Source organism: uncultured Sunxiuqinia sp. (assembly GCF_947495665.1).
In the GTDB taxonomy this organism is placed as follows: domain Bacteria; phylum Bacteroidota; class Bacteroidia; order Bacteroidales; family Prolixibacteraceae; genus Sunxiuqinia; species Sunxiuqinia rutila.
In genome coordinates this window covers 1-57,671 of the sequence record NZ_CANLZV010000008.1, presented here as the reverse complement: position 1 = coordinate 57,671, position 57,671 = coordinate 1, and the positions used below count along the sequence as shown (strand labels likewise).

47 protein-coding genes and 2 tRNA genes (1 of these 49 running past the window's edge) are annotated in these 57,671 nt (G+C 43.6%); 12 read left to right on the top strand and 37 right to left on the bottom strand.

Annotation, left to right across the window (positions count from 1 at the left end; genetic code table 11):
- From Q1A18_RS11570 to Q1A18_RS11465, 22 genes are all read right to left on the bottom strand, one after another.
- Positions 1–2,949, bottom strand: the 5' portion of a protein-coding gene (locus Q1A18_RS11570; protein ID WP_299579989.1) for a TonB-dependent receptor. It extends 225 nt beyond the left edge of the window; the window shows 2,949 of its 3,174 coding nt (coding positions 1–2,949); the start codon lies at positions 2,947–2,949; its stop codon lies beyond the left edge, outside the window.
- Between the two features lie 57 nt (positions 2,950–3,006).
- A complete protein-coding gene (locus Q1A18_RS11565; RefSeq protein ID WP_299579986.1) occupies positions 3,007–4,233 on the bottom strand; it encodes a phosphodiester glycosidase family protein in 1,227 nt (408 codons plus the stop codon).
- 483 nt (positions 4,234–4,716) lie between these two features.
- Positions 4,717–5,928 (bottom strand): ROK family protein, encoded by a 1,212-nt coding sequence (locus Q1A18_RS11560; RefSeq protein ID WP_299579984.1) that lies wholly within the window; start codon positions 5,926–5,928, stop codon positions 4,717–4,719.
- Positions 5,929–6,134: 206 nt separating this feature from the next.
- Positions 6,135–8,969 (bottom strand): PAS domain S-box protein, encoded by a 2,835-nt coding sequence (locus Q1A18_RS11555; RefSeq protein ID WP_299579981.1) that lies wholly within the window; start codon positions 8,967–8,969, stop codon positions 6,135–6,137.
- Between the two features lie 257 nt (positions 8,970–9,226).
- The gene (locus tag Q1A18_RS11550) at positions 9,227–12,307 is read right to left on the bottom strand and encodes an SbcC/MukB-like Walker B domain-containing protein (protein ID WP_299579978.1); all 3,081 of its coding nucleotides are present in this window, start codon (positions 12,305–12,307) and stop codon (positions 9,227–9,229) included.
- Between the two features lie 88 nt (positions 12,308–12,395).
- Positions 12,396–13,616 (bottom strand): exonuclease SbcCD subunit D, encoded by a 1,221-nt coding sequence (locus tag Q1A18_RS11545; RefSeq protein ID WP_299579975.1) that lies wholly within the window; start codon positions 13,614–13,616, stop codon positions 12,396–12,398.
- A gap of 142 nt (positions 13,617–13,758) precedes the next feature.
- On the bottom strand, positions 13,759–15,147 hold the full coding sequence (locus Q1A18_RS11540; protein ID WP_299579972.1) for a hypothetical protein: 1,389 nt from the start codon (positions 15,145–15,147) through the stop codon (positions 13,759–13,761).
- A 7-nt stretch (positions 15,148–15,154) separates the two neighbouring features.
- Complete coding sequence (locus Q1A18_RS11535) at positions 15,155–17,212, bottom strand: glycerophosphodiester phosphodiesterase family protein (RefSeq protein ID WP_299579969.1); 2,058 nt, start codon at positions 17,210–17,212, stop codon at positions 15,155–15,157.
- Positions 17,213–17,290: 78 nt separating this feature from the next.
- Entirely contained in the window at positions 17,291–18,469 is a 1,179-nt protein-coding gene (locus Q1A18_RS11530; protein ID WP_299579966.1) for a hypothetical protein, read from the bottom strand.
- Positions 18,470–18,473: 4 nt separating this feature from the next.
- Positions 18,474–19,739: a YaiO family outer membrane beta-barrel protein gene (locus Q1A18_RS11525; protein ID WP_299579963.1), complete on the bottom strand. Its 1,266-nt coding sequence runs from the start codon at positions 19,737–19,739 to the stop codon at positions 18,474–18,476.
- Between the two features lie 44 nt (positions 19,740–19,783).
- Complete coding sequence (locus Q1A18_RS11520) at positions 19,784–21,820, bottom strand: LTA synthase family protein (protein ID WP_299579960.1); 2,037 nt, start codon at positions 21,818–21,820, stop codon at positions 19,784–19,786.
- A gap of 69 nt (positions 21,821–21,889) precedes the next feature.
- Positions 21,890–23,317 carry a glycosyltransferase gene (locus Q1A18_RS11515; protein WP_299579957.1) on the bottom strand — a complete coding sequence of 476 codons (1,428 nt, stop codon included), beginning with the start codon at positions 23,315–23,317 and terminating at the stop codon, positions 21,890–21,892.
- On the bottom strand, positions 23,314–24,678 hold the full coding sequence (locus tag Q1A18_RS11510; protein ID WP_299579954.1) for a HEAT repeat domain-containing protein: 1,365 nt from the start codon (positions 24,676–24,678) through the stop codon (positions 23,314–23,316). The genes Q1A18_RS11515 and Q1A18_RS11510 overlap by 4 nt, the downstream gene beginning before the upstream one ends.
- 90 nt (positions 24,679–24,768) lie before the next feature.
- Positions 24,769–25,239 (bottom strand): response regulator transcription factor, encoded by a 471-nt coding sequence (locus Q1A18_RS11505; RefSeq protein ID WP_299579951.1) that lies wholly within the window; start codon positions 25,237–25,239, stop codon positions 24,769–24,771.
- Positions 25,240–25,672: 433 nt separating this feature from the next.
- Entirely contained in the window at positions 25,673–26,749 is a 1,077-nt protein-coding gene (locus Q1A18_RS11500; RefSeq protein ID WP_299579948.1) for a Rid family hydrolase, read from the bottom strand.
- A gap of 32 nt (positions 26,750–26,781) precedes the next feature.
- Positions 26,782–29,160, bottom strand: a complete 2,379-nt coding sequence (locus Q1A18_RS11495; RefSeq protein ID WP_299579945.1) for an ammonia-forming cytochrome c nitrite reductase subunit c552 — start codon at positions 29,158–29,160, stop codon at positions 26,782–26,784.
- A 179-nt stretch (positions 29,161–29,339) separates the two neighbouring features.
- Positions 29,340–30,806, bottom strand: a complete 1,467-nt coding sequence (locus Q1A18_RS11490; RefSeq protein ID WP_299579942.1) for a sulfatase-like hydrolase/transferase — start codon at positions 30,804–30,806, stop codon at positions 29,340–29,342.
- 142 nt (positions 30,807–30,948) lie between these two features.
- Positions 30,949–31,023, bottom strand: a tRNA-Pro gene (locus tag Q1A18_RS11485).
- Positions 31,024–31,037: 14 nt separating this feature from the next.
- Positions 31,038–31,126, bottom strand: a tRNA-Ser gene (locus Q1A18_RS11480).
- A gap of 583 nt (positions 31,127–31,709) precedes the next feature.
- The gene (lnt, locus tag Q1A18_RS11475; RefSeq protein ID WP_299579939.1) at positions 31,710–33,311 is read right to left on the bottom strand and encodes an apolipoprotein N-acyltransferase; all 1,602 of its coding nucleotides are present in this window, start codon (positions 33,309–33,311) and stop codon (positions 31,710–31,712) included.
- Positions 33,308–34,246 (bottom strand): metallophosphatase, encoded by a 939-nt coding sequence (locus Q1A18_RS11470; RefSeq protein WP_299579936.1) that lies wholly within the window; start codon positions 34,244–34,246, stop codon positions 33,308–33,310. The genes lnt and Q1A18_RS11470 overlap by 4 nt, the downstream gene beginning before the upstream one ends.
- A complete protein-coding gene (locus Q1A18_RS11465) occupies positions 34,224–34,979 on the bottom strand; it encodes a 5'-nucleotidase (RefSeq protein WP_299579933.1) in 756 nt (251 codons plus the stop codon). The genes Q1A18_RS11470 and Q1A18_RS11465 overlap by 23 nt, the downstream gene beginning before the upstream one ends.
- Positions 34,980–35,090: 111 nt before the next feature.
- Here Q1A18_RS11465 and Q1A18_RS11460 point away from each other — a divergent pair, with 111 nt between their 5' ends.
- Both Q1A18_RS11460 and Q1A18_RS11455 read left to right on the top strand, forming a co-directional pair.
- Positions 35,091–36,122: an N-acetylmuramoyl-L-alanine amidase gene (locus tag Q1A18_RS11460; protein ID WP_299579930.1), complete on the top strand. Its 1,032-nt coding sequence runs from the start codon at positions 35,091–35,093 to the stop codon at positions 36,120–36,122.
- A complete protein-coding gene (locus Q1A18_RS11455) occupies positions 36,122–36,529 on the top strand; it encodes a DCC1-like thiol-disulfide oxidoreductase family protein (RefSeq protein ID WP_299579927.1) in 408 nt (135 codons plus the stop codon). Before Q1A18_RS11460 ends, Q1A18_RS11455 begins: the two co-directional genes overlap by 1 nt.
- On the opposite strand, the gene Q1A18_RS11450 is transcribed toward Q1A18_RS11455, so the two are convergent.
- The 8 genes from Q1A18_RS11450 to Q1A18_RS11415 all read right to left on the bottom strand — a co-directional run bounded on the left by Q1A18_RS11450 (position 36,526) and on the right by Q1A18_RS11415 (position 41,878).
- A complete protein-coding gene (locus tag Q1A18_RS11450) occupies positions 36,526–37,068 on the bottom strand; it encodes a DUF4924 family protein (protein ID WP_299579924.1) in 543 nt (180 codons plus the stop codon). The genes Q1A18_RS11455 and Q1A18_RS11450 overlap by 4 nt on opposite strands.
- Positions 37,069–37,070: 2 nt before the next feature.
- Positions 37,071–37,451 carry an RNA-binding S4 domain-containing protein gene (locus tag Q1A18_RS11445; RefSeq protein WP_299579921.1) on the bottom strand — a complete coding sequence of 127 codons (381 nt, stop codon included), beginning with the start codon at positions 37,449–37,451 and terminating at the stop codon, positions 37,071–37,073.
- A gap of 1 nt (position 37,452) precedes the next feature.
- Positions 37,453–38,019, bottom strand: coding sequence for an aminoacyl-tRNA hydrolase (gene pth / locus Q1A18_RS11440; RefSeq protein WP_299579918.1), 567 nt, complete (start codon positions 38,017–38,019; stop codon positions 37,453–37,455).
- Between the two features lie 85 nt (positions 38,020–38,104).
- Positions 38,105–38,722 carry a 50S ribosomal protein L25/general stress protein Ctc gene (locus tag Q1A18_RS11435; protein WP_299579915.1) on the bottom strand — a complete coding sequence of 206 codons (618 nt, stop codon included), beginning with the start codon at positions 38,720–38,722 and terminating at the stop codon, positions 38,105–38,107.
- 107 nt (positions 38,723–38,829) lie between these two features.
- Complete coding sequence (locus Q1A18_RS11430) at positions 38,830–39,768, bottom strand: ribose-phosphate pyrophosphokinase (RefSeq protein WP_299579912.1); 939 nt, start codon at positions 39,766–39,768, stop codon at positions 38,830–38,832.
- A gap of 157 nt (positions 39,769–39,925) precedes the next feature.
- Positions 39,926–40,513: a ribosome biogenesis GTP-binding protein YihA/YsxC gene (gene yihA, locus Q1A18_RS11425; protein ID WP_299579908.1), complete on the bottom strand. Its 588-nt coding sequence runs from the start codon at positions 40,511–40,513 to the stop codon at positions 39,926–39,928.
- A 62-nt stretch (positions 40,514–40,575) separates the two neighbouring features.
- Positions 40,576–41,556, bottom strand: a complete 981-nt coding sequence (locus Q1A18_RS11420; protein WP_299579905.1) for a type I phosphomannose isomerase catalytic subunit — start codon at positions 41,554–41,556, stop codon at positions 40,576–40,578.
- Between the two features lie 22 nt (positions 41,557–41,578).
- Positions 41,579–41,878 (bottom strand): Dabb family protein, encoded by a 300-nt coding sequence (locus tag Q1A18_RS11415; protein ID WP_299579902.1) that lies wholly within the window; start codon positions 41,876–41,878, stop codon positions 41,579–41,581.
- Positions 41,879–42,011: 133 nt separating this feature from the next.
- Here Q1A18_RS11415 and udk point away from each other — a divergent pair, with 133 nt between their 5' ends.
- The 3 genes from udk (at position 42,012) to Q1A18_RS11400 (ending at position 44,728) form a co-directional block, all read left to right on the top strand.
- Positions 42,012–42,617, top strand: coding sequence for a uridine kinase (udk, locus tag Q1A18_RS11410; RefSeq protein WP_299579899.1), 606 nt, complete (start codon positions 42,012–42,014; stop codon positions 42,615–42,617).
- A gap of 2 nt (positions 42,618–42,619) precedes the next feature.
- Positions 42,620–43,339, top strand: coding sequence for a 3'-5' exonuclease (locus tag Q1A18_RS11405; protein WP_299579896.1), 720 nt, complete (start codon positions 42,620–42,622; stop codon positions 43,337–43,339).
- A gap of 174 nt (positions 43,340–43,513) precedes the next feature.
- Positions 43,514–44,728: an MFS transporter gene (locus tag Q1A18_RS11400; protein WP_299579893.1), complete on the top strand. Its 1,215-nt coding sequence runs from the start codon at positions 43,514–43,516 to the stop codon at positions 44,726–44,728.
- Between the two features lie 56 nt (positions 44,729–44,784).
- Here Q1A18_RS11400 and Q1A18_RS11395 read toward each other — a convergent pair whose 3' ends face one another.
- From Q1A18_RS11395 to Q1A18_RS11385, 3 genes are all read right to left on the bottom strand, one after another.
- Positions 44,785–45,750: a hypothetical protein gene (locus Q1A18_RS11395; protein WP_299579890.1), complete on the bottom strand. Its 966-nt coding sequence runs from the start codon at positions 45,748–45,750 to the stop codon at positions 44,785–44,787.
- A gap of 104 nt (positions 45,751–45,854) precedes the next feature.
- Entirely contained in the window at positions 45,855–46,313 is a 459-nt protein-coding gene (smpB, locus tag Q1A18_RS11390; RefSeq protein ID WP_299579887.1) for an SsrA-binding protein SmpB, read from the bottom strand.
- Positions 46,303–46,887: a YIP1 family protein gene (locus Q1A18_RS11385; RefSeq protein WP_299579884.1), complete on the bottom strand. Its 585-nt coding sequence runs from the start codon at positions 46,885–46,887 to the stop codon at positions 46,303–46,305. The genes smpB and Q1A18_RS11385 overlap by 11 nt, the downstream gene beginning before the upstream one ends.
- Before the next feature lie 59 nt (positions 46,888–46,946).
- Here Q1A18_RS11385 and miaA point away from each other — a divergent pair, with 59 nt between their 5' ends.
- Complete coding sequence (miaA, locus tag Q1A18_RS11380) at positions 46,947–47,873, top strand: tRNA (adenosine(37)-N6)-dimethylallyltransferase MiaA (protein ID WP_299579881.1); 927 nt, start codon at positions 46,947–46,949, stop codon at positions 47,871–47,873.
- A gap of 6 nt (positions 47,874–47,879) precedes the next feature.
- Here miaA and Q1A18_RS11375 read toward each other — a convergent pair whose 3' ends face one another.
- Positions 47,880–48,620, bottom strand: a complete 741-nt coding sequence (locus Q1A18_RS11375) for an acyl-ACP thioesterase domain-containing protein (protein WP_299579878.1) — start codon at positions 48,618–48,620, stop codon at positions 47,880–47,882.
- Positions 48,621–48,715: 95 nt separating this feature from the next.
- On the opposite strand from Q1A18_RS11375, the gene map reads away from it, so the two are divergent.
- The 4 genes from map to Q1A18_RS11355 all read left to right on the top strand — a co-directional run bounded on the left by map (position 48,716) and on the right by Q1A18_RS11355 (position 53,093).
- Complete coding sequence (map, locus tag Q1A18_RS11370) at positions 48,716–49,489, top strand: type I methionyl aminopeptidase (RefSeq protein WP_299579875.1); 774 nt, start codon at positions 48,716–48,718, stop codon at positions 49,487–49,489.
- An 81-nt stretch (positions 49,490–49,570) separates the two neighbouring features.
- The gene (locus Q1A18_RS11365) at positions 49,571–50,878 is read left to right on the top strand and encodes a HAMP domain-containing sensor histidine kinase (protein ID WP_299579872.1); all 1,308 of its coding nucleotides are present in this window, start codon (positions 49,571–49,573) and stop codon (positions 50,876–50,878) included.
- 354 nt (positions 50,879–51,232) lie between these two features.
- Entirely contained in the window at positions 51,233–51,616 is a 384-nt protein-coding gene (locus Q1A18_RS11360) for a co-chaperone GroES family protein (RefSeq protein ID WP_299579869.1), read from the top strand.
- A gap of 184 nt (positions 51,617–51,800) precedes the next feature.
- The gene (locus Q1A18_RS11355; RefSeq protein ID WP_299579866.1) at positions 51,801–53,093 is read left to right on the top strand and encodes an aminotransferase class I/II-fold pyridoxal phosphate-dependent enzyme; all 1,293 of its coding nucleotides are present in this window, start codon (positions 51,801–51,803) and stop codon (positions 53,091–53,093) included.
- A gap of 91 nt (positions 53,094–53,184) precedes the next feature.
- Here Q1A18_RS11355 and Q1A18_RS11350 read toward each other — a convergent pair whose 3' ends face one another.
- From Q1A18_RS11350 to Q1A18_RS11340, 3 genes are all read right to left on the bottom strand, one after another.
- Entirely contained in the window at positions 53,185–53,679 is a 495-nt protein-coding gene (locus tag Q1A18_RS11350; RefSeq protein ID WP_299579863.1) for a pyridoxamine 5'-phosphate oxidase family protein, read from the bottom strand.
- Positions 53,676–54,065 (bottom strand): hypothetical protein, encoded by a 390-nt coding sequence (locus Q1A18_RS11345; protein ID WP_299579860.1) that lies wholly within the window; start codon positions 54,063–54,065, stop codon positions 53,676–53,678. Before Q1A18_RS11345 ends, Q1A18_RS11350 begins: the two co-directional genes overlap by 4 nt.
- 415 nt (positions 54,066–54,480) lie before the next feature.
- Positions 54,481–54,678 (bottom strand): hypothetical protein, encoded by a 198-nt coding sequence (locus Q1A18_RS11340; RefSeq protein ID WP_299579858.1) that lies wholly within the window; start codon positions 54,676–54,678, stop codon positions 54,481–54,483.
- A 552-nt stretch (positions 54,679–55,230) separates the two neighbouring features.
- Here Q1A18_RS11340 and Q1A18_RS11335 point away from each other — a divergent pair.
- Positions 55,231–56,856, top strand: a complete 1,626-nt coding sequence (locus Q1A18_RS11335; protein ID WP_299579856.1) for a site-specific integrase — start codon at positions 55,231–55,233, stop codon at positions 56,854–56,856.
- 203 nt (positions 56,857–57,059) lie between these two features.
- Positions 57,060–57,578: a DUF4279 domain-containing protein gene (locus tag Q1A18_RS11330; RefSeq protein WP_299579854.1), complete on the top strand. Its 519-nt coding sequence runs from the start codon at positions 57,060–57,062 to the stop codon at positions 57,576–57,578.
- Positions 57,579–57,671: the final 93 nt, after the last annotated feature.

Below are 57,671 nucleotides of genomic sequence, written 5' to 3'. Positions count from 1 at the left end.
TAAGTAAGAAGCATCCTGCAAATAGCGTGTTGATACCCGCTGGTTTTTATCCACTCCTGCCTGGGTTAAATAAGGTCTTGGGTAATAAGCATCCGGATTGTCTTTAGTCCAGTAATCCAGGTGTTGTTTAAACGCAGTGGTTTGCCAGCGTGAATTTGCCGATCCGAAGAAGAAGTTACCATTGAGCCAAGCATCTTTCTTACCAACTCCTTGCCAGAACATGGAGAAATCGAAATTGCGCCAGTTAAATCCGGCCGATAGACCATACTGAAATTTAGGCACCCAGTTACCAATAATTGACAAGTCACCATGATCTTCTAGCGTTGAAGCTCCGGGAGACACTTCGCCATCATTATTGATATCTTCGTATTTTACATCGCCAGGGAACCAGCGGTCATTGCTGATTTGAGAAAGATCAGGGGCGTTATTAACTTCTTCCTCGGTTTGGAATAATCCGTTTGAAGTGTATCCCCAAATTGTTCCGACTTCTTTACCTACATAATTGGTCCATAGATAGCCAGTAGGGTTATTGTATTTCTTGTAAACACTTTTATAGTTGGTCAGTGTTCCTTTAACGAAGTAAGCAAAGTCACCAATGGTATTTTGCCATCCCAAAGCAACCTCAAAACCTCTGGTTTGAATGTCGACATTGTTCAGCAAAGGTACGTTTCCACCATAGGTTGCCGGAGGTGTATCTGCTGGTCCCAGCAGGTCTTTCCGATCTCTTTGGTACCAGTCGAAAGTAGCTGTCAAACGGTTGTTAAGGAATGCTCCGTCAAGTCCAAATGTCAACATCGATACAGTTTCCCAAGTCAGGTCCGGGCTAGGCACTGACGGCATATAAACCACATTTGGTTTATTGCCACCCTCCATCAACCAAGGATAGTTACTTTGAATTTGATAAGTCTCTAGGTAAGCATAAGGCGATGCGGTTTGGTTTCCTAATGAACCGTATGATCCTCTGAACTTCAACTGACTTACATAGTAGTAATGATCTTCCATGAAGTCTTCTTTAGCCAGGTTATATCCGGCAGAGAAAGAAGGGAAAGAACCCCATCGTTTTCCATCCTGGAAATACGAACTACCATCAGCACGCCAGTTTACTTCTAACAGGTATTTTTCTTTGTAGTTGTAGTTAAAACGACCGAAATAACTGCGAGTGGCATAGTGTCCTTTACTTTCAGCTCCAAAAATTTCCCCAGTAGCTGTACTGATAGCTGGCAATAAAGGTGTTTGCAAATTCTTACGCCCAACCGAGTGGTTGCTGTAAAGCATTTTCGACTGCTGAAAGCCAGCCATCACTTTAAAGTTATGATCATTAATCGCCTTGCTATAAGTAGAGTAAATTTTAGGCGATTTGTAGTCAGTCACACCAGTGTGCGTATAATAACGGCTGTCTTCAATTTTCCCATATTGAAATTCTTTTTCGCCTACACCATAATACGTAAATGTTGGATTCACTGAATACTGTTGCTCCCAGGTTGTGTTATTCCAGTCATAAGCCACTTCAGTTACCCAGCCTGCAATTGGCTCAATTTCCAAACCGAGAGTCATCATGTAACCTGTATTCTTATCAATTGTCCGTCCACCTTGCTCAATTTCAGCCACATCAGAAACACGCATGTAATGCCCATTAGGGTCTTTAATTGGGTTTGAGGGCCATCGAGACTGCGCAATGCGGTGTAACATGTTAATATTCTGGTTCAGGAAAGTAGGCATATCAACCAAACGCGAGGTATAACGCATATTACTGCTTGCCGATAACCAGTCATACAGTTCAGTCTTAATCTTCGTACTGATAGTTTGCTTTTCAAAAGAGTCATCACCAAACGTAATGATTCCCTCCTGATTCAGGTTACTTCCTGAAATGTAGTAATCCGTTTTATCAGAAGCCCCACTAACACTAATGTTGTGCGTTTCTTGTAAAGCCCAGTCTTTAAAGTGAAAATCAAACCAGTCCGTATTCGCATTTGCATACTCGGTATTGGCCCATTTTGTTGGATCGTTCGGATTCGGAATTGTACCTGGAATATCGCCTTCGTTGATGTAGCGCTTAATCCGCTCCAATGTTTCAACCGACACTAATGGCAATCCACCACCATTAACCGATGCTGCGTTGAAGTATTGAGCATAAGCATACGAGTTTGCTTGCTCAGGAAGTTTGATTGGTGCAGAAAATGAATAGTTGTTTGAGTAATTTACACGCACCCCTTTTTTACCACTTTTAGTTGTAATCAACACAACTCCGTAGGCTGCTTTAGCTCCATAAATAGCTGCGGAAGCCGCATCCTTTAAAACAGTCATGGTTTCCACATCAGCAGGGTTCAGATCTGAAATAGATCCTTCAACACCATCAATCAGGATATAAGGGCTACCAGCACCACGAATATTCATCAATAAGTCAACACCTGGTTTACCCCCAGCGGCACTTCTTGAAACCACAAGCCCAGGAACAACTCCCTGAAGAGCCTGAGTTACACTGGTTACAGGCCGGTTCTCCATCACTTCAGCCGAAACGGTGGTAATGGCACCAGTCAGGTTTTCCTTTTTAGTTGTACCGTATCCAATGGCAACAATCTCTTCCAAATGGACATTGTCGCTTTCCAAACTTACATTGATCACACTTTGATTCCCTACAGGAACTTCAACTGTTTTTGTACCGATAAAAGAAAAGACCAGCACGTCAGTTTTGGACAATCCATCAATCGTATAAGCGCCATCCGGATCGGTTACCGTTCCTTCATAGGTTCCTTTTACCGAAACACTTACTCCTGGCAATGCTTCTTTATTTGAATCAGTTACTTTTCCGGATACCTTTACCCCATCGGCCTGAGCATAGCCGGCAAACGAGCTAAGACAAACCAACAATACCATTGTGGTTAAGAATTGTAAGGGTAGTATTCTTTCAACATACGTTAACCAGTAACGCACGGTATGTACTTTTTTCATAACAATATTATTTACTTATTTGCTACAGGACCTGCAGCTTGAAATTTAGGTTATAAGTTACTTGCTCAAAACAATAATCGAATTCGTTGTTGCGCGTTGAGCACCATCACTCAATGTATTGGCTGTTTCTGAACCATACATTAAAGTAGAAGAACCACCTCCGTCAAGGTTCAGAGCGTCATATACATCAAACTTTTTCACCATAAAGTAAGCCATCTCATCCAAGCTCATTCCCTTACTTAGATCAGAACGACCTTCAATTGCAACCATGTAAAACTTAGTCTTGTCTTTGTTGTAACCAACACAAGATCTGGGGTGACGTTGTTTTTCATGAACCATTGTACCTTCAACCTGAATAGCTTGAATAGAGTTATTCATGCCTTCTTTTACAATGTGTCCCCATCCACCGGCAACTTCAGCAATCTTAATTTCACTGTCAACTCCCGGGTAGGTATTTTCAATTTTTACTGTTTCTCCGACAGTCAGGTTCATAATGAACTCACGAGCAGCACCGTGTCCTGAAAGAATCAATTGATTTTCAGGGTCAGTCATTGTAATACGTACATTATCCATCGTATTATCGACTTCCAGTACTTTGTACTCAAAAGTACCATTTACATAGTTGATCGTTTTATCAACAGCTTCAATCAATACTTCAGCTCCCCATGGGTTGGCTCCGGATTGATTGTTCCCATTTTTCAATTTTCCATTATAAACCACCAAGTGGTCAGCCCATCGTGTTCCGTTATATGAATTAATTGCCCGTTCGCTAGCCCCGATGATCAACTTACTTTGAAAATCAGCAATTCCGATGTGAGGGACTCCCTCTGTATCCACCATTAAGGCAGCATGAGGCTGTCCTGTAATGCCGGTACTTCCAACCTTTCCTTTATGCACGGTGGTTACAAACTGCATTCCGAATTCCATTTCAAAAAAGTCACCGTTAATTCCGGCAACCACTTTTTCGCCATTGGCCTCTTTGCGTTCCACAATACTTGCCAATGTCTCTTTATTAGCAACCGTCCCCCAAGCTACCATGTCATTCGCCATAGCCAATTCGATCTGATTTTTAGGGTTGGTTAAATCAATCTCGATTGCATAAATATTCCAGGGTGTTTTTTCCTCCTGAATATGCAATAGTTTAGACCCGTTTTCCAACTCTGTTGTTTCAACGGTTTCAAATGTATATCCCGGTTCATCGGTTATATACAACTTATCTTCTTTACAATTGGTAAAAAGCGATAATGTGATCAATACCGATAGGTATACCATGTATTTTCTCATATCGAATAAAAAATTTGATTAGTTTTCTATTAAAAAAAATAAAGCTCAGCTCTATGTGTCTGGTATTTTGCTACTAGCAAAGCAATCTCAGCACACAATGCAAATACACCTTCCTTCTTTGTGTTTAATGTTAGAAACGGGCATATTTAAGATCCAAAAACAAGCTTTTCGAACAAGCTTATTTGTCATACGAAAACAAAACATAACATCTCAAGCCTTAACCGATCATTAAGTTTAACAAAGACCTGTGAGCTGTAATCATTTTGTTTTCAGTGTTAAATATTCTGAACTACAAGGAACAACTAATTGATCAATTAGCTTTTTAAGAAAAAATGAAGTAATTTTATGTTGAGATTATGCTTACCTCATGCCTGTCCCTTGCGCTTTAAGCCTTGTGGCAGGCTTTTTTTTGTTTTCGTTTCATTGAGTTTTTATTCCATAAGTTGTTTCGTTTTAATCGTTAGTAAATTTTTTCAAAATAGGTTATATCAATTGTAACGATCGGAAAACAATGGCCGCAGCTCCTTTTGAAGCGGCATCATCTCCAATCGAGGAAAAGATCAATTCACACGAGCGCAAGGGCAGTTGTAACCCTGTATGCATCATGCCTGACTTGATTGAATCAATCAGGATTTCTTTTGCTGAAACAAACTCACCTCCAATAATTATGACCCCCGGATTCAACAGGTTAATCATATTCCCCATCGCTTTACCCAGTATAAAACCAATGTTGTGTGTTAGTGAGATTGCAAGCGAATCGCCTTCCGTTGCGGCTTTCAATATATCTTTGTATTTTATTTGGGTGGCTTGTTTTTGGTTTAATAACAAGGAGCTTTCGCCAGCCTCAATTTGCTGCTGAAAGTTTTGTTCCAAAGCATAGCCGGACACTTCAGTTCCCAAACATCCGCGCTTTCCGCACAAACACAATTTATCCGATTCGGCAAATTGAATATGCCCCATCTCACCAGCAAACCCCTGCTCTCCAACAACCAGTTCTCCGTTGGCAATAATGGCCAGCCCCATTCCACGGCTCAAGTTCAAAACAAAGGCATTCTTAATATTTTTTGCCTCACCAAAATATTGTTCAGCCAAACCAAGTACGTGGGTATCATTGTCGATGTGCACCGGGAAAGAAAACTTCCCCGAGAAGAAGTCGGTTAATGCACCCTCTAAAAAGTTGAAGTAATTGTAGGAGAACCCCGTTCTTGAATTCACCCGTCCGGTAATTCCCATTCCCATTCCTAAAACGCGACTCGGATCAATTCCTGATTTCGAAATGGCCTCCTGAATAAAGCGAACCACCTCGTCCAGGCAGCTCTCCGTATTTTCAAGAATGAAGTTTTCATCCTGCATTGAAAAAACTTCTTCCATCTCCAGGTTATAAACGGCAAAAGAAATTCCTTTCAACAAAACAACTGTTCCAATACAGTAAGCGATTTCCGGATCAACCTTATACAATGACGGACGACGACCATTGTCCGTTTCCTTTTTTCCGAATTCGATAATGATGTTGTCGCTAATCAACTCATTAATCAGCTTTGTGCCAGTTGGCACGCTCAGTTTTACTTTTTTACAAATCCCCGGAATAGTAAGCGGCTTTTCCGACTTATTCAACAAAGCCACAATTTTTCGTTTCTGAGTGTATTGCCGACTCTCATTACTCACCTCTTCTATCTTCTTCAGAAATATATCCACAACCAACGTATTAGAATTATTTTTACTTAAACACTGCAAGTTTATAATTATTTTTATAAACCTCAAAGTCGTTTCTTAATATTTTGCCTACTTAGTGCTCTACAGCAGAAAAAGAAGAGATAAATTGTAAAAAAAAGAGAAGTAACGTTCCCTCACGACTGAAATATCTTAAAGCTATTGCAAAAACCGGGTCATAACCAAGACCATCAGACCACGCCCAAAGAGACGCCTAAATACTTTTTCAGGAATAAAAAGAGAATATCGCGACGAATGGGTTTGGTGAGCAGATCGTCGCAGCCGGCCTTATACGCTTTCAGCCTTTCCTTGGGGAAGGAATGCGCCGTTAAGGCAAGTACAGGAATGTCCGGATATCTTGTTTTAATTTGTACGGTCGCTTCAAAGCCATCCATTTCTGGCATTATCAGGTCCATCAGAATAACATCAGGCTTTTCATTGTTCACCTTTTCAACAGCTTCCAGCCCATTACACGCAAAAACCAACTTCATATTGTTTTCCTGTAAATGAGCTTTTAACACTTCATGAACCAACAAATTATCATCAACCAAAAGCACTGTTTTCCCACTCAAAAAACCCGATGTATCGTCTACCAAAGCCAGTTTCTCATTATCTACACTCTCTTGACTTATGATAACTGGCAAGGTAATTTTGAATAAACTTCCTTTTCCGCGTACGGAATCAAGATAAATTTGGCCTTCCATTAAGTCGACATACCGCTTGACAATCGATAAACCAATTCCCATTCCTTCAAAAGCCCGTTTATAAAACTCATCAACCTGGCGGAAATATTCAAAAATATGAGCCGAGTGTTCTTTATCAATTCCAATTCCCGTATCACGAACCGACAAGGTCAAAAGCTGATTTTCCTGATCAAGCTCCAGCCCAAATTCAATTTCGCCCTCATCCGTAAACTTAACCGCATTCTTAAACAAGATGGAAAGAACCTGTATTATTTTGGCATCATCAATCATGATCGTGGAAAACACATCGCCTTTTTCTGAAAAGATGAGTTTGATTTGATCTGACTTCCCAGAGTTCATGGCTATCTCTTCCAGAATAGCACGGCCTATACAAAACAAATCGACACAGCTAACTGGTCCATACTGACAAGCAATCCGGATTCCCTCAGCTAAGGACAAATCAAACAAGTCTTCAAGCAGTTGAAGTAATTTTTCGCCTGATTCACGAATCATCCCCGCCATTTCGGCTACGACAGTTGGATCATTGGAATATTCAGGCAACAAGCTACTAAAACCAAGAATCGGATTCATGGGTGATCGCAGCTCATGACTAATGGTGGCCAAAAACACGGATTTCAACCTGGAACTTTCTTCTGCCTGCTCTTTGGCCTGAATCAATTCTTTGGAGGTTTCCTTGCGAACAAGCTCTCCAGCAATCAAATCAGTGAGAGATCGTAAAGCATTATTCTCAATGCCCTTCCAACCCTTTGCCTCCTTAATGGATTCGAAGCCAACAAAACCTTTAAATACGTTTTCAAAATGCATCGGAATAAGCAAGACTGATTTTACATGCTGCCGATCCATACATTCCTTTTCCATGGTTGCTTCCAGGGGCAAATCATCCGTTCGCTCATAGCATATGACCTCTAGCTTTTTCATCTGATTGGCAAACCACGGGTAGCTTTCAATAGTGATTGAATCGCACAGCTCCGGATAAGTTTCAATTCCCTCATCGGCCCAACAAGCAACTTTGCTTATCTGCCCATGAGGATCAACCTGTAAGACATAAGACCTATCAATATTCAAAAACAGACTCATATCCTTAATTGCCGATTCAATCAGTGGACCGACCTCCAGAGATTTACTGCTAAAAAACCGACGGGAAATATCATTCAGTATTCGCTCGACATTGATATAGTGCTGAACCTGCAGTTCGTTTTCTTTTCGCTGAGTGATGTCAATACTAACACCCCTCAACTTGATCAATTCACCTTCCTGAAACAGAGGTTCAATGCTATTGAATATCCACCGGATTGCACCTCCACTCAATAAAAGGCGAAACTCTGTGCGAACTTGCTTTCGTTCTTTTAGGATTTCACGATAAGACTCAATCACCAAATGACGATCTTCGGGATGAACCAAACGAATAAACGGAACATAGCCGGGGGTCGTTTCTACCGGAACAAGCTGACACAGGTGAAAAAAGTTCTCAGACCAGCTAATCTTGTTCTGCTGAATATCGTACTCCCAACTTCCCATCTCGGCTATTTTCTGCGCATACCGAATTGCTGCTTCCTTTTCTTTCAATTCAAGCTCAGCTTGTTTACGCTGACTAATATCAGATACTCCCAGATGAATGGCTTTGCGCTGTTCAAAAACAACATGCTGCGCATTGACTGTTACCGTAAGCAAACGTTCATCTTTGGTTTTCATGTTCCACTCACTCCCGATTCGCATCGATTCATCATCAGCTTTCAACACTTTATTTGCCCGCTCAGCTTCAGCCGAACATAAAACATCGAAAATCGTAAGTGTATCAAATTCTTCCGCGCTATAGCCAAATAATGCACACGCAGCTTCGTTGACCTTTAGAAAACCATATCCGCTAGTATCATAGATAAGCATTGGCTGAGGGTTGGACTGAAACATACTTTTGAACGTAGTTTCCTTCAAAAACAAATCCTTCTCCGCCTTTTTGATCGCTGTGATATCGCGCACCTGACTAATAAAAGACTGAATTTCATTCTCACTGTCCTTTAAACAAGCCACGTGCAGTTCGGCCCACAAGGTATGGCCTGCTTTATGGATGTAGCGCTTTTGGATGGTATAGTGCTCATTTTGCCCCGATTTTAAACGCTCAAATTCGGCCCAATCCGTATCAACATCCTCGCTGTGAGTAATGCTACGGAAATTCTGGTTGAACAATTCATGCTTTGAATAACCAACAAACTCACACAAAGCTTTATTCGCATACAGAATATCTCCATCAATTGACACATTTGCAAAGCCAATAGGGGAGCTCTCTATAAACGACTGAAAAGCAGGTGTGTTGTATTCTATCATTGGACCTTAGAAAGCTTATTTGAACAAAAGAGCAATATTTTTAGAAAAACCACCAAATATACAATGGAATATTAGATTCTAAAATTTTTTAGATTCTTAATAAGAAAATCGCTAAATATTTAGTATCCACCTCCAGTCTCATTTTCTTTCAAATGCATACAAATCGTTATTCTGAAGAATTCGCAGCTCAAGTTTCAACAGGTCTGCCAACATACACACTGGCCCTTGTAAACGTTTCACCAACAGCATAAAAGCCCCTATGATTTCCAGCTAGCATGAATTAAGCTTCCGCGATCTTCCTGGTTATCAATGCGCAAATGCACGTCGATTTCCTGTTGCATTTCCTCAACATGCGAAATAACCCCAACGATCCGGTTTTCTTTTCGAAGCGATTTCAGCGTGTCGAATACAACGCTCAGCGATTCTTTATCCAAAGATCCAAAGCCTTCGTCGAGAAAGAAGAAATTCTGATTCGACTCCGTTATTTTTTGAATATTGTCGGCCAGGGCCAAAGCCAGAGAAAGAGCAGCTTGGAAGGTCTGTCCCCCCGAAAGCGTTTTTACGCTGCGCACCTTGCCGCCATTCATGAAGTCACGCACCTGAAAGTTATTCTCCGGCGTAATCTCCAAACTTAACTTTTGCCGGGTCAATTGAAAGAAACGATCGTTAGCGGCATGACACAAATTCTGTAAATACACCGAGGAAATGTAGTTCACAAAACCACTTCCCTTAAACAGCGATTTCATGGTCCGGATATTCTCTGCGCGCAACTCCAATGCATTCATCTCTTTGAGCAGCGCAGCCTGATTTTCTAAATCCTTTTTCAGCTTTTGCAACAACTCCGATACCTTTCCCAACTCCTGATTCTTCTGATCGATCCACTGTCCTGCACTTTTGATTTCGTCCAGCAATTTTTGGTGAACTTCCGCATCATACCGACGCTCTCCCAGCTCCTTTTCCAGCTGTGTCAGCAAGCTTTTCGTCAACGTTCGCTTCTCTTTAAAGTCAAGCAGCTTTTGTTTCTCCGTTTCCAAATCCATCGGCTGGGCCAAAATCTGCCTGACGTCATCCAAAGCCTGAAAATCAGATTGCTCCAGCTGAGCCTGAAGCTGTGCATTTAACTGCTGATTGATTTCCTGCTCTTGTCCAAGCACCTTCCGATTGGCTGTGAGCGCTCCAGCTAAGGTATCCTTCAGTTTTCGTCCCTCGGTCAGAGCATTGGAATACGTTTCAAATTGCTTCTGCAGTTGTGCGTGCTTTTGCAGTAATTCCTGCTGCTCCTTACTGATCTCATCAGAAGTTTTCAGCACATAAGCCTGCGAATCGACTAGTTGCAATTGCCCTTGATAGGTTTTTAATTCAGCCTCAGCAACAGCCAGAGCCCTTTTTATCTTTTCAAGTTCAGCCTGAAAACGCTCCTTATCATGGCTCATTTTTTCAAGCTTTTTGACCAACTGTTCCAGTTCTTCCTCCTGCTTTTTGATGATATGCTGAATTTGCTCTGACTCTCCGAAAGCTTTTTCCACATCCTCCGCAGTTTTATACTTTTCCCACCGAAACAAAGCCTGATGTTCCTTGATTTTCGCTTGAATATCTTCCTTTTTTGCAAGCCACTCCTTCCCCTGCCGCTGATTGAATTTCAGCTGACTATCCAATTCATTCAAATGCGTAATCTGATCGTTAATCTGTTCAATCCTATGTTCTTGCTCCCGTTTTTCTTTTTCCAGCTGTTGTTGATGCTCATGCGAACTTTCCGCATTGTAAATTTCCGGATGATGAGCCGAACCACAAAGCGGACACGGAGTTCCTTCCTGCAATCCGTCAGCAAAAGCCTTGAGTTGTGCTTTCAGTCGCAAATCTCCGGCTGTCTTTTCAAGCGTTTGAAGCTGCTTTTTGATCGCCTCAATTTTCTCACGAAGGTATTTCACGGCTTCCACCTGATCGGCCTGCTCGGGCAAGTCAGCAAATACGGGTTGCTGATAACAAGTCTGAAACTTCAGCTGAATACTCTTCTCCTCCTCCTGATACCTGCGCATTTCCTTTTCAAGTTCCAACTGTTGTCGCGCCATACTTTGCTGTTCCGTATGCCAGGCTTTCGCATGAGCCAAAGCAGTCAGGTCCGGCAGTTTCGTCTTTCCGTTTTTAATGGCAGCTTCCAGCTTTTCCCGGTTAATTTTAAGTTGTTCAATTTGCTCGATGGTTTGCTTGCCAATCGTTACGCCCTTTTCATAGCGTGCCTGTTCGGCCTCAATTGTTTTCTCCAGCATTTTGATTTTCAACAAATAGCCCAATTCATTGGCTTGCTGCTTTAACTCATCCCGTTTTTCGTAGCGAGGTTTCAATTCAGCCAAGGCCTTTTCCAGCTTTTCAATGGCAGCTTCTTCCTGCTTCAGTTTTTCAGCATCCTGTTTAATCTGAACAGTCTTTTGCGCTATGCGCTGGGTGCTCTGCTGCAGCGACTCCAATAAATGCCTGAACTGCACAACACATTGTTCGTAGTTGGCGATGCGCTTCTCCAGCTTCTGAAATTCCGGCTCTTGTGCTTGCAATTGCTTCAAAACGGTTTCCGTTGCTGCCATCTTCCGGGTAATTTCCTGCAGCTGCTTCCAGCCCGCCTCTTCTTTCTGAAGTTTGCTCAAGCTCGCAACCCGAACGGCCATCTCTTTTTTTAGCTGCTCCAGTTGTTGCTCATATTGCTTCACCTGCTCCGGATCAATAGCTCCTAATTGCTGTAATTGTCCTTCCAGATGCTGTTTCCGGGCATTGTTTTTCGATTCAAGTGCAGTTACCTTATAGTAAAGCTCAAACCGTTCAAGACTGAACAGCTCTTTCATCATCTGGGTGCGGTCCTTGTTTCCCAGCTGCAAAAACTCCTGAAACCGCCCCTGTGGAATAATGATGGTTCGTTTAAAGTTATCGTAACTCAAACCAACCGCACGTTCCAAAACAGATGGTTCTATGGACACCCATTCCTTCCCCTTTTGCTCATAGGCCAGTCGGTCCAGCTTCTTTACATCCTCAAAGTTTTTGCTGTTTCGACGCCCCTTAACCACAGCCCGGTAGGCCGTTTGCGCTTTACCGGTTTCAAAAACAAAATCGATGAGCAATTCATCCGACTTCAGGTTCATCATGTTGTAGTTCCGGTTATCCCCCGACAGGTTGAGCCGGTCAGTTTTACCGTAAATCGCAAAAGTAATGGCTTCCAGAATCGATGATTTACCGCTCCCCACCGAACCAAAAATGCCAAATAAGTTCGCAGCTGTCAGCTTTGTAAAATCGATGGTTTGTTTTTCCTGGTAAGAGTACAAACCTTGAAGGGTCAATTGAACTGGTATCATTGTCTGTTTTTTTTCATTGCTGATTCACTCAAACTCCGGTTTTGGCGGCAGTAATCAGCCTGGGTTCTATTCTGTTTATTCGGTGGACTTATTCTTCTTCGGCCAGTATTTCAGCAAACAACTGATTTATCTCTTCGTTGGGGGCCTGCCCTTTTACATGTTTGAAATAATCAGCAAACAACTCATTCATCGTTCGAGTCAGATCAATGCTCGCATGATGACCGTCGCTCAATTCGGTGGCATTGGTCACTTCAGGAATAATAGCCACAATCCCCGAATGCACCGCACCAAGCTGGCGGCGTTCCATGGCGGTCAAATAGGTTTCTGTAACCATGGTCAATTCCACCAGACAATCCTGATTTTCAGACAACCATTGCAGGGCATCGTCCATTCCTTCGGCCCGTTTTCGCAAGAGTCTTTTCCCTTGGGTCAGCTCAAGTTCACGAACCGCTGCATTTCTTCCCGGCTCCAGCTCAACCAACAAAACGTACTTTTTCTGATTGGCTTCGGAAAAGCTGTACGACAACGGGCTTCCACTGTAAAAAACCGGACATGGAACTGCATCAACACAGTGCATGCGATGCAAATGCCCCAAAGCCGTGTATTGAATTTGCTTCGGAATATTTTCGGTGTAAACAGCCTGCGCCCCTCCCACATGCAAAATGGGCTTCTCATCCGCCGGCTCTTCAGGCAGTTCGCCACCTTTTTTCACCACAAAGAGATGGGAAACCAATACATTCACTCCCTTCTCATCGCAATACTGATCGGCCAGTGCATTCCAGTTTTGCTGCAAAACGGCCCGCAATTCTTCTTCGCTGCTTTCATGTCCCAGGCAAGTTTTCAGCCGGTGCTCGTTGGCATAAGGTGTTAACAGCAACCGCAAGGGAACCACCTTTTCCGGAAGCTGGAGCTCCAGAAACCCCTTGTGGCTTTGCAAAACCCGAACACCCGACTCCAACTCAAACGGAGCCACCACCGAATTGGGATAGCCGGCAAAAATAATCCCGCACTCACGAGCCAGCGGGTCAGGGGCTTCAATGCGATCGGGCGAATCGTGGTTACCGGCAATGGCAATTACAGGACGGCGCCCATTGTTGGTCAGCCGCTTCAGCACCTTGTAAAATACATCAACGGCCTCGGTGGGCGGATTAAACGTATCAAACAAATCGCCAGCAACCAGCACCGCATCAACCTGTTCGCGTTCGGCCACCTCACAAATTTCAAGCAACACCGCCTGCTGTTCTTCCATCCGCGAAAAATCATCCAGTCGCTTGCCCAGGTGCCAATCAGAAGTATGAAGAAGTTTCATATGGTTTCTTTCTTTTAGATTTCTCAAAAACGACAGCCATCAGTGTCGTAAAATCATTGAACATACAAATATCAAAAAAAAGTAACCAAATGACTCGGATACCTTTTAAAGAATATAATGAGATCACCAAAGAGTGTACTCATTACTCTCTTTCCAACTCTTGAATTCGTTGTTCCATCGCGTTTAATTGTCGGGTAAGTTCTTCAATTTTATCGAGCAACAGGCGATTCACCTCCACCAGGCTCGCTTCGTTTTCACCAACGGTAAGTGCTTTTTTAAGCTCTTTTACTTCTCTGGCTGACTTCCCCTCGAAAAGCAAGGTCGAATCAACCAACACATCCTTCGCATGCAGCTTTCTTTCCGCACGCATTGCTTTGTGCGAATGATCAGCACCAATAAAGACATCGCCCGTCTTGCCGGCAACAAGTATCGAAGTCACTTCCGTTTTTTCGTTTTGTGATGTATTGATTCCGAATAGCAAGTTTTCGTTTTTCGAATCAAAGCCGACAAAGCCATGAGCCAAATTTTCCCCTTGGAAACGGATAAAATTCAACTGCTGCCTCGAATCCAACTGCAAAGCCTTGTGTCCCGAGAGAATTACCTGCCCCGAATCATCGAGCCGAAGCGCCGAGCCTGCCACGGTATTTTCCAAGGCTACAAACCGCTCATTCTCCGAGTTTCGAATTTGCCCCCGCACTCCTCGATCCGTTTTAAACACAATCCTGCTGTCATCGCCCAATAGCGAAAGATCGGCCTTTTCAAGGGTCATCTCACCCTCAAAATAAGAGTTTCCCCTCACCTGAAAGCGCGCATTATCCAAATCATCAATTGCCCCTATCACGGTATTTCCCTTGTCCGAAATCATCAAGGGAAATTGCCACCGACTTCCATCGTAGTAGGAAAAAGACAAGGCATGCGGCACATCCTGCTTATGCGAGATCTGCCAAAGTTTAGGCACAGCCTCATCACTCTTTAGTTCCAACGCCGAAAAAGAATAGCCACTTCCTTTTCCCTGCACTGAAAGAAAGTTACCTTTCACAGCCAGCTTGCCATAAAAGGTACTCAGCTGATTGCTGGTTGCCTCAAAAACTTTGGTTTTCTTCCGGCCGTCCGAAAAGTCAATTACAAAAGGCTTAAAAACCCCCTTACCCCGTTTTTGCAGGCGAATGCCAAACTGCTTCTCCGAAGCATAATTCTGATTGTACAAATCCAAAAAATCAATCCCCAGCGAGTCGGATTCATTCATCAGTGTTAGCGTAGATTCAAAAGGTGTTTTGTCGGGTGAGTTGATCTGAAGAATAGAATAGTAGCCCCGATCACGCTTCAAATCAAACACCTGCGTTTCCTCTCCTTCAATTTGGAGTTGCGACAAGGAATAACTTCCGGACTGAAAGACAGCCAAACTGTCCTTTTCCTGCGTTTTCGCTGCCATGCTTCCACCGACATTGGATGAAACCCCCTCGGCATTGGACTGAGCCGTTGCAAAAACACCTAAAAACAGCAGATAAAAAAGTAAGCCAATTGTCTTCATTTATGTATCAATTTGATTTCAGAAGAACGCCATTCACCGAATAGCCCTCCTTGTGTCGAAGCTTATAAAGATAGGTTCCCACGGGAAGCGTCCCCACATCCAACTGATTTTCACCTTCCACCAAACGCGCTTGAAACAAAACCTGCCCCATAACATTGACAAGTTCAAAATGCGCTTCACGATCGACAGTCACCTTCAAGGTATGAACAAACGGATTCGGATACACCAGCACCTCGGGCATTTCGTCTAAGTCATCTTTTCCTACAGAAAGCAAGCGGTGAATGGTCCAGTTGGTTGAAGAACCATCAGCAGCAGTAACCTGAAAACGGAGTTCGCCATCGCGAAAATCAAACACCCCACTTGCTGGAATATCAATTGTTGCACCATAACTAAGCTCTAGATCGTAAGGAATTGCTGATGCTTTAAGGCCAGGCGATTGTTTGATAAAAATTGTTTGCTGCTCCCAGTCGATCAGTTCCAGCGCCAAATCTTCGATCCCAGTGGAAAACACTTTTTTGTTGTTGATAGGAATCCCCTTGGGATCAGCACCTCCCAGTAGTGCAATATCAGCCGGCTCCATGGTATAATTCCGAAGCTGAAGGGCATTAACGTATATTTCAGCTGTTTCCGAATCGTTGTCGGCAAAAAACAGCAAACCATGCTTGCCATGATAAGCCATATTATTAAACAAAGCCCAGCGCGAACTCTCAACCTGCACATCTCCAAGGTGCTTTCCATCCAGGTATTTCCGTAACCAACTGCCATCGTGCACAAAAGCGACCCGGTGCCACTCATCAAACGTAAACTCACCATGATACTCGCCATAAGTTCCCATGCTTGCATCGGGTGCGATAAAAAAGTCGGCATCATTCAAATTATCCGGACTCGTCTGAATCAAACTAATAAACTCACCACTGTCTTTCCGATCGATATAAATATCCATAAGCACCGTAAAACTGTAATCGACAGCCCCGGAGTCTTCCATCATGAAATTATCGTATGCAAACAACCCATTTGCCGGGTTATAAGCCGGGATTTTAGCCACCACCGTGTCCTTCATTCCCACCGGAGAAATGCCAAACTCACTGGTCAATGCAAATTCCACAGGCTGCAACAACGCTTCATCACTGGTTAAATTTTTCAAGCGAGAGCCCACTCCCGTATTCTCAAAATTTCTCTTCTTAAAATCCCAGTTTCCGTTGGTTTCCTGCTTCGGATAGGTTGATGCAGGCTCAAAGCCACACACAAAAAGTTGCGCGACATAAGGCCGGTCTGTTTCCACCCCATCCACACCCAGGTCAGCAAGTTCCTTTATCAGGTGCTCGTTATTGACCGTGTACGCCCAAACCTGAGCACCGCTGGCATGCGCCTGACCAATAAAAGCCGAGGTCCAGTCCAAATCTTCCAGCAAATCATCATCCGACAATTCAAACACCCGGCATCCCAAATCCACACGCTCCTCGAACCAACTTTTATCATTGGGATCTTCAGGATCAGCACCAAACCACACCCAAGGCGAATCCGGACAATCCTGATTGAAGCGAATGGCTGATTCGAGCCGGGTTATAGCAGGCATCATCCGCTCAGCATCTACACCGGCTTCATCCAATGCACGAGCCAGAAGCCCCGAATTAAAGTCTTTGACATCCAAATAAAGGCAGGCATCATATTGCTGGGCAACTTGCAAAGCCTCAACCAGCGATGGTACACGCTCGCCTTTAAAAAAGTCTGCTTTCCAGCCTCCTGCATCCAAGTCAGAAAGCTGCGCCCACGAGTTTTCATCAACCACTCCACGTCCACTTGTTGTCCGCCTAATGGTGTAAGGATCGTGATGCAGCACATAAACGCCATCGCTGGAAATGGCCACATCAACTTCGCAGTATTTGATGCCCCGCTTAAAGGCTTCCTCAATAGCCAACAACGTATTTTCAGGATAAAACTCAGAATACCCCCGATGAGCCACTGCTGTAAAATTACAGTCCGAAAACTCAACCGGACTCGGCTCTTTTTGAGCAAAACCAAGGCCTGAAAATGAAAAAAGAATTAGGAAGAAAAGCAATCTCATAATTATTCATTTAGTCAAAGCAACGGGCCAATCCACCCTTCGCCTTCTCCATTACAGAACAACCAAACAAGTATCCTTTCAGGATTCTACCTGATTGTGTTGCTTCAAAACATTGCGCATAAACGGCAGGTAAAAGCGGTAAAAAAACTCATTCTCCCCAAAAATTCCTTTCCTTCCTTTGAGTATTGAACCGAAATGATGAACGCCCTTAAAGCGGCTGGTGGACATAGACACGGGCTCACTACTAAAATCACCACACAAATAATAAAAGGAGAAATCCTGCTCCTGCTGCATCAGAACCGCGGGAAAACGATCAGGAATCCCCGCCTGAGACAATTGCATTTTCCCCTGCTCCGTAAGCTCAAGTTGATAGGCTGATATGGCATGGTTCATCGAATCATCGTACTCCATCACATCAAACCAATAAGGAAACTCCTGCAAGTGGGGCAACTCCAATTGATTGATGCCATAAGCAAAGGTTTTAATTTGAGGTTTGGCTGTTTCCAAATCATCTTGCTCCGATAAAACAACAATGCGGCCATCTTCATGAACAAGAATAATTCCGGCTCCACGGGAATCCCAGTCCTTTTCGTAATTCTGTTTATAGGAAGCAATCGCCCAGCCCGGAAGCAACTCACTGTCCCGATCCAGGGAAGCGAAATATTTTCCAGACCATCCCGTCCATTGAATACCTGCTTCTTCCTGAAATTTTCGCCGGTTAACCCTTGAGGTCGGAGCCTGAAGAACATTAAACTCAGCAATAACCGTTTTCCCGGCCTGTTTCATATTCCGAAACAAGGCAATATCATTCAAACTCAAGCCTCCATACAAAAGCCCAGCTCCAGCCGTTTCCGGCTGATCCGCATAGACCCCATAAGTGTCGGCAAGCATCAACACATCCAGCTCCTGACTTAAAGCATCCAGCTCTTCCGCTGTAAACTGATCAAAATCGTTAAACCGGTGCCCGCCATTCGCATCGGGAAACACCCCATAGTAATCCGTCGTTTTATCATACAGTTCGCCATCAGCTTTTTTGATTTGCTGATTGTGAAGCACCCAATAAAAAGCCTGATGGGCCTGACGTTCTTCAGAATCATCGGTTTTATCAACATACGCCAGATTAAGCGAAAAACCGGGAGTCATCTTCCACGCCATCTTCATGATCAGAAGCATAACGATAGGCAGCAAAACAACCACACCAATTAAAGCCAAAAAAAAGACTCGTTTTTTTATCTGTTTGATAAACGTAAAGGTCATATTCCTAGAATTTGCGAATGTAAGTAACCGAAGTATTCAGTTGATTTCCTTTCTGATCCTTTTCATATTCCTGACGAATAAAAGAGGCCGAAAGCCCAATCACATTAAACCGCTTGATACTTTTCCGAAGCCCAAGCCCAACATGTGCTGATTTCAACCGATAATCACTCAGGTAATTTTGTTCCGAAAACGCCTCATCAGGCGACAAGCCATAACCAAAGCTAAACTTCCAGTAATCATCAGCGCCACCAAGATAGTAGCGTGTGGTCATGGTATAAGAGTGCGAAATATCCTGGCTTCCCGGCACAAGATAGGTTTTCAGGTTAAACCAAAAACTTTTGTAATACTTCGATGCACTAGCCACATAAATCCAGGTATTGCCACTAAAATGAAGGAACCGGGCTCCGGCTTCAGCCTCAAAACTTTTAGGAAGGCTAAAATACAAAGACAAGCCTGCCCGGAAGCGAGGGAAAACTGCAGAACGATCGGAAAAGCCAACATTCATATAAGCATTAACACCTTTAGCCAGGTACGGATAGGCGTCCATTTCATATTGAAAGGCTGAATTTCCAAACCGGTCACCCCAATTCACCCGACCGATAACCGAACCTATTTTGGTGTAGCGACTGTAGTCCACCCCCACAATATGCCAGGGGCTTTCGTGCAGGTGGTTGGGATACTCCTGATTAAACCAACTAAAGTCGTGTGAAACACTGATCTTATTAACAGCCGAGTCGTAGCGGATCGTCCGCAGCAGCGACCGGGCATCCTGGTTATCCGGATGTCGCTCGGTAAGCCCTTCAGCCACCCGATAAGCTTCATCAAAGCGCTTCATATTATTCAGAATTTTGGCCTTTTTCAGCAACAATTCTTCTGATTCGGGATGCTCTGCCAAACCCTCATTACAATACTCCAATGCCTTCTGATTGTTATCATTCCAATACTCAAGGTCGGTAATGGCCATAGACGCATCCTCATGCCCCGGGTAACGTTCCAGTACATATTGAAAAGCCTCACGAGCCTCTTCCACCCGGTCCGTCCAGGTATAAATTCGTCCTAAAAAAATACGAATATCACTGTAATCCGGGCTCATTTCAAGGGCCTGCTTCGAGAGACTAATGGCCTTGGGATAATCATCGTCATCAAAGGCAGCTTTTCGAGCCATCTGAAACAATTCATCGGAAGTATAATCCTGAGCATAAACTTTTAGACTGGCCCCTTGCAAGACCAATACAAAAAGCGTAATGGTTATCGTAATTATTCTAGTCATTCTATAAACATTTATTACTGTGTCATACAATGGATTCCCATCAGTTAATACCTGGCGATAATGGAATCCGGGTACAGCTTTTGATCTTTTACAAACTGTGAATTTTTATTTTTAAACCTCAACAAATCCAACCTCAAGCGATCAACCAGTTCCGGATCATCCTCCTCAACTAAAGCCATATCAGCCTCAATCCGGTAAAGCTTCCCGTCATTTAAAAAGTGTTCACCGGACACCAGATCACTGATGGTCATTTTTGTTTGCATCAACGGATAGGTATCCCGATTCGAAAAGCGGCTGATTGAATCCAGCCCTGCTCCCACCCAACAAGTAAGTTCGGGGATTTGGAAATCAAATTCCTCTTTAAAATAAGCCATCATACTGGGAGTAAAGTCGAAGTGCGACACGACCGATGAAAACTTGGCAGGCCGTTCAATCAAGGGAGAATACACAATCAACGGAACATGATAACGGTCAATTTTTGTTGACATCGGGATATCCGGCATCCGGTGGTCACCCGTGATCACAAACAAGGTATTTTCGAACTCATCGCGCTGACGATAGGCTTCAAAGAAATTCCGTAAAGCATCATCCATATACAAAACCGTTTCCAGCTGTTGCTGGTAGTTCCGACAGATCGCCTCCATTTGCTCATCCAACCCAAGAGTTGGAAGCAACTGGTTGAATTGCTCTTTGTAATGCTCCTGATTATTCACCAGAAAAGGACTGTGCGTGGCAACCGTCAGCAAGACATTCACCTCAGGCTTTGAACCGGATGAATTATCCAAGGCATGGAAGAAACGCCGGTACAACTCAAAATCGCCATAGCCCCATGAAAAGCCGGAGGCATTCTCAGGCAAGAGTTTGTAGCCGCTGCCAAAGTTGTTTTTATCAATTAGCTCGTCACATCCTTGCTTCTGTATAAATACGTTCATCTGATCAAACTGAGCATCACCGGCATATAGAAACCGTGAGTCATAACCATTATGCCGCAACAAGCTGATCAAACTTTGATGCGGGGGCATGGCCTTTCCCATTTCGGTAAAACCATGCTCGCCAAAAGGCAAGGAAGCCAACAACGAAGGCAGAACCGAAAAAGTACGCCCACTGGTACTCAGACAGTTTTCCCAATACAAACTATGGTTGGACAGGGAGTCGAGAAAAGGCGTAAAGCTACCCATGTAGGCATTCTCGTTGCTAAACGCACGCCCAAGCCCTTCAATCACAATCACCACAACATTTGGTGGCGTTTCCTCTTTGCGGAGAAAAGAAGAAAACAACTCAACACTATTATCTTCGCGCAAAAAGGGATAATTCTCAACATCCGGATAAACAAACGTTGCCATTCCCTTGCTATTCGACTTTCCATCGTATCCCAGATAAAAATCAGCAAACAACGGTAGGTTTTCATGCTGCTCCTGACCGGAGAGGTAATAGTACGCCTCGTTATAGAAGAAGGCCGACTTGTTTTCAACAGCGTTATTCAGGTACTCTGACCCAAAATCAGCCTTCGGTGAAGCTGGCGCTATGCCGATGAAAAGGAAACAAAGCACACTTAAAGTAAGAAGAGCTGTCGCCAGCTTCCTGTGAAGCTTAAAATGCTGAGGAATAAAGACAAACAACAGCACCACAACCAGCAATCCAAACACTACACCCAGCACCATCGATCCCGTTAGGGCGGCTCCGGCCGTTTGGCTTATTTCCTCTGCGGAATAGTGAAACAAATCAGCGCCAAGCAAATTTAACGCCGTGGAGAAATACTGAACCAGCAGTCCATGCCCCAAAACAACCAAACTAAACAGCACAACAGCGGCTGTTTTGGCAAGCTTCGCCGACCTCCAATAACACAGCAAAAACACGACAAATAAAATGGGGCTTATAAAAAGTACATATACCAGGTCGAAATAAAGGGCACTGAAATAATAACGCCAGGTTCCGCCGCTCGCCAATGCCTGACCAGCCGGGCCGCTGAGGAATTCAAAAACCCGCAGCAGAAACATCAAGCCCAGTAAGACAACAAGGTACCCCCCAAACTGACTTACGGCATCGCTAATAAAGTTGGTTCTTCGTCCTTTTAATTTCATCCTTCTTCTTGCTTAGTTTTCAATCTTGATTCTTAACACTCCCTGCTTACTTTTGCCTTACCAAAAGGGCTAAGGCTTTTTAATGGTCACAAAGCCGGTTCGCGACATTTTCCCCCAGTCACTTCTGTTCTTCTTAAAGAAATATTCAAAGTTCCCTTTTAAGGAAAAGAAGCTATTGATCAGGTTAAAGGTAAACGCCTCAATCCAGGCTATAATCAATAGCCGAACAATATGCTTCGTGCTTTTATATTGGTGGTAGGCAAAGTGGTCACACAAAAGGGCCCAAGTTGAAAAGGCAATTCCGAAGAGGTAAACGAACAATAAAAGCACCAAAAAGAAAGGCCAGTTAACATGGTCAATAATTACCAGGTAGGTGAAATAAAAGATGCCCAATATTTGAATTACCGGAGCGAACCATTCATACAAAATGACCGTAGGCATACTGAAGAGGCCAACAACCTTGTAGCGAGGATTAAACCACATTCGCCGGTGGGTAATCAGGCAATCAATCAAGCCACGGGTCCACCGGGAACGCTGCCGTCCAAAAATCCGCCAATCTTCCGGAACTTCAGTCCAGCTCATCGGGTGTGGCACCAAAATAACCTTGTGCTTTTCGTCCCGGTCATACATGTATCTCCGCATCCGAATAATCAGCTCCATATCTTCACCCACCGTTTCGGTACTGTATCCGCCACATTTCAAAACCAAGTCCCGGTCAAACATTCCCAAAGCTCCCGAAATAAGCACCATGCCATTCAGTTTTTTCCACGCCAGGCGCGAAAGCAAAAAGGCCCGGTTATACTCCAACACCTGAAAACGTGCGAGGAAATTCTCGGGAATATTGACGTTCAGCAAATGCCCTTTTCGGAATTCACACGAATTGGCTACCCGAATAGTTCCTCCGGTTGCAATGACCTTCGTATCGGTATATTCGAAAAAGGGTTTGATCAGGTATTGAATCACGTAAGGATCAATAATCGTATCCACATCAATGGTCATAAAATACTGCCCTTTGGCAATGCTGATTCCTGCATTCAGGGCGTCCGATTTCCCCCCATTCTCCTTATCTACAATGATCAGGTTGGCATAGGTTTCCTGGTTGGAACGGTAAATTCCTCGGATGGATTTATAGTCAAGCACCGAATCCAAGGCAAAATCAACCTTCACCAAATCAAAGGCATCAATCGCTGTTTGCAATGTTTCATCAGTACTACCATCATTGACCACAATGATTTCGTACTTGGAATACCGCAAATGCAACAACCCATTAATGTTCTCTACAATTGTCTTTTCTTCATTGAAAGCAGGAGCTACAATAGACACCAAGGGTACCCGTTCGGATACCATCAAGGATTTATACTGAGCCAGCTTATTCTCGCGCACCACCTTGCGTAACTCGAACAAAGCAATGATGGCTAAAACCAGGTAATGAATGACAATCAAAATGGCGTACGAAAGAAAGATATACTCAAATATGACCAGTATTAATTCGCTCATGCTACATGTTTATTTCGTGGTTCGACGACATGCTTGATAAAAACCTCAATTTTTCCCTGCAACTCCTGATTAAGCACCCACAGTCTTTGTTCGCCATAACCCGAAAATCGGTAAAGAATGCGCACGGCTTCAAACACTTCACCAAAAGAGCCTTTACGCACGCGCTCCTCCAGGAAGGTAATATCATGATCTTCAATAAAATGTTTCATTGATCGAAGAATCTCCATCCGTACCGGCTCTATTTCGTCGGCATACCGTTTTTTCATCAATGCTTTTATGCGGTAATACTCCAGCGAACGGAGCGTAATAACAGCCTCCTGCCGAATTTCAGGGTCATCATCCAGCAAGTATTTAGTCACTTCCTTCACGGCATCCAGCTGGTTATAATTGGAAATCATTCGCAGTAAAAACAACCGCACCTGAGGGTCAGGGTGTTTCAACATGTCGACCATGGGAGGAGGCTCAATGCCATTAAAATACATGGTATAATAAATACTCAGAGAATCCCAACGTACGAAAGAATATTTCAACTCCCTCAGGAAACCAAAGGGATTTTTTTCGTCCAACAGCATGTAGGAAAGAACAGCCTCCGTACGAACATACTGGTGATCATCATTGATGTATTTTTTGATTTCATTTTTAAATCCTTTCCGCCCTAGGAAAGCCAGTTCCCTTAAGCCAATGGAGCGCCGGTACCAGTTTCCCATCCGAACCTTGCGCAACGAAACTTTATGCAAATCCAGAATTTCATAAAGTTCCTTGATCTTGCCTGAGCTTTCGCCAATAAAATTGCGTTTGCCTTCAATCAGCACATCAATCACAATCTGCTTATCCTTCAACCGCTTGTATTTCTCCAGTTTTTCAACCAGCTCAGCTTCTTCCTCCGGGTCCAGCACATCGTAAAAATAGGGCGAAACGATTTCAATAATTTCCTTGCGCTTACTCTTGTAATAAGCTTCTTTCCGGTTGAAAAACCAGTTTGAAACAACCGTAACCATCACAACCGAAGCAATATTAAACAGGAAAAAGCAGGCTAAAAGAGCCAAATAATAAAGCAGTCCATAGCCCAAAGATATCTTATCGATAAAGGCAAGAAAGTAGTCAACCGGAGCCCACAGCAATTCGATCAGGTTATTTTCAGACTCAGCCTCTGCCAATTCAGCTGGTTCCGCTTGCACTACCAGTTTTACGAACTTCTGCCCCACCACTTCCAACAAACAGATTGCATTCGTCTGTTCCTGTCCCGGGAAAATGTCCCCATAAGCAGTAAGGGCTGTTGCGACAAATTCGGCAGGCATTTGCGCACCCTGTGCCTTTCCGCCAGACAAACCAATAAAAAGAACAAGAATTAAGATTCTCACACTCAAAAAAACACGTTTCAACTGACTCATTGGAATAATTAAAGTTGTTTCCTATTTTTTCATCTTGTCCCTAAAAAAACGAAATCACAATTACCCAACCAGTCGCTTAATGCGTACACTCAACTCACCTGCCCGAAATGGTTTCACAATAAAATCATTGGCTCCAATATTGAAAATATTCGCGATCACATCTTCTTCATGCGTCGCCGAGATAGCCATAATTGGAACTTCTGTGGATATTTTATTCCGAACATGCTGAATCAATTCACTTCCATTCATAAACGGCATATACAAATCCGTAATCAACAAATCAAAGGAATTGGTAGTTAGAAAGTCGATGGCCTCTTCCCCATTAGTGAAAGTTTCGACATGGTAGCCATCTTTTTGCATGCGGTATTCCAGAACTTTACTAAGCAAGTCATTATCTTCTACAATGACGATCGTTTTCTTTGCATTCAGATCTAAGTTTTCTTTAGTCACGGCCAAATCCCTCAATTTTACTTTTTCCTTAATGTTAATTCCACCTTCCAATGATACCAAATAAAATTCTTCTCCCGACATCAAGTAGTTTATTACTTATCAAAAAGTCTGTAGAATTAACATTACCTGTACAAGATCTACTATAAATAAAAATCAACACATTAAAGTTGATACACAACAAAGATGAAGTCCATTTGGATTACAAAAGGTAAAGAATTTTATGTCTGAAAGAGTCCTGACAAGTGTCAAAAGATGCTGCAAGACTTGATTTCATTGGCAATTTACACTGCTCCAGAACTGTCGAAATTTCGTTCATCTGTCTTTCTATCGACCATCAAACTTCTACGCTCAACAAACACAGAACCCACAAACACGACACAAACACCTAACACGTTAATTTTAAGATAAGAACGAAATATAATCCATATAAAACATATGCTCACTAAAATCACACAACCAACTTCCAACAAAATGCGCCACCCGCCTAACTACCAAACACATACCTAAAACAGACTCATTTCACCAGGTCCATTTCCACTTCAAAAAGCAAATCATCCCGACAAATGGTATTTTGGGTGACCACCAACGGAACTTGATAATCCGGATTTTCGCACAGAAATAATTGAAGTAGTTCGTAGCTACTATGATCCTTCAAATAGGCTGTAGCACGTGTAATATCATTAAAAGAATAACCTTCATTTTTCACCATTTGCCCAATAACCTCGAAGCTATGAGCAATTTGCTTTTGCACATCACCACTATTGGCCGTCTCTCCCGAAGGCAAAATGCTGGCTGTTCCCGAAATAGTCATCCATTGATAAGCTTCTGTTCCAATCCGAATAGCCCGGCTAAAGGAGCTGCCATATTCGCCGGCTTCATTTTGCAAAGGAGACTGTACCTGCTTTAAGTCAACCGTTTCAACTCTAGGCCGGAAGGCCAGCAACTCCATCGTCACAGCCGTAGCTCGTTTGTTTTTCCCACTCACCCCGGTGCTAGCCGGAACCAGTTTTTCAAAAACACCATACTGCTTAAAAAAGCGTGTCCGAACCCGGTTAAACGCATCGTACCAACTCAAAATATCGTCCAGGTAGTACCACGTTCGGACAATGTCGGTAAAAGCAAAGCCTTTTTCATTTAGCAAGCTGTTAACCTGCAGTAAAAGCTCAGCATACCCATCTTCCGGAGTTTGAGCCGGAGCAGACAACAGGTCGCCCATAAACAAATAGCTCCCCTGCTCATCTTCAAAAGAACATCCCTTGGCATCGCCTTTAGCCTGAAAGTATTCAAGCTGGCCTTTGAACGCCCAAACCTGTATGCCATTCATAAACGAATCAGAACAGGTTTCGCCTTCAATCCAGGTAAGTGGAAATTCCGACCCAAACCTCGAAGTCAACTCCAATTCGAAAGCAAGCTGACTGGCTAAATCTCCAAAACAAGTCACTTTTACAAGCTGTCGGTCATAACTGCTCAACAACTGCGATAAACGTTGACAAAATTCGGACATAGTCTCTCCAGATTCCGGGATCAACTGCATGAAGAGCAAGGCGCCCTTTTCTTTTACAATTTCATTAACCAGCAATACTTTTTCCATCTTTATTTGATTATCCATACGGTTCAACAAAACTACAAAGCTTTCACGCGCTCCATTTCAGTTTGAAGCTGATACAAGGCCTGTGAATTATTGGGCAAATGCCCGGCTGTATTCTCATACAGCTTTAAAACCTTTCCCTTATTTCCGCTCTGCAAATAGATCGTTCCCAGCAGATAAACGGAAGACAAGTGGTCAGGATGTGCTTTTATTGTTTTTTCAAGCAGTTCAACTGCCTTTTGCTGCTGCTTATTCTGATTTAGAAAATAAGCATGTGTGTAAGAAAGCTTAGGATCTTCGGGCGATGCATTCATGGCTTGCTCACTCAAGCGACATGCTTCATCAAGATCATGACCGGACACAATAACACTTAAGTTGTAAGCCGCTGTTGCATTTCCTTCATTCACCGCCAATACGGTACGCAAAGCCTTTTCAGCATCAACCATACGATTCATTTCGGCCATCAACAATCCGTAATTCAAATTGGCCGCTTCATTTTCCGGATCAGCAGCCAAGGCTTTTTCCAGGCGGACCGCGGCTTGCTCCGGATTACCGGCAACAGAGTACAGAAAACTGCTATTCACCAACGGAAGAATGGCTTCAGGATAAACTTTTAACGAATTCTCATAAGCCTGCAAAGCTTCATTCAGTTTTCCCATATTCTGATAGTGATTCCCCAGGTTGTAATACGAACTCCAATCATCCGGACGCGTGATCAACGACTCCTCATACTCGGCATTAACCAGCCTGAAACGGGCCGCCTGCTCTGCCGTAAATTCCTGCGGATTGAAGGCCGCTAAGGACTGGGCCGCCGCCAAACGTACCAACCGGCATTCGTCGGTTGCTGCCTGAAAGAGCGCATCTTTTGCCCTGGGAACCAAGTACCCCATTAAACCATTGGCGGCAGCACTGCGCACCAAAGGAGACTCGAAACGCAACGCAGCCATCAAATCCGGCCACTTCTTTTCATCCGCACAGTTCGAAAGCAAACGAATCAGCGAAGTGGTAAATATCTCTCCATATTGATTGGTTCTAATTCCGTCCAGCATGGCATCCAACTGCTTCCAGTTCTCTTGACGGGCATCTGCAATCAGCCCTCCGACAAACAAAGTTTCCTTTTGATAGTCCTGCCCTTTCCATTGCGTTACTTTCCGGTAGGCCCATTCATCGGTTTTGTCGCTGTGGCAAATTGTACAGGCATTGGGTGAGCCAAACTCGATGCTGGCAGCCGGCATTGGCGGGCGAAAAGAATGATCGGACCGAACCATATTGCCGAAACGGGTTTTAGGCATATGACAACCTACACACTTAGGGCTATGCTCATTGAACGGGTGATGCGTATGCTGCTCGTAACCTTCTGCTTTCTCCTGATGACAACTGGTGCAGGCTTGATTCGCTTCAAGCAAATCATCGCTTTCAAACCGATACCGGCCAGAGGACGTATGACACGTCACACAATGCATCTCACTTTGCTGAGCACAGTTATTCATATGCCAGCCAGTCATGGTATAATTTTCCCCCAAGTCGCGACCATCCGGATAAAAATCCGAATTTTCCAGAGTGATCAAATCATAGTTGTCAAAATACCGGTCACCAGGCATGTAAGACGAAGTTATCGGGCTCATTTTAGCATGACAAGGTGCACAGCTGGCATTGTGTTGCTCGGGTGTAAAGGTTGAAGTAATGATGATTTTCAAATCGTCAGGCACATTTCCTTCACCAGCTTCCTGACAAACACGAACGTGCTCCGCACTGGGTCCATGACATGTTTCGCAGTTAATTCCTGCTTCTTTCCAATGCGTCTGATAAGTGTTGGTTGCCAGGTCATAATTATTCTCCAACTGGCTGACGTGGCAGGCATAGCAAGACGTGTTGAATGTGTATTGACGATCCCTCCAGCTCAGGGCTTCATCCTCCTGTGCAGAACCACTTTGATCCGGAAAATGCCGAATTGCAGACTCCGGATTGTTATACCATTTCCGGGTATTAACATCAAAAGCCAACGGCAAAGTTTGCAGGCGTCCTCCCTCCCAGGGAGTAAGAAAATAGTACACATTTTTTCCGCCCAAAGCCCATAATATTTCAAAATCAGTGGTCAGCCCATCTTTCACCTCTCGAATATACAAACTGGAATCTTTCGCTATGGCTTGGTAAGTTCCTCCCTCCATTGCAATGGGCTCCTGATCGAGTTCTACTTCCACTTGAATAAATACGTCAGTAATGGGCTGCATCGCTTTTCCATGATGCGAAGGGGCCCACAACTTATAAAAGCGCTCATGACATTCGATGCAACTGGCCGAACCAGAGTAATCATCGGAGTTGGTCTGCGCCTCACCACCCGAAGGTTTACTAACGCAGGATGCAAAAAAAATCAATACTAGGTGGATAAGGCCTATCGGGACAAGTTGTTTCATGTTGGTTTTATAAGTAAATGAGAAGCCGCTAATTTGCAGGATTAATTTATAAGAATGAAAATAAATTAACCATCGCCAGGCAGAGTCTCTGCAAAAGCTGAAACCACAGCACAGGCCAGCGCACTCCCCCAAAACCAATCACTACCAAAGAGTCGGAATTATTAGCAATGAAACAAAATTTAACGTTCGTCTATAGCCATGTTGCCAAAAACTGAAACCAAATCCAGCTCATCATCCATCTCTTTCTGCAATTTCACCAACCGGCGAAACAAACGCTTGACCGTATCCTTATTTTCCGATAGCGCAGCAAGATCATTCATCTCCAAAGGATCATTCTTTACATCGTACAAGCGCATCACTTTTGCCTCAGGATAAACAATTAGCTTGAAGCCATCATCCCGAATCATTCGTTGCGTATGGGTATAACAGCCATAAATTTCAGGATAAACACTTTCGGTTTCCTGACCATAAGCTAAGCCCATTAAACTATTGAATTCAACATATTCCGGTTTTTCAATTCCGGCCAGTTCAATCGCCGAAGCCATAATATCCTGTAAATAAACATCTGCATCAACCTTTCGATTTTCTGGAATCCCGGGTCCCACCACCATCAAAGGAACCCGAACACTATGATCATACATATTTTGTTTTCCGACTAGTCCATGGCTTCCAACAGCCAACCCATGGTCAGCCGAAAAGAAAATATACGTGTTCTCCAATTGTCCGCTTTTCTCTAAGGCCGCCAATATACGTCCCACCTGCGCATCCATGTGAGTAGTAATCGCATTGTATTCCTGACGGTTTACTTTAATGGAATATTCCGTTCTGGGAAATGGAGCCAGTCGCTCATCCCGCAAATCTTTACCAGCCCCCATCTCCTCTTTGTAAGGATATTCCTGAAGGAAGTTTTGAGGCACAGCAACATTTTCCAAAGGATACATATCGACATACTCTTTGGGCGATTGGCGCGGATCGTGCGGCGCATTAAAAGCCAGATACATAAAAAACGGTTGGCCGCTTTGACTGCTTTGTGCAATAAACTGTTCGGCATCGTCAGCTACAATCTCACTCCAATGCTTTCCGCCTTTCCAGTACCCTCCGAATTTCGTATCCCATGGCTTCCATATCGTATCATTCTCACTTAAAGGCCGGTTGTAGCCTTCGGGAGTTTGATTGGGCATGCCCGGACGAATATGGTTGGTCACCTGAAAAATACTGTCAGCAGGAACTGACACATGCCACTTCCCAGTCATGTAGGTTTCATAGCCGGCACGCGCCATCAATTGCGCCCAAGTACTACCTTCGCTTTGCAGCCCTTGAGGATCGCCAACCGCTTTGTGCGCCCGCCAAACAAAACGCCCCGTATTCAACATGGCCCGGCTGGCCAAACACACAGCCCCATTCCAAGCCCCCATATTGTAGGCATGCGTAAAAGTCACCCCTTCATCAACCAAGCGATCAAGATTGGGTGTTATGAGCTCGTGGTTACCCAAGGCATGAATCATGTTAAAACTCTGGTCGTCGGCAAAAATGAAAACAATATTGGGTTGCTTTGGCTCTGATTCTCGCGGCTCACCGGAAGTACATGCTACTAAAGTGCCCGAAAGAATCAGCAGTAAGAGGATTTTTCCAATCGTTTTATTCATCAGGTTAAAGTTTAGTTTTTACATAGGCAAACAGTAAAGTTATAATAAGATTTTGGGAATGACCTTGAAAAAGACTATTTCTAGAAACTTCAGCAAACAAAAAAAGGGTTAAGCTGTAAAAACAACTTAACCCTTTTAAATGTCGGGATACCAGGATTCGAACCTGGGACCCCCTGCTCCCAAAGCAGGTGCGCTAACCGGACTGCGCTACATCCCGAAAAATATTTTGTGCGGAGAGAGGGGGATTCGAACCCCCGGTACGGTTTGACCCGTACGCCGGTTTAGCAAACCGGTGGTTTCAGCCACTCACCCATCTCTCCTGAAATATCGTGACTAAATTTTTAATCTCCTTGAATTCTCTCTTAGAACGTACACTCTGCTTGGGTTATTCCCTGTTCGAATGTGCGTGCAAATATAGAACTACTTTTTGCATTCGCAAAACAATTCTCAAAAAAAAATCATTGATTTTTACTCCTAAAAACGGAACTGGCTCATTGCTAACAGGAACAGCAATCACAGGGGATTTCATTAATATTTATACGCATAAAAAACCGGAAAGTTAAGGGGCAGAAAAATCGATCATTCAATCTTATTATGAATCAAAGAGATATTCCCCAGATGTTATTAAATCATCTATTTTCCTTGGAAAGTCAGCAATCGCAGACTATATTTGAGCCAAGAAAACGTTCTATAACAAAGATATTGTCCGCATTAGTTCAAATTTGGTAAATTCAACAGTTTATAGTGAACCGAGAAAGCTTTTGGACGTAAAGACAGGCCTTGTAGCCTCGTGTATTCGGGGTGAGTAGTTTACTACCGGTGGAAGTCTGATCGACCAGGCACTCAAATCCTTTTGATTAGGGATTTTACGCAATCGAATTAATGCGGATTTTTTTTGTCTTTTTAATAGCTGTTTTTCGTTTGTTTCCTCACGAATAGGGCAAGTAAGAACAAAACAGTAACAAACGCACTTATCCGTCCTATAAAATCACCATACCTGACATAGCTGGTAATTTCCCGATTTGCTTTCAATTCCCCTTCAATAGCTGTTTTAGTCCACCAGTCAGTAGAGGATACAATATCTCCACGCTGATTAATCAGTGCTGAAATGCCGGTATTGGCCGAACGAGCAATGCTCCGCCTGGCTTCAATCGCTCTCAACCGGGCATAAGACAAGTGTTGCCGATAACCGGCTGCTCCTTTCCACCACCCGTCATTGGTCAAAATAAAAACAAGCTCTGCGCCTGCCTGAACCGACTGCCCCAGGTATTCTCCAAAAACAGATTCAAAACAAATGAGCGGAGCAACACTTACATCCGCTGTACTATTCAGGTTCAGCTGATCCTGATGCCGCCCAAGGCTCCCCGTTGTGCCGCCCAGATCAACCAGGTATTTTTCCACAAAAGAAAAGTATTTACTGAAAGGCATTTTTTCGGTTCCACTAACCAATTTGCTTTTATGGTAGATTTGTACCTCTGACTCGCCATTGACGAGCAGGGCTGAGTTATAAAGGTCATATGAACGAGACTCCCCTAGTTCCTGTCGAGCGGTTTCTGAAGGCGTCTCACCTTTTGCATAATACTTGCGTGTAGTAGCCCCAAAAACAAAATTTAATCGTGGATTCGCCGTCACCCGCTCATAAAAAGGAGCCAATTGCGAGTCACTGCCAAGCAAATCATTTTCAACCAGTGGCTGAAGCGCCGTTTCCGGTCCAAGCACAAAGTCGGTGGCCGGGGTAAGCAACGAATCCGTTAATTGCACCAAGGTCTCCAGCTGATGAGTTTCTGTTCCGGCAACAAATTTCTCATGATACGGATCAATATTGGGTTGCAGCACAATCACCTGATAAGCTTCTCCCTTCTCATTATAATTCTCGTATTGCCGGCTCGACAACAACATCGGAACCAGAGCCACCAAAAGCAACAAACAAGCATAAGAAACAACTGGCAGCCAACGCCGCTGAAAGACTTTGTTTAAAAGCTGAAATAAAATCAAGTTACTCACCAAAATCCAAAGCGAACCGCCCAGCACTCCTGTAAACTCGTACCATTGAATCAGCTTTACCTCATTGGCCAGTCCATTTCCCAAGGTAAGCCAGGGCCATTCCATATCCCAGTTGAAGTGCAGGTACTCAAAAGCCAACCAGATCACCACCAAGGAAAGATACCCCAAATTGGTATTGAAGGTTTGTTTCATCTGGTGAAAAAGCCACCAAACCGTTGCCATCAACAGGGCATTAAGGGTAACAATCAGCAACATCCCAACCGGAGCAGCGTAAGCAATCCACCAGCAAGTAATCAGATTCCACACCAGAAAACCAAGAAACGCATAAGTCAGAAAATCGAAAGAGGTATTGGGCCATTCCTTTTTTGCTAATCTATTCTCCACAAACAGCAAGGGGACCAAGGCGCCCAACAAAATCCAGCCAGGAAATAGTTCCAGCCAGGGCAAGCTTAATAAAACACCGCTTAACAAGGGCAGAAAGGCTGCTTGATATTTTTTCATAAATGACCCGCAATATTCTGTGAAAGAATCTGAGGCTCTTCTTTTCGATGCTGGTCAAAAATAAAATCGACTCGTCCCAGCACCATGCCACCCCAACCAGCCTGATTGACAAGAATGCGCTTTCCGTCGGCATTTTTCAATTCCAATGCTGCATCCAGAAAACTGTGGGTATGCCCTCCAATAATCAAATCAGTGTGATGGGTTTGAGCAGCCAGCAAGGTATCGGAAATCGTTGTCCCCTTGAATTTCAATCCCAGGTGAGACAAACAAATCACCAAGTCACATTTCTTATCATTCTTCAGAAATGATTCTTTTTCCAAAGCTACGGCCACCGGATCCAGGTATTCAGTCTCCTCGTAGTTCTGTTCACTTACAAGACCTTCCAATTCAACTCCAAGGCCATACACCCCCACTTTAATTCCACTTTTGCGGTAGATGGTGTAGTCGGGAAATGTATCCAGCAGACGCGTATTCGAGAAATTATAATTACTGCAAACCAGTGGAAAATTGGCAAAATCAATCACCTTTTGAATTCCTTCCAGTCCGTTATCAAACTCATGATTTCCGAGAGTTCCGGCATCATAGCCCATCTCTGACATCACTTTCAGAATCAGTTCGCCCTTATAATAGTTAAAATAAGGGGTTCCCTGAAACATATCGCCCGCATCGAACAAAAGCACATTCTTCTCCGTTTGCCGGATATTCTGAATCAAGCCTGACAGACGTGCCAAACCTCCACGCCCCTCATAGATTGAATGATCTTCCGGAAATGAATCAATATGACCGTGAATGTCATTGGTGTGTAAAATACTCAAGCTCACCAAATCCTGCTGAGCCAATAAATCGGTTGGAAGACTAAGCATTCCCAATCCTGCTGAAGCGCCAACCAAATCCCGTATAAATTTCCTGCGACTACTCATAATAAATCCTCCCATCTAAAACGACCTTAATTCTTCTTCCTGCGTCATGCTCTGCTTTAAAACGCTCAATAATCAAATCGCGAAGCTTGATACCTGTCGCAATCGACTCTTTATGATTAAGTAGCATCGACATTGAGTCCCCACCTTCTGCAATGTAATCATTCGTCACAACCCAATAATCCCTTTTCGGATCAAACGGAGCCCCATCAATTTCCAGTTGACCAATATGCCCATCTTTAATCCCCAATCGGATTCCTGCCACCCCGTCGCCACCACGAGCAGCAACCTTTTGCATAAACTGTTGCATCACCGGTCCGGACAACTTTAACAAAACCATTTCATTCTCAAAAGGCATTAACTCAAAAACATTACCAACGGTTATTTCTCCTCTGGGCAGAGCTACGCGCAAACCTCCATAATTCATGAAAGCCATATCCGGCACAATATTCAACCTGGCCAATCGGCAATAGTCCACCCCCGATTGCAATAAATAATCAGCCATCAGATTGGTCAGTTTACTTTCGGGTTTGGCTTTGGCTAATTCTTCATTCGAAATAACAAGCACCTTTTTCATATCTACCTCTAGCGCTTCCCGGTAAGGCAGCACCAAGGCAACGATGGAGGAATCAACCCAGGAGAGCGAAGAATCGTTCGAAATATTCTCATTCGATATATCTCTGAGTTCCAGAGTTGTTTTACACGAAAAGGAGATTATTAACAAAAGGATGAGGATAAATGTGTAACGCATTCGTTTTATATTTCAGAAATAAGAAATAGATTTATTCAAATTTAAGTTTTCATCGTCTATTTTAAACATTAAACTTAACATTTCGTTCTTATAAAAACAGATTTAAATTCAATGAAGAACATAAACACAGACTTTTTTCTGAGTCTTCCTCATAAATTTTATTTTACTTTTTTCCTGGTCTTTTTCGTAACAAGTATTTCTCTCGCTCAAGATTATCCAACCAGCGTTGCCAAAAATGGCGATGGGATTTACAGCTTGTTAAAAAGGCATGGCCTTTCACCTTCGGAGCATTTCAATGCTTTTATCGAACTCAACAAAACAAAACTCGGTAAAAACAACAGTTTATTTGTGGGCCAAAAATACACGCTTCCCTTGAAAGACGCAGCCACTAGTTCAACAGCCAGCGGAGGTGCCATTTACCCCATTTTTGGAAAAACTTACGAACAGGTTTCCCCTGTTGACAATTCGCTTAAAGGAGCCATTTACTATTTGGTGAGTGGACATGGCGGTCCCGATCCGGGTGCTGTTGGGCGCTACGGCAACCACACCCTTTGTGAAGACGAATATGCCTACGATGTAACCCTGCGCTTGGCTCGAACGCTCATTGAGCGGGGGGCCTTGGTTTATATGATCATCCGCGACGAAAATGATGGGATCCGGGATGATAGCTATCTTAAACCCGACAAGGATGAAACCTGCTACCCCAGCCTGACCATTCCACGCAACCACACCAAACGCTTACGCCAGCGCAAAGATGCTGTAAATAAGCTCTACTTAAGACACAAAGGCAGTTTTCAGCGAATGATTATTGTGCATGTTGACTCCCGAAGTAAAGGTGAAAACATTGATGTATTCTTTTACCACGATCACCGAAGCAAGACGGGTAAAAAACTGGCCAACAACCTGCAACAAACCTTTAAAAAGAAATACGACACCCACCAACCCAATCGCGGCTATCATGGTACGGTGTCGGACCGCAACTTGTATGTTTTAAAATACAGCTACCCGCCTGCGGTATTTATCGAGCTTGGGAATATTAACCACCACCGCGACCAGCAACGCTTTATCCACAACAATAACCGGCAAGCCTTGGCCAACTGGATGTGTGAAGCATTAATAAAAGACTTTGGGAATAACAAATAATGGACAAGCTACCAGCCGATAAAAGTCTGATTCTTTTTGACGGCTATTGCACACTCTGCAGCCGGCTGGTTCAGCTTATTTTGAAATACGACCGACGCAAACACTTTCTTTTCTGCGCCTTAACCAGCGATACCGGACAAAAAATCAGGCAGCATCTGGCCATTCCGGAAGATATTGATTCTATTTTACTGGTAGAAAACGGCCAGTATTACACGCATTCGGAAGCCGTTCTGAAGATAGCCAAACAATTGGGAGGCTTCTTTCGAATTGGTTTGATTGGCCGGATTATGCCTAAAAGCTGGCGTGACCAACTCTATTGCTGGATAGCCAAAAATCGCTTCCATTGGTTTGGGCGGCGAAACAGTTGCAGAATGCCCTTACCGGAAGAAACGGACCGCTTCCTTTAAAATTCGAATTTACCCTTTTCGTGTTGTAAATACCGGGCAGATAAATGCCCCATCATCCGGCTGATGTGATCAATTGCCGATTGGGTTGAAGTACTAATCTCTTTCTTTTGAAGACGCAACAGCATAATGCTGTATAGCGCCTGAAATCCCAAGCGGATATCATTCTGCCCCTTTTCCACACTTTTGGATTCAAACTCATCAATAACGGGTTTGGCCAATTGAAACAAGCTCACATACCTGGGGTCTTTGCCCGACTGTAGCAATTGCATGTGAAACTGGTTTAAATCATCAATCAAATTCAAAACAAACTGCAAATGACCAGCTTGAGTTACCCGTTCTTTCTCCATCATGCTGGACAGGTTGCGGTACCAGTCAAAAATCTCCAGGCGGGTATCGTCCTCCACCTCAAAACGGGCTACCAGGGTTTTCCCTATTTGATCGGGATCAAACTTAAGGGCACGCAACAAATCCTCCACTTGCCAGAGGTAAAGAATGTATTCTGCAATATTGGTTCTTCGTTTTTCTTTAGCGATCAACATAATCAGTCTATTTCAAAAAAATCATCTAAATCCCGGCGCTCTTTCTTGGTCGGGCGCCCGGTACCACGCTCACGCTGAAACCAGCCCATGTTCCGCTGCACCTCCAGAATTTCCAGCTCGGACAGGGGCGTGACATCTTCCATAAAATCAGACACCAGCTTGGCCCCCATTCGTTTGCCGGCCAACTGCAATACTTTATACTTGTATGTAATTGGCGACTTCCGCACCGCAATTACATCACCCACTTTAACAACTCGCGATGGTTTTACAGGTAAATCATCAATCGACACACGTCCTTTTTTCACAGCCTCAGTAGCCATGCTGCGCGTTTTAAATACGCGCACAGCCCAAAGCCATTTATCAACGCGAACCTGTTCACTCATGTTACTTGCGTTTATTAAATTGATTCATAGTGCGGGCAACACCAATGGTTCCAAAACTTTTGATTATCTCAATGCAGGTATCAATCTTTTCTGGCAGTTCTGCATCTTCCTGTTTCGTCCATTCGGCCAACACATAGTCCACCTGCTGTCCGGGGCGAAATTCATCGCCAATCCCAAAACGGAGTCGTGCATAGTCACTTCGTCCGGTTACCTGCTGAATGCTTTTCAATCCGTTGTGTCCTGCATCCCCTCCTTTACCGCGTAGGCGAAGGGTACCAAAAGGCAAGGCCAGATCATCGGTCAATACCAACAGGTTTTCAAACGGAATTTTCTCTTTCTGCAACCAGTAATTAACCGCTTTTCCACTCAAATTCATGTAAGTGGTTGGCTTCAACAGAATAAATGTCCGGGCTTTAAATTTATACTCGGCCACATAGCCATAACGGCTATCGCTAAAAACAATATTGGACGCATCTGCAAGAGCGTCCAATATTTTAAATCCTATGTTATGCCGGGTATGTGCGTATTCACTTCCCGGATTTCCTAGTCCTACTATTAAATATTTCATCCGTAAGATAACTTAATCCTTGATTTATTGAAGATACGGATGAAACGACTTTGTTTGCATCAACAAACAAAGTCGTTCCGAGTATTTACTCTTCAGTTGCTTCTTCAGTTTCGTCCTCATCAGCTCCAGCAGCTGCAGCCGCTCCCATAGCTGCACGGGCAGCACGAGTGATGATAATAGAAACAACAGGAACTGACTTGCTGTTCAGGAATTCGATGTTTTCCACATCCAACTGACCAACTTTGAAACTATCACCCAAACCTAAGTTTGTGATATCAATCGTGATTGTATCAGGAAGATCTTTAGGCAATGCTTTTACACGCAGACGGCGTAAGTTCGTTTTCAGTTTACCACCGGAACGCATCCCTTTGGCATAACCTTCCACCTTGATTGGCACTTCAATCTTAACTGGCTTGTCTTCAGAAGTTCTCAAGAAGTCAACGTGTAGAATTTGATCGTTTACTGGGTGGAACTGAACATCCTGCATGATTGCTTTATAAACAGTTCCGTCAATTTCCACATCAATCAAATAAACATTAGGCGTATAAATCAATGGACGAAAATCTCCTGCATCTGCTACAAAGTGGATCGGAGCTTCACCACCGTACAAAACGCAAGGAACTTTTCCTTCATTTCTTAACTTCTTTGATTCTTTTTTTCCAAGACCTTCTCTGACTTGGCCTTTAATTTCAATTGATTTCATTTTTAAAAATTTTAGTTAATTATGATACTCAGTCCTCCCTTTTGTTAAAAGGGCAAACAGCATACATAACACTTATGCCGTTGGAAAAAGCGGTGCAAAAGTATTAATTATTTATAGAATAATGAACTAATCGACTCATTTTTATACACTCGCTGAATCGTTTCAGCAAAGGCATCAGCAGCCGATAAGTACTTAATTTTAGATGATTCCTTCTTCGGTGGAATAGAGTTGGTGAAATACACTTCCTCTAAAGCCGAATTTTCAATGTTTTCGTAAGCAGCTCCGGACAACAATCCGTGTGCGGCAAAAGCACGAACAGAATTGGCTCCTTCCTTGATCATCAAACCAGCAGCTTTAGAAATTGTTCCGGCCGTGTCAATCATGTCATCAACAATAATCACATCTTTATCACGTACATCACCAATCAGGGTCATGCTACCAACAACATTGGCTTTTTCGCGAGACTTATGACAGATTACCATATCTGTTCCCAGCATGCGGGCATAGTTATTCGCGCGTTTTGATCCGCCCACATCAGGCGAGGCAATAACGATATCGCGCAATCCCATTTTTTGAATATAGGGAATAAACAATGCTGATGCAAAAAGGTGGTCAACAGGAACATTAAAAAATCCCTGAATTTGATCAGCGTGTAAGTCCATCGTAATCACACGGTCAACACCTGAAGCTGATAATAAATCAGCCATCAGTTTTGCACCAATGGATACCCTTGGTTTATCCTTACGATCTTGGCGAGCATAACCGAAATACGGAATACAAGCAATAATCTTATAAGCAGATGCGCGTTTTGCAGCATCGATCATCAACAACAATTCAAGTAAATTGTCGGCAGAAGGGAACGTGGATTGAACGATAAAAACGTGCGCACCACGAATCGTTTCCTCGTAACAGGGTTCAAACTCGCCATCGGCAAAAACCGGGCAGGAAGATTTCCCCAGGTCAACATTAACACTCTTACAAATCTCTGTCGTTAGATACCTTGTTGCTGTACCTGTAAAAATCTTTAAAGGAGCCTTTTTAGACATTTTTTCACTTTTAATTTACGTAGCTTTGGGAATGCGCGCAAAGGTAAAAAAATCTTTAAAATATCCTTTACACTCAACTCGTAAGTTATTTAAAATTGACAAAAAACACAAACAAGAGGCAAGCTAGCACACAGCTAAACAAGCATTCCCAAACTTTTTAGATGAACTGGTCAACATACTCCAGTATGTCTTCCTTGCCTAAGCCACTTTCAGACGAGCTGACAAACAGCGGAGGCAGTTCCTCCCAATGTGTCAGCAATTCGGCTTTATAGCTGGCAATATTCTTAGCCAGATTGGTATTGCTCAACTTATCTGCTTTTGTAAAAATCAGTGCAAACGGCACTTCTTTCTCGCCCAGCCAGTTAATAAACTCAAGGTCTATTTTTTGCACTTCATGCCTGCAATCCACCAAAACAAAAAGGCAATAAAGGTTTTCACGCTTCAGCACATAGTCAACAATATAGGCCTGAAATTTTTCCTTGCTCTTTTTAGACACCTTGGCATAACCATAACCCGGAAGATCAACCAGATACCAGGAATCATTGATCACAAAATGGTTGATCAACTGGGTTTTTCCAGGACGCGACGAAGTTTTGGCCAGTTTTTTTTGCCCGGTCAGCATATTAATTAAAGATGATTTTCCCACATTCGACCGTCCAATAAAGGCAAATTCGGGTTTGTTGGGATCCGGACATTTTGTGACGTCCGAGTTACTCATCAGAAAGTGGGCATTTTTTACCTCCATATAGTCTTTGTTTATTTTTTTAGTTAAAACTGTTCAATCCTTCGTTGCTTTTCGAAAAATCGTTAAACATGAACTTCCAACAGTTTCACGCCAGCCCCTTGAGGTGCCAGAAAATACTGCTCCAAAGCGGCCGGAACTAAAATGGTCTCACCTTGTTTCAAGGTTTCTTTTCCTCCCGGATATTCAATATCACAAACGCCTTCAACACCAATATACAATACAAAGGAGTCCAGTTTATGCATATCGCATTCCAGTTTTTTATCCAGCTCCAGGATGTTGGTGGTAAAATAATCACACTTCACCACTTCAACCGACTCGTTCTTTTTGGCTTCGTAAGTGGTTTTATATGAATCCGGCACCGTAAAATCGATGGCATCCAAAGCCAGTTCGGTATGCAATTCGCGCGAGTTACCTTCCGAATCTTTCCGGTCGTAATCGTAGATGCGATAAGTAACATCCGATGTTTGCTGAATTTCGGCCACCAAAACACCACGCCCGATGGCATGCACCCGCCCCGCTGGCATAAATAATACATCTCCTGCATTTACTTCTTCAAAGTTCAGGATGTCCATCAACTGGCCGGCTTCAAATTTTTCCAGGTATTGCTCCCGAGTCATTTCTTCTTTAAAGCCCAGGTTAAGCTTAGCTCCCGGATCGGCCTGCAAAACATACCACATCTCGGTTTTCCCGAACGCCTGGTGACGTTTTTTAGAAAGCTTATCATCCGGATGAACCTGAACCGACAAGTCATCGTTGGCATCAATAAATTTAATGAGCAGAGGAAATTCGACACCAAACTTTTCATACACGCGATCGCCAACCAGCTCGCCCATGTAGATTTCAATCAGTTCTTCCAAGGTGTTTCCTGCCAAAAAACCATTGGCAACAACCGACACATGATCCTGAACACCCGAAACCTCCCAGCTCTCGCCACAGTTCGGTAAATTTCCAAAGTCTTTTCCCAGCTGTGTTTTTATTTTCTGACCGCCCCAGATTTTATCCAAATACTGAGGGGTAAATTTCAAGGGATATAATTTTTTCATTTGCTTTAATTTTGTCGATGGGTTAAAATTCATAATCAACAGCAGCACGCTCAACAGTTGTTTCCTGAATCAGCGACACAACTTTCAGGTGCTCGGGATGTACACGGTACACGTCCAGATCAGCAACCGAGTCAAAATGTGAGATCAAACACAGGTCATACGATTTGGCTTCCAGCTCGTAGTTTGATCCAACTTCAATATGCCGAACCTGCTCAATTTTATCTTTAAGTGCTTCCAGTGCTGTTTTAATCTTTAACAGTACCGCTTCTTTCTCTGTTTTCGGATATTCTTTCAATTTAAAAAGAACCACATGATTAATCATAGCCATCAACTTTTATTAAGGAGTTATCAATTTGTCTGCGAAGTTACTATTTTCCCTCCGCTGTACCATAAATCCAAAGAGGAATATCGGAAATCTGCCTCGCTTGTTTATCTTTACGTAAAATTAAAGTCGAATGATTATCATTGGTATCGCCGGAGGAACTGGTTCAGGAAAAACCACAGTTGTGCGAAAAATCATCGAACAACTCCCCGAAAACGAAGTCGCTGTCATTTCACAAGACTCCTATTACAGAGACAACAGCCATCTCCCCATGGAGCAGCGTAAAGAAATTAATTTTGACCATCCCGACTCCATTGAATTCAGCCTGTTAACCCAACACCTTTCCGAGCTGAAAGCCGGGAAAAGCATTGAAGAGCCGCAGTATTCTTACCTCACCTGCAGCCGATTGGAACATACGCAGACAATCCACCCTAAGGCTGTTTTGATTGTTGAAGGGATTTTGGTACTCTCCAATGCCTCCCTGCGTAAGATGCTCGACATAAAGGCCTTTGTGGACTGCGACTCAGACCTGCGGCTTTCGCGGGTTATTCAGCGCGATATTATTGAGCGCGGACGCGATGTTCAGGAGGTGCTTGCCCGCTATGAAGAAACAGTCCGCCCCAGCCACTTGCAATTTATTGAACCCACCAAGCGCTTTGCCGACATCATCATTCCTCAGGGAGGAGACAACGCCGTTGCCATTAACATCTTCACCAACTTCATTCTCCAAAACCTCTAGCCATGCTTAGTAATTTAAACCTCGAAGACATTCTTTTTATCGATATTGAAACGGTGCCGCAGCAAGCCCATTTCGACGAGTTAAATGAAGATTTCCAGAAACATTGGGAAAAGAAATCAACCTATTTCCGCACCGAAGAACAAGGACCAGCCGACGTCTATGAGCGCGCCGGAATTTATGCGGAGTTTGGAAAAATCATCTGCATATCAGCCGGAGTGATTACGCAGCGCATGGGCGAGCGTTTTTACCGGGTTAAATCGTTCTATGATGACAATGAGAAAAAATTGCTGTCTCAATTCAACGACATGCTCAACAAATTCATGTCGCATCCCGGTAAAAGGCTTTGCGCCCACAACGGGCAGGAATTTGACTATCCCTACATTGCGCGCCGAACCTTAATCAATGGGCTTCCTCTCCCCACGACCTTGAATATTGCCGGCATGAAACCATGGGATGTTAAGGATAAGCTGATGGACACCCTGCAGCTATGGAAGTTTGGTGATTATAAAAACTACACCTCACTCAGCCTGCTTTGCACGGTTTTCAACATACCAACCCCCAAAGACGATATTGATGGCAGCCAGGTAGCTGAAGTTTATCGCGAAGGAAACATCGACCGGATTATTCGCTATTGCGAAAAAGACACGCTGGCCGTTGCCAACCTGCTGCTTCGCTACCGGGGCGAAGAGATCATTCCGATGGAGAATATGCAGGTGGTGTAAAACCTGGCTCCTGGGCTGCAAAAGGCAAGCCTGCCCTGATCATCAAGCCTGCTATTTTTAGGAAAAATCCGGTTTGAAAAATCTGCATAAATATGAACATCATTCTTTTTTATTTCCGAATCGTTTGTCTATCTTACTCTCCACTAATTAACTACTAACGACAAACTACTACTTATGAAAAAACTCGCCGTTCTGAATGTTCAGATGGCGCTTATGATGTTCTTTCAGTATATGATGTTTGCGGTTTGGTGGGTTCCTCTGGCTGCCTACCTGACACAAATGGATATTGGATCAACTCAAAAAGCGCTAATTTTAAGCTCCATGGCCTTGGGATGCCTCGTTTCTCCACTTACAGGAATGCTTGCCGACCGCTACTTTCAGGGACAATATGTTCTGGCTTTTACCAACTTTGTCAATGCTGCCCTGCTGGCGCTTGCAGCAACTACTTCCAATCCCAACCTGTTATTTCTGTTTTTGCTGGTGGCTATGATTTTTTACATGCCCACCTGGGGGCTAACCAGCTCCATCGCAATGACACACATCGCAACCGAGAAATTTGCACGAATCCGGGTTTTCGGATCAGTGGGCTGGGTTGTTTCCGGAGGATTTAGCCTGCTGTTTGTTCATCTTTTCGAGATGAATTTTGACGGTACCAACCTTCCTTTTTATTGCGGAGCTGGTGTTAGCCTGGTGGCCGCATTTTTCAATTTATCGCTTCCCAAAACACCTCCGGCTTCCAACGGTCAGCCTGTTTCTCTGATCAATATTATGGGATTGGGAGCAGTCAAGCTGATGCGTAACCGTAATTTCTTCTGGTTCATCATCTTGTCCTTTTTGTCCATGATTCCATTTTCCATGTACTGGTCGTATTGCTCAGAATTTCTGTTAGATGAAGGGTTCAAATACATCAGTATTACCATGAACTTTGGACAACTGGCAGAAATGCTGTTTCTGCTCTCGGTCCCCTTTATCGTCAGAAAGTTTGGACTGCGTACAACCATGTTTTTGGGCTTGATCGCCTTAACCATTCGTTACCTCAGCTTTTATTCCGGAGCTTTGACCGACACCGGCATTCTCTATATGATGGGAATCCTGATGCACGGGCTTATCTTCGGTTATTTCTACCTGGGCGGACAAATGTATATTGATGAGAAAGCCCCCAAGGCATTGAAAGCACAAGCGCAAGGCTTCATTTTTTTGGTCACGTTTGGATTGGGCTTGCTTGTTGGGAATTTCATCAATGCTAAAATCATAGCCATTTTTTCTGAATCAGGACCTGATGGAACGAACTACCACTGGGGAATGATATGGGGAATCACCACCATCATGTCAATCGGACTGGCAATTTTATTCCCGCTACTTGTCAAGAAGGAAAACAACCAACATTAAAACGAAGAGGCTCGTTCCAGTTGAACGAGCCTCTTCGTTTTGCTATTTGTTTATTCTTATTCATTCTCCATGGCTGGCATCTTCATTGATCCCAGGTTGGTAATTTTATAGCCCGACATGCTGAATTGCTTGTTGGCATTGGTGTCAATATCCGTAACACGCATGATTGAGCGTTCGCCGGTCTGGGTATTCTCCGACTCCGATTCCATCACACAACCACCAGGCATGCCGTAGGAATAGGTTGCGGCCTGCAACATGGCACTCATGAAATCGCGGGTAACAATTTCTACGTCATTGCTAACCCAAAAGCTGGCTTTGGTATGATCTTCCGGATTGTTGTAAAGATATTCTTCGCACCGGTAACCTTGAATGGTCTTTGTCTTGCCTGTTTTTTTCACATAGGGATTCATGGCCCAGTCCGTAGTTTCTACATCCTCCAAATCGGCGTACTCTTCCCCTTCGGCTAAGGTGCCGGCCTGATTCTGATCGTCAATGCCATACACAATGCCATTTTTTTCACCATCTCCTTCAGCAAGAATAATCATGGCCTTATTCTCAAGATCCATAATAAAAGTTCCTTGCCCACGCTCATCCATGTCTCCACCAATAAATTCGTAAGCAAAGTTTTTTGATTTAGGATCAACGTAGGTAATAAACTCCCCCTCACTGTCTTTCTTCCCATTCTTTTTGTAAGATTCGAAGTGCATTTGAATTTTGGAATCAAACGCATAGGTGTCAGCAATGGGTACCGGATCGCCCGACATCCCCATGCCTTTCATCAGCTGCTCCAGCCTTGCATTTTGTTTATCAGCAGAATTTTGGACGTCCGAATCATTTTCTGCTTCCTCAAAAACTTCATCCAGACTTTCATCCACTTTTTGGTCGACTTTATCATCAACCTTCTTTTCGATTTTGTCCTGAACTTTTTTACTTAATTTATTCAAAAATCCTTGTGCTGAACTTGCCGTTGTTAGTGCAACAACAAAAAACAGGGTCATCACCAAGGGAACTAACTTTCTCATAGCATTATTCATTTTTACATTAAAAAACTAATAAGCTACAAGTTACGACATTCCCGCTGCGCTTTGCAAATAATAAGGTGGGTTTTATTTAGAATAAGACTAAATTAAGATTTCATTGCCCGATCCATGTCTCGTCTGGCATCTTTTTCCTTCAAGGTGTTGCGTTTATCGTGTGTTTTTTTCCCTTTGGCCAGGCCAATTTCTATTTTAGCCAGCCCCCGGTCATTTAAAAACATCCGCAGTGGAATGATAGTCAAGCCACTTTCCTTGATTTTCTTTTGAAGTTTGTCAAGCTCTTTTTTGTTCAACAGCAGTTTCCGGTCACGCCGGGCTTCATGGTTATTGATGTTTCCAAAATCATATTCTGAAATATTCATATTCACCACATAAAGCTCCTGCCGGGTAAAGCGACAATACGCTTCCCCAATTGAGGCTTTCCCATTCCGGATAGATTTGATCTCGGTGCCAACCAGTTGAATGCCGGCCACAAATTTCTCCAGTATTTCATAATCGAAATAAGCCCGCTTATTTTTAATATTGATCGTCTGTTTTTTATGCACCATAACCGTAGAATGCTTGTAATAATTTCCAACTAAACACATTCAGAAGGATGAAGATAAGAAAAATCAACAGCAAGCCGAGCATCGTATACCGATTCTGATTTTCAGGCAACAGATTCAGACTTCCCTTTACCCCCTGAACAAATAAAAATATACCATACAATCCCAGTACACTTAAAACATACAGCCCGGGAAACAACCCGGTAATAAAAGAAACGATCAGAAAAGGCAAAAAGGAGTAGCCGACCAAACGGCTTACCAACAGTTTATTCTTTACTGCACCAACACTGGTCAACAACTCGTTGAGTAAATAGACCGACAAAAAGTACTGCAGAATATAGCTCACCACTTCCCGAACCGATTTGGCTACCGCGTAACTAAACAAAACCTCGCTTCCTTTGATGAGTTCTCCTATAAATACCGCTAAGCCAACCAATAGTACCAATGGTAAAAAGTAATCTTTAAAAATGGCTTCCGCTTTAATTTCCTCTTTTTCCTCCCGCCAAAACTTTGTTGGTTCCACCAATACGCTAAGGCAGGTTTGAAAAAGCTGGCGATATCGTTCTTTAAAATCCATAATCTCTGGTTTTGCGTCACAAAAATACATTATTTTGTAAACCTTAATGACAAATATCGATGAAACAGCGAAAATATCAAATGTTAACCATCCTCGGACCAACAGCTTCGGGAAAAACCACGGTAGCTGCCCATGCAGCCAAACAACTTGACGGAGAGATCATTTCAGCCGACTCACGTCAAATTTACCGGGGCATGGATCTTGGTACCGGAAAGGATTATGAAGACTACGAAATAGATGGTCAGCAAATCCCTTACCATTTGATTGACATTGTTGATGCGGGATTTGAATACAACGTTTACCTGTTTCACAACGCTTTTTTAGCGGCCTACAACGACATTACCCAACGCGGAAAATTTCCGGTTTTATGTGGCGGCAGTGGCCTGTACATTGAAGCGGTCTTAAATAATTATCAATTAATCCAGGTTCCGAAAAACCACGAGCTTCGGAAAACGCTGGATCCAAAGAGCCTGGATGAACTGGAACAAGTGCTGAAAGCGATAAAGCCCGAACTACACAACACCACCGACCTGGAAAACCGCCGCCGCGTCATCCGGGCCATTGAAATTGAGACTTACCTGCAGGAAAATCCGGAGCTAAGCAACGACATGCCTGAAATAAACAGCCTGGTTGTTGGAGTGAAATACGATCGGGAACACCGCCGGAAACGAATTACCGAACGGCTGAAGCAACGCCTGGAAGATGGCATGCTTGACGAAGTTCAGCGCTTGCTGGACAAAGGGCTCACGCCTGATCAACTCACCTACTACGGGTTGGAATACAAATACCTGACCCTGCACCTGATTGGCGAGCTAAGCTATGAAGAAATGTTTACCAAGCTTGAAATCGCCATTCACCAGTTTGCCAAGCGCCAGATGACTTGGTTCAGACGCATGGAAAAACACGGCACGCCCATTCATTGGCTGGATGGCTTTATGCCCCTGGAAGAAAAGATTGCCCAAATTCAGGAGTGGCTCGAAAGCTAAGCGGACTTACTGACGGCGCTTACGCCAATGCGTCAGCATGCTGCACAGCTCAAGGCCATCTGACTCACGAACGATGGTGGAGCTAAACGAAGAATCGCTTACCGATATGGTATCAACCGCCAGCTTGTCGCCAGCCAGTCCCTCTTTGAGGTAATTAATTTCCAGCTGAGCTAATTCAAAGGTATTCAGGAAATCGATCCCAAAGCCATCCAAAACCCGCTCCAGGTATTTGACGCTGTTAAAATGCTTATTCACATCCAGATCACTGAACAAAACCGCTTGAAAACTTAACTCACCGGAACGCGCATGCGGCTTGATCCGTTTCGGATTCCGGCAAACATTCGGGGCTTCCAGGCGAGGAAACGAATTCCGCAAATCACGCAAGCGGAAAATACGGCGGTTCTCCAAATTCAGAATGAGCCAGGCAGTACTTGCCCGCAACAGGACCTCTTGCTGTTCATTTTCAAGAATAAATTCGCGGTAAGCATACATTCCGTCGGTACCCGATGACCAGGTATTCAAGGTAATCTGATCTTGCCATTCCGGGTATTTTTCAATTTCAAAATAAACCCGCGACAACACCCAAAACATATTGTTGCTTTTCAAATCTTCGTACCCCCACTCCATCACCTGCGCATGTGCCCAGGCAGCTTCCAGCATCACATTAAAAAGTGAAGTAACTGATGCCTGAGCATGCTGATTGGTGTGATAGGCTCCAATGGTTATTTTCTGCGAGTATTTATTCATGAATTGGCTTTTTTTAAACTTTTGGACAAATCTATTGTTCAATTTTTGAAAATAAAGAAGCTTTTGCGACTTTTGCGAAAATTTTCCCCAAAAATATGAGTGATATTATAATTAAAACACCCGAACAGATCGACGGAATTAGAAAAAGCAGTCAACTGGCTGGTCAATCATTGATCATGATTGAAGAATTTGTAAAACCAGGGGTAAGCACCGAGTTTTTGAATAACAAAATTCAGGAATTCATCCAGGATCATGGAGCCATTTCGGCTACCGTAGGCTACAATGGCTATCCCAAAGCCACCTGCATATCACTCAATGAGGTTGTTTGCCACGGAATTCCAAATGCAGACCAGATTTTAAAAGAAGGCGACATTTTAAACATCGATGTTACCACCATTTTGAATGGGTACTATGGAGACACCAGTAAAATGTATGCGGTAGGCGAAATTTCAGCTAAAGCGCAACGCCTGATCGATGTCAGCAAACATTGTCTTGACCTGGGCATCCAGCAGGTTAAACCCGGTAATTACGTTGGAAACATTGGCTTTGTGATTGGCCGCTACGCCAAAGCACAAAAGTTCAGCGTGGTGTATGAATTCTGCGGTCATGGTGTTGGTATTGATTTTCATGAAGCCCCACAGGTTGACCACATTGCCCGCAAAAACACCGGCGATATTATGCGTCCGGGCATGACTTTTACCATCGAACCCATGATCAACGAAGGACGGCCAACCACCCGTGTAGACAAAAATGATGGTTGGACAGCCCGCACCAGCGATGGCAAGTTGTCGGCTCAGTTCGAACATACCATTCTGGTGACCGATGATGGTTACGAGGTATTGTCAGATGTACTGGGCGAATACAAGTAAAGCATCCCGTTAAAAATTAGTTTTCCGTAGTGCATTAGTTTGCTGAATTGGCTATTTTAGTGTGACAAAAACACAGGCAACGTGAGCAAACTCTTGAATTACTACTTAAAGCTATTTATTTTCAATATCGACGACAGTTCCTACGAACGGCTGGAGGAAAAGAAAAAAAGCATCTTGCTGCACCTTTTCTTCTACCTGTTCTTCCTGTCCATGGGAGTATTTCTGTTTAGTAATTTCTACAAAAAGACTTATAATACAGCCCTTTTTAATGGCACGGCTTTGCTGGCAGGCGGATTAACCTTTTGGCTTTTGAAAAAGAAAAAAAGCAGTGTGGCACCGGCTTTCCTCTTTGTGTTTATCATTTCGGCCATCAGTACCTATTTCTTTCTGACCGGAGGATACAACAAATCCGGAGTGGCCTTTGCCCTGATGCTGCCCCTGCCGGTTATCCTCATTTTGGGCAAAGAACGTGGAATTATCGCCCTCGCCTTGTTTTTCCTGAGCAATACCCTGGCCTATTATTTTTTCCAGAACGAACCGTGGTGCCCCCATTACAACTTCAGCCTGATTTGTCGCTTATCAATTGTTTTCCTGTTCATCTCGGTCATCGCCTTTGCCAATGAGTTTATCTTTGAGGTGCTCTACACCCGGCTCGAAAAGCTGTCGACCTCACTGAGAATCAGCCAACAAAAATACAAGGATCTGGCCATCAATAAGGAGAAGTTCCTGTCCATCATTTCGCACGACCTTAGCGACCACGTGGGTAGTTTTATGGCTATTTCATCGCTGCTGAATGAACAGTACGATGAACTGCCCAAAGAAGAACGCATGAAGTTGATCAAAAACATGGCGATTGTTTCGAAGAACAACTACAAGTTGCTGCACGACCTGCTTACCTGGTCCACCGTGCAGATGGATCATATTCCCTACTCGCCCAAACCCTTCAAGCTCGAAAAAATTTACCGCGAAGTTATTGAGTTGTTCAACCCTTTGCTGGAAGAGAAACAGTTGTCAATCTTTCTAAAAATGAAGAGTAACTCCGAGCTGTTTGCCGACTACCACATGGCCAGTGCCATTCTGCGAAACCTGGTTTCCAATGCCATCAAATTCTCCCAGCCGGGCGGAGAAATCCGGATCTCGGCCAAAGAACGAGAGGATATGATGGTCATCTCCGTCAGCGACCGGGGTGTAGGCATGAGTAAGGAAGCACTGATGCGCTTCAACTCCTCGCTCTCCTTTTCGGAACCCGGAACCATGCAGGAACCCGGAACCGGCATTGGTCTGATACTGACTAAGGAATTTGTACAAAAAAACGAAGGCCGCATTTATATTGACAGTACGCCTGGCAAAGGAACGAAAGTGAGTTTTACCCTGCCCTTGGTTGAGTAACAGTTGTTTGTTTTCAGTTGTCAGTGCATCAACCGCAAGAGCTCCGAGTCTGTTGCTGAACAAAGCTCCAAAGCACATGTGCCAATCAGGCCCAAAAGATTGTCAATCGTCAGTAGCTAAATGGTCAATTCCCTTTTCCGGTTGTCAAGGCCTCAATCAGGCTGAAGGGCAAAAGTGCCATTGAATGTGGACCAATAACAACTACTGACCATCAATGTCTACCAGTGACTATTAACCTCCTATTGCCTGCTAACGACTGCCTTGTCCCTTCTCCCTGATATCCTCTCCTTTTATCCGCTTTCCATTCGGCACAAGAGCGATAAATTTTATCTTTGCTGCAAAAAGCATTGAACCATGTCACTGATAATTGAAGAAAAAGATCTGAACAAATTCATTATGGTGGGCGACCGTGTTTTAGTTAAACCCAAAAGCCCGCAAAACAAAACCAAAACGGGCTTATACCTTCCCCCAACGGTTCAGGAGAACGAGAAAGTCCAAAGCGGCTACATTGTGAAAGTTGGGCCAGGCTATCCCATTCCGGCCATGACCGATAATGACGAGCCCTGGAAAGAACAAAAAGAAGAGGTTAAGTACGTTCCCCTGCAAGCCAGTGTGGGCGATTTGGCCATTTACTTAGCCAAAAGCGGCTTCGAAATTGAATTCAACAAAGAAAAATACATCATTCTGCCACACGCGTCTATTCTGATGATTATTCGGGACGAAGATCTCCTGAAATAACTTCGATTTGAAATTTGAAGCTTGTTAAGTCTTAAAAAAAATGACGATTTGTAAATATATCCTTAACTTGAATTTCAAATTGAAAGAAGACCTGTCGCAAACCAAGTTTTTTTTAATAAATTGCATGCGTTTTTGTCACAAACAAAACGATTGAACAATTTTCAAAACAGTTAAATCATTTAATATGAACCCACAAGCTGAGGAATTAAACAAAATTATTCAAGCGAAAAATCCAGTTATTTACGACCTTTTGTCGGAAAAAGGAAAAAATATTTTCTTCCCAAAAAAAGGAATCCTTGGGCAAACTGCCGATGCTAAAGGAACCAAAATCAATGCAACCATTGGAGCTGCAGTCGAAGACAACGGCACTCCCATGCGATTGAACAGCATTGAATCGAACGTAAAGCTCGATCCATCATTGGTTTTCCCTTATGCACCAAGTTTCGGACGTCCGGACATCCGCGCCAAATGGCAAAGCATGATTTTTGAGAAGAACCCATCACTCAAAGATAAAGCAATAAGCTTACCGGTTGTCACCAATGCGTTAACACACGGTGTAAGCATGGCTGGATACCTGTTTGTTGACGAAGGCGAAAAAGTGCTGGTACCTGATTTGTTTTGGGGAAACTACAACCTGATTCTGAATCATGCCTATGGCGCTGAGCTGAGCAAATTCAACCTGTTTAAAGATGGTGGATTCGACCTCGACGCCTTCAAAGCCAAGCTGGCTGAAGACGGCATTGGCAAGAAAGTGCTGATTTTGAACTTCCCCAACAACCCAACCGGGTATACCCCAACCATTGAAGAGCAAAAAGGCATTGTTGCGATCATTAAAGAATCAGCCGAGCAAGGCAACAAAATCGTGGTTTTCTCCGACGATGCTTACTTCGGTTTGGTTTACGAAGAAGGTATTGAGCAGGAAAGCATTTTCGCCCAGCTGAGCGATTTGCACGAAAATGTGTTGGCTCTGAAAATTGACGGACCAACCAAAGAAGACTACGTTTGGGGATTCCGTGTTGGTTTTATGACTTACGGCGTAAAAGGTGGCGATGCCGAATTGTACACCGCCCTGGAAGCCAAAACAGCAGGAGCTGTGCGTGGAAACATTTCCAACGCCGCCAACATTTCACAATCGTTGTTGCTGAGCGCCTTCGAAAATGAAGCCTACCAGGCTCAGAAAGCGGAGAAGTTCGAGATTATGAACAAACGTTACCACGCCGTAAAAGAAGCGTTGAACGACGATAAATACAGCGAATACTTTACGGCACTGCCTTACAACTCGGGCTATTTCATGTGCGTTCAGCTGGCCGAAGGGCTGGATGGCGAACTGATTCGTAAAATCCTGATCGAGAAATACAGCATCGGAATCATTAACCTGAACAATGTGATTCGTGTCGCTTTCTCGGCCATGGCTGCTTCGGATGCGAAAGAATTGTTCGAGGGCATTTACAATGCGTGTAAAGACTCGAAACAATAAGTTGAAAGATTATTCCATTGAAGATAATTCCAAAGGCTGTTCAGCAATGAACGGCCTTTTGTTTTTTTAAGAGGAACCGAATGGATGCCGGCTAATAACCGGTCTTCCCGTGAATCTCGTCAATAGCAATCCGCAGCACTTCCATTTTAGCCGAAGCCGCATGGGCTTTCAGTAATTTGGATTGAATGACCGATTCCTTTTCCTCCAGATGATTTAAAAGAACCAGCATGCCTGCTTGCTTTTCGTCCGGGTCGTCCACCACCTGAATCGTTCCCCAAAACACCACCGACCGGTAAACATGGCTGCACTCATCCGGCACATAGCCCCCATCTTCAATCACCGTGGCACACACGGCAGGGTTACTCTTTATAAAATCCAGTTTCAGTCCTTTTTTAGCGGTATGGACATAAAGCACTTGCCGCCCGGGGTCGTAGCCATAGCTCAACGTAACGATGTACGGCTCATTGCCGCGACACAAAGCCAGGGTCACAAACTTGCCCTGTTGCAGAATTTCATCCAGCTCAACGCGCGAAGTCAGCTCCTGACTTGGGCGGTTTTTCAAATGATATTTTGCTCCCTCGCTCATCCGATTCGTTGTAACTCATACACCATAAAAAACAAGCCCAACCCCAGGGCTACCAAAAGTATACTCACCCGCTTGCCCCATACCGACTGCATGCGCCCCAGCACAAAGGCTACCACCGACACCGCCCCGGAAACCACCAAGCCCGCGAAAAAAGCCCGTGCTTTCACCTCTGCCGGAACAGCATCGCCCGGAGCCAGTTCAGGCACCACCAGCTGACCACTGCTTAATACCCACAGGGCAAACAGGGCCAGCACCCAAAAAGTTCCCTGTCCCAATTGCAGGAACAGCTGCCGTTTTTCAATCCACGAATAAATGATCAATCCAATTGCTAAAAACAGCACCCATTGCGAGCTGGTTGTCAGCGTTAAAAAAGCTTGTCGGTCCATGTCGTCTAAAATTTGGTCAAAAGTGTTTATTTTTTTGGTAAAGAAAAAAGGTTCCTCCTAAAAATGCGGTTTACCTGACGGAAAAGGGAAAACGGAGAAAGGAAAATGGAGGAAGGTTGTCGGTTATCGGTTATCGGTTATTCAGATTGTGCATGAGTTCAAACGTTCGTGCGTTCCTGAGTTCGTGACCTCGTGCCTTCTCCTTGCTACCTACTGCCTTCTGCCTGTTTCCTTGGTTCTCTTAACCCATCCGTCCCGGTTCCCGGGACACCTTCCCTTCGAGAAGAGAAGGTAATCCAACCACCCGTGTAAGCAGCGTTTTCTTAAACCTTAGTAGCACCATTCAGTTTTTCACCAAATTAACCTTATTCGAAGAGAATACGAATTAAGCCGCAATCGGATTAAAAATGGATTGTCAGCTATTCAGCTTGTGCATGCCTTCTCCTTTCTGCCTACTCCCTTCTGCCTGGCTCATCTGCTCACTCTCTCTTAACCCATCCGTCCCGGTGCGCTGCACCTTTGTTTCCGTTACATCCATAGCTACAAATATTTCGCAGCACTGCTGCTCAAAACGTGGAATTAAATATTGCTGGTAATCGGTTCGTACGTTCATGACCTCGTGCCTTCATGAGTTCGTATCTTCGTGCCTTCTTGCGTTCGTCAATTCGCATTTTCTATTGCTTTTGTGGACACAATCTTCTTCGCATCAAGTCCAAATCTTCTGCGTTACTTCTGGGTATCTTCTGTGTATCTTCTGTATTCAAAAACATAGAAGTTACCTTTAATACTCAGAGAAAAAATGTGGAATATCTGGACTTGGTACGGAGCAAGATACCTAGCCGACTGGTCCGCCCTCGACCTGTTGTCCTCGCTTGCAACTACAAGGAACTTAATCATCCCAAGCAGACTCGGATGACTCGACCAGAGGTAAAATGATGAGATCGATTGTAACTCAATAACCATTCAGAAGAAAGGACAATAGATCCAAAGTACCGTGGAGGAACAACGAAATTGATAAAAAAATAATCGACATCCATAACAAACCAGTTGCTGCCGGATTGATTTTCAAGGATTAAAGGCTAGTGAACTCGTTTTTTCTTACAAAAAATGAGGTATTCGACTATAGATATTTCTTAATTTTGATGTATATACTCAACGCTATCTTATGCGGGCAACAAAAATCATCCACCGGGGAGAGCATCGTATTCAAGTTGATTTTCCTTACAACCAGGAGATTGCTGGCTTGATTAAGCAAATTCAGGATGCTCAATGGAGCAAAACGCTGGGGGCATGGCATATCCCCTATACCGAACGTGCATTTAATCAGTTGAAAAAACTTTTCCCGAAGATGGACTGTCCCCCCAACGTTTTTGTTGAAAAAACGGAAGAATCGAAGCTCATTTCCTCCATAGCGGTTCACCCTAAGCCTTCTCAACAACGAAAAGGTGTTTCGGTGCAGGTCATCGGCAGGAAGATCATCTTGAAACTGCCTAAGAATGACCGTGACACTCGCTTTATTGTTTCGTTGCGCTACAGCCGGTGGGACCCGAAACAGTTTTGCTGGATTGTGCCGAATTATCCGGGCAATTTAGAGCTGATTAACGACTATTTTAAAGATCGGATTAGCGAACTGATTATTCATGAAGAGTTGGAAGTCAAAACAAGTACCAATGCGCAAAGAACCTTAAACGCGAATGAGCTTTTAATCATCAAAACCAAGACGGGAAGGTTAAAATTGATTTTTGGGTTCAACAAAGCCTTAAGCTACTTGCTGAAAAAATTGCCATTTCACTCCTGGGATTCAGTCAACAAATGGTGGACAGTCCCTTTTTCAGAAAAAATTTTAAACGAAATTACCGTCACCGCAAAAGCTCAAAATTTAGCGGTTTTATTTGAAGAAGAAGCCACGACTGAAAATAAGGTTCCTCGAATTACGGCGTTTGATGTTGCCAATTATCGCCAATGCCCTGATGAATATATTCTTAAATTGAAGGAACTCAGATACAGTGCCAGCACCATAAAATCGTACAAAGGCTTATTCGAGGAATTTATAAATTATTACCATAAATATGATATCAAAACGATTGACGAAAAGATGATTATTGCTTTTATGCAGTATTTGGTGATTGAGCGTAAAGTATCGACTTCGTATCAGAACCAGTCTATTAACGCCATAAAATTCTACTACGAACGGGTATTGGGTGGACATCGAAAAATATATTTGGTGGAGCGACCACGAAAGGAGAAAACTCTGCCTGAAGTGTTGAGCGAAGAGGAATTGGTTTCGGTAATACAAAAAATAGACAACATCAAACACAAAGCTGTTGTTTTGCTCATTTACTCGGCCGGGCTGCGTTTAAGCGAGCTTATCAACTTACGGATCAAAGATATTGACAGCAAAAGGATGAAAGTATTTGTACAACAAGCTAAAGGAAGAAAAGACAGGTATACCTTGTTGTCGAAGAAAGTACTACCGGTATTGCGAGACTATTTTAGGGAGTACAAGCCGAAAGAATGGCTTTTTGAAGGTCTTCAAGGACGGCAGTACTCGGCTAGCAGCGTACAAAATATTGTAAAAATGGCCTACAAAAGGGCCGGGATCAAAAAGAAGGTTTCGACCCACAGCTTACGCCATAGTTTTGGCACCCACTTGCTTGAAAACGGAACCGACTTACGGTACATACAAAGTTTGATGGGGCACGAAAGCAGCAAAACCACCGAGATTTATACCCATATTACCACAAAGGGGTTTGACCAAATCCAAAATCCGTTGGATAAACTTGACTTTTGAAACAAAAAATCCCTATTTTTAAACAAGCTAATTAATCAATTTTTAAATCTAAAAAACAAAAAACCAATGACAGTATCATCCTACACGCATCAACCACCCCTAAGCAGCCTATAAACCAGCAAAAATACATCCAACTAAAGCGAATATATCCACAAGACTGTGGGTATACAAGTGTTGTGGGTAATAGAATAAAACAGAATCAAATGAGTTCAACGAGATGGTTTGATGAAAATGGGGAAGAGATAATAAGGGAGCCTGTGAATCTTGACGAAACTGATCACATTGCGGAAATCGGTGGAACCTTCGAAGAGTTTAGTGTTGGAGTGAACTTTTATTCTAAGGACTTGGACAGGCATGAGATTACAAGATTAATTGGTGCGGAACCGACAAAATCTTGGAATCCTGATGAAAGACATCCTATTGGAAACTCAAATAAGACAAGAATAACAGATTGGGGTAAATGGTATTTGACTTCAAAAAGAGATAATACTGACTTGAATAAGAAGTTAGAGGACTTGTTAAACTTATTGACGTCAGATTTAGAATGTTGGAAAAAATTAACTTCCAAATACGATGCTTGGATTGACGTTGCAGGTTATATGGAGAATTGGAACAGAGGCTTTAGTCTTAAACCGGAGATTATGAGAATGCTTAGTGACAGAAACCTTGAAGTCGTATTTGATATTTACTACGATGGAGAAGAAGATAATGATGATTTATAAAAAACTACATACCCACAATCGAGTGGGAAGCCGCTAGGCTAAAAGCCTAGCGGGGAACCCCTCACACCACCCAGCGTACGGGTCTCGTACTGG

Bases quoted from the DNA above. Each gene is read 5' to 3' on its own strand.
- Q1A18_RS11565 (WP_299579986.1), bottom strand. From the start codon at position 4,233: ATGAGAAAATACATGGTATACCTATCGGTATTGATCACATTATCGCTT.
- Q1A18_RS11555 (WP_299579981.1), bottom strand. From the start codon at position 8,969: ATGATAGAATACAACACACCTGCTTTTCAGTCGTTTATAGAGAGCTCC.
- Q1A18_RS11550 (WP_299579978.1), bottom strand. From the start codon at position 12,307: ATGATACCAGTTCAATTGACCCTTCAAGGTTTGTACTCTTACCAGGAA.
- Q1A18_RS11545 (WP_299579975.1), bottom strand. From the start codon at position 13,616: ATGAAACTTCTTCATACTTCTGATTGGCACCTGGGCAAGCGACTGGAT.
- Q1A18_RS11540 (WP_299579972.1), bottom strand. From the start codon at position 15,147: ATGAAGACAATTGGCTTACTTTTTTATCTGCTGTTTTTAGGTGTTTTT.
- Q1A18_RS11535 (WP_299579969.1), bottom strand. From the start codon at position 17,212: ATGAGATTGCTTTTCTTCCTAATTCTTTTTTCATTTTCAGGCCTTGGT.
- Q1A18_RS11530 (WP_299579966.1), bottom strand. From the start codon at position 18,469: ATGACCTTTACGTTTATCAAACAGATAAAAAAACGAGTCTTTTTTTTG.
- Q1A18_RS11525 (WP_299579963.1), bottom strand. From the start codon at position 19,739: ATGACTAGAATAATTACGATAACCATTACGCTTTTTGTATTGGTCTTG.
- Q1A18_RS11520 (WP_299579960.1), bottom strand. From the start codon at position 21,820: ATGAAATTAAAAGGACGAAGAACCAACTTTATTAGCGATGCCGTAAGT.
- Q1A18_RS11515 (WP_299579957.1), bottom strand. From the start codon at position 23,317: ATGAGCGAATTAATACTGGTCATATTTGAGTATATCTTTCTTTCGTAC.
- Q1A18_RS11505 (WP_299579951.1), bottom strand. From the start codon at position 25,239: ATGTCGGGAGAAGAATTTTATTTGGTATCATTGGAAGGTGGAATTAAC.
- Q1A18_RS11500 (WP_299579948.1), bottom strand. From the start codon at position 26,749: ATGGAAAAAGTATTGCTGGTTAATGAAATTGTAAAAGAAAAGGGCGCC.
- Q1A18_RS11495 (WP_299579945.1), bottom strand. From the start codon at position 29,160: ATGAAACAACTTGTCCCGATAGGCCTTATCCACCTAGTATTGATTTTT.
- Q1A18_RS11490 (WP_299579942.1), bottom strand. From the start codon at position 30,806: ATGAATAAAACGATTGGAAAAATCCTCTTACTGCTGATTCTTTCGGGC.
- lnt (WP_299579939.1), bottom strand. From the start codon at position 33,311: ATGAAAAAATATCAAGCAGCCTTTCTGCCCTTGTTAAGCGGTGTTTTA.
- Q1A18_RS11470 (WP_299579936.1), bottom strand. From the start codon at position 34,246: ATGGGAGGATTTATTATGAGTAGTCGCAGGAAATTTATACGGGATTTG.
- Q1A18_RS11465 (WP_299579933.1), bottom strand. From the start codon at position 34,979: ATGCGTTACACATTTATCCTCATCCTTTTGTTAATAATCTCCTTTTCG.
- Q1A18_RS11460 (WP_299579930.1), top strand. From the start codon at position 35,091: ATGAAGAACATAAACACAGACTTTTTTCTGAGTCTTCCTCATAAATTT.
- Q1A18_RS11455 (WP_299579927.1), top strand. From the start codon at position 36,122: ATGGACAAGCTACCAGCCGATAAAAGTCTGATTCTTTTTGACGGCTAT.
- Q1A18_RS11450 (WP_299579924.1), bottom strand. From the start codon at position 37,068: ATGTTGATCGCTAAAGAAAAACGAAGAACCAATATTGCAGAATACATT.
- Q1A18_RS11445 (WP_299579921.1), bottom strand. From the start codon at position 37,451: ATGAGTGAACAGGTTCGCGTTGATAAATGGCTTTGGGCTGTGCGCGTA.
- pth (WP_299579918.1), bottom strand. From the start codon at position 38,019: ATGAAATATTTAATAGTAGGACTAGGAAATCCGGGAAGTGAATACGCA.
- Q1A18_RS11435 (WP_299579915.1), bottom strand. From the start codon at position 38,722: ATGAAATCAATTGAAATTAAAGGCCAAGTCAGAGAAGGTCTTGGAAAA.
- Q1A18_RS11430 (WP_299579912.1), bottom strand. From the start codon at position 39,768: ATGTCTAAAAAGGCTCCTTTAAAGATTTTTACAGGTACAGCAACAAGG.
- yihA (WP_299579908.1), bottom strand. From the start codon at position 40,513: ATGGAGGTAAAAAATGCCCACTTTCTGATGAGTAACTCGGACGTCACA.
- Q1A18_RS11420 (WP_299579905.1), bottom strand. From the start codon at position 41,556: ATGAAAAAATTATATCCCTTGAAATTTACCCCTCAGTATTTGGATAAA.
- Q1A18_RS11415 (WP_299579902.1), bottom strand. From the start codon at position 41,878: ATGATTAATCATGTGGTTCTTTTTAAATTGAAAGAATATCCGAAAACA.
- udk (WP_299579899.1), top strand. From the start codon at position 42,012: ATGATTATCATTGGTATCGCCGGAGGAACTGGTTCAGGAAAAACCACA.
- Q1A18_RS11405 (WP_299579896.1), top strand. From the start codon at position 42,620: ATGCTTAGTAATTTAAACCTCGAAGACATTCTTTTTATCGATATTGAA.
- Q1A18_RS11400 (WP_299579893.1), top strand. From the start codon at position 43,514: ATGAAAAAACTCGCCGTTCTGAATGTTCAGATGGCGCTTATGATGTTC.
- Q1A18_RS11395 (WP_299579890.1), bottom strand. From the start codon at position 45,750: ATGAGAAAGTTAGTTCCCTTGGTGATGACCCTGTTTTTTGTTGTTGCA.
- smpB (WP_299579887.1), bottom strand. From the start codon at position 46,313: ATGGTGCATAAAAAACAGACGATCAATATTAAAAATAAGCGGGCTTAT.
- Q1A18_RS11385 (WP_299579884.1), bottom strand. From the start codon at position 46,887: ATGGATTTTAAAGAACGATATCGCCAGCTTTTTCAAACCTGCCTTAGC.
- miaA (WP_299579881.1), top strand. From the start codon at position 46,947: ATGAAACAGCGAAAATATCAAATGTTAACCATCCTCGGACCAACAGCT.
- Q1A18_RS11375 (WP_299579878.1), bottom strand. From the start codon at position 48,620: ATGAATAAATACTCGCAGAAAATAACCATTGGAGCCTATCACACCAAT.
- map (WP_299579875.1), top strand. From the start codon at position 48,716: ATGAGTGATATTATAATTAAAACACCCGAACAGATCGACGGAATTAGA.
- Q1A18_RS11360 (WP_299579869.1), top strand. From the start codon at position 51,233: ATGTCACTGATAATTGAAGAAAAAGATCTGAACAAATTCATTATGGTG.
- Q1A18_RS11355 (WP_299579866.1), top strand. From the start codon at position 51,801: ATGAACCCACAAGCTGAGGAATTAAACAAAATTATTCAAGCGAAAAAT.
- Q1A18_RS11350 (WP_299579863.1), bottom strand. From the start codon at position 53,679: ATGAGCGAGGGAGCAAAATATCATTTGAAAAACCGCCCAAGTCAGGAG.
- Q1A18_RS11345 (WP_299579860.1), bottom strand. From the start codon at position 54,065: ATGGACCGACAAGCTTTTTTAACGCTGACAACCAGCTCGCAATGGGTG.
- Q1A18_RS11340 (WP_299579858.1), bottom strand. From the start codon at position 54,678: ATGAACGTACGAACCGATTACCAGCAATATTTAATTCCACGTTTTGAG.
- Q1A18_RS11335 (WP_299579856.1), top strand. From the start codon at position 55,231: ATGCGGGCAACAAAAATCATCCACCGGGGAGAGCATCGTATTCAAGTT.
- Q1A18_RS11330 (WP_299579854.1), top strand. From the start codon at position 57,060: ATGAGTTCAACGAGATGGTTTGATGAAAATGGGGAAGAGATAATAAGG.